The sequence below is a fragment of the Acinetobacter sp. V89_4 genome (assembly GCF_029967875.1).
In the GTDB taxonomy this organism is placed as follows: Bacteria; Pseudomonadota; Gammaproteobacteria; order Pseudomonadales; family Moraxellaceae; genus Acinetobacter; species Acinetobacter oleivorans.
On the sequence record NZ_JASCAI010000030.1, the window covers coordinates 230685 to 288355 of the forward strand.

General features: G+C 38.4%; 60 protein-coding genes and 1 tRNA gene (2 of these 61 cut by a window edge). 22 read left to right on the forward strand and 39 right to left on the reverse strand.

Annotation, left to right across the window (positions count from 1 at the left end):
• Together QLG01_RS18490 and QLG01_RS18495 are read left to right on the forward strand one after the other, a co-directional pair.
• Positions 1 to 359 carry the final stretch of an ATP-dependent endonuclease gene (locus QLG01_RS18490; protein WP_282497136.1) on the forward strand. It extends 1750 nt beyond the left edge of the window, so 359 of the gene's 2109 nt are visible here — the last part of the coding sequence; the start codon falls outside the window, past its left edge; it ends in the stop codon at positions 357 to 359.
• On the forward strand, positions 356 to 2191 hold the full coding sequence (locus QLG01_RS18495) for a UvrD-helicase domain-containing protein (protein ID WP_282497137.1): 1836 nt from the start codon (positions 356 to 358) through the stop codon (positions 2189 to 2191). The genes QLG01_RS18490 and QLG01_RS18495 overlap by 4 nt, the downstream gene beginning before the upstream one ends.
• Positions 2192 to 2403: 212 nt before the next feature.
• Here the strand turns inward: QLG01_RS18495 and QLG01_RS18500 are convergent, their stop codons facing one another.
• The 13 genes from QLG01_RS18500 to paaA all read right to left on the reverse strand — a co-directional run bounded on the left by QLG01_RS18500 (position 2404) and on the right by paaA (position 13769).
• Positions 2404 to 2787 carry a PaaI family thioesterase gene (locus QLG01_RS18500; protein ID WP_045435781.1) on the reverse strand — a complete coding sequence of 128 codons (384 nt, stop codon included), beginning with the start codon at positions 2785 to 2787 and terminating at the stop codon, positions 2404 to 2406.
• 74 nt (positions 2788 to 2861) lie between these two features.
• On the reverse strand, positions 2862 to 3467 hold the full coding sequence (locus tag QLG01_RS18505; RefSeq protein WP_282497138.1) for a DapH/DapD/GlmU-related protein: 606 nt from the start codon (positions 3465 to 3467) through the stop codon (positions 2862 to 2864).
• A complete protein-coding gene (paaX, locus tag QLG01_RS18510; RefSeq protein WP_000062822.1) occupies positions 3454 to 4419 on the reverse strand; it encodes a phenylacetic acid degradation operon negative regulatory protein PaaX in 966 nt (321 codons plus the stop codon). Before paaX ends, QLG01_RS18505 begins: the two co-directional genes overlap by 14 nt.
• A 53-nt stretch (positions 4420 to 4472) precedes the next feature.
• A complete protein-coding gene (gene paaK / locus QLG01_RS18515; RefSeq protein ID WP_017481515.1) occupies positions 4473 to 5762 on the reverse strand; it encodes a phenylacetate--CoA ligase PaaK in 1290 nt (429 codons plus the stop codon).
• Between the two features lie 40 nt (positions 5763 to 5802).
• Positions 5803 to 7011: a 3-oxoadipyl-CoA thiolase gene (gene pcaF, locus QLG01_RS18520; RefSeq protein WP_282497139.1), complete on the reverse strand. Its 1209-nt coding sequence runs from the start codon at positions 7009 to 7011 to the stop codon at positions 5803 to 5805.
• Between the two features lie 12 nt (positions 7012 to 7023).
• Positions 7024 to 8562, reverse strand: a complete 1539-nt coding sequence (locus QLG01_RS18525; protein WP_282497140.1) for a 3-hydroxyacyl-CoA dehydrogenase — start codon at positions 8560 to 8562, stop codon at positions 7024 to 7026.
• A 2-nt stretch (positions 8563 to 8564) separates the two neighbouring features.
• Positions 8565 to 9356 (reverse strand): 2-(1,2-epoxy-1,2-dihydrophenyl)acetyl-CoA isomerase PaaG, encoded by a 792-nt coding sequence (gene paaG, locus QLG01_RS18530; RefSeq protein ID WP_282497141.1) that lies wholly within the window; start codon positions 9354 to 9356, stop codon positions 8565 to 8567.
• Positions 9356 to 10129: an enoyl-CoA hydratase-related protein gene (locus tag QLG01_RS18535; protein WP_282497142.1), complete on the reverse strand. Its 774-nt coding sequence runs from the start codon at positions 10127 to 10129 to the stop codon at positions 9356 to 9358. Before QLG01_RS18535 ends, paaG begins: the two co-directional genes overlap by 1 nt.
• 8 nt (positions 10130 to 10137) lie before the next feature.
• Positions 10138 to 11199: a 1,2-phenylacetyl-CoA epoxidase subunit PaaE gene (gene paaE, locus QLG01_RS18540; protein WP_282497143.1), complete on the reverse strand. Its 1062-nt coding sequence runs from the start codon at positions 11197 to 11199 to the stop codon at positions 10138 to 10140.
• A gap of 23 nt (positions 11200 to 11222) precedes the next feature.
• Positions 11223 to 11723 carry a 1,2-phenylacetyl-CoA epoxidase subunit PaaD gene (paaD, locus tag QLG01_RS18545; protein ID WP_078224502.1) on the reverse strand — a complete coding sequence of 167 codons (501 nt, stop codon included), beginning with the start codon at positions 11721 to 11723 and terminating at the stop codon, positions 11223 to 11225.
• 16 nt (positions 11724 to 11739) lie between these two features.
• Complete coding sequence (paaC, locus tag QLG01_RS18550; protein WP_151827738.1) at positions 11740 to 12495, reverse strand: 1,2-phenylacetyl-CoA epoxidase subunit PaaC; 756 nt, start codon at positions 12493 to 12495, stop codon at positions 11740 to 11742.
• Positions 12496 to 12507: 12 nt separating this feature from the next.
• Positions 12508 to 12798 (reverse strand): 1,2-phenylacetyl-CoA epoxidase subunit PaaB, encoded by a 291-nt coding sequence (gene paaB / locus QLG01_RS18555; protein WP_000389648.1) that lies wholly within the window; start codon positions 12796 to 12798, stop codon positions 12508 to 12510.
• 32 nt (positions 12799 to 12830) lie between these two features.
• A complete protein-coding gene (gene paaA / locus QLG01_RS18560) occupies positions 12831 to 13769 on the reverse strand; it encodes a 1,2-phenylacetyl-CoA epoxidase subunit PaaA (RefSeq protein ID WP_004793398.1) in 939 nt (312 codons plus the stop codon).
• Between the two features lie 266 nt (positions 13770 to 14035).
• Here paaA and paaZ point away from each other — a divergent pair, with 266 nt between their 5' ends.
• Entirely contained in the window at positions 14036 to 16138 is a 2103-nt protein-coding gene (gene paaZ / locus QLG01_RS18565; protein WP_282497144.1) for a phenylacetic acid degradation bifunctional protein PaaZ, read from the forward strand.
• Positions 16139 to 16228: 90 nt separating this feature from the next.
• Here the strand turns inward: paaZ and QLG01_RS18570 are convergent, their stop codons facing one another.
• On the reverse strand, positions 16229 to 17425 hold the full coding sequence (locus QLG01_RS18570; RefSeq protein ID WP_282497145.1) for an MFS transporter: 1197 nt from the start codon (positions 17423 to 17425) through the stop codon (positions 16229 to 16231).
• 103 nt (positions 17426 to 17528) lie between these two features.
• Between QLG01_RS18570 and QLG01_RS18575 the strand changes: the two genes are divergently transcribed.
• From QLG01_RS18575 to QLG01_RS18600, 6 genes are all read left to right on the forward strand, one after another.
• Positions 17529 to 18440, forward strand: a complete 912-nt coding sequence (locus QLG01_RS18575) for a LysR family transcriptional regulator (protein WP_282497146.1) — start codon at positions 17529 to 17531, stop codon at positions 18438 to 18440.
• Positions 18441 to 18698: 258 nt separating this feature from the next.
• Positions 18699 to 21338 (forward strand): DNA mismatch repair protein MutS, encoded by a 2640-nt coding sequence (gene mutS / locus QLG01_RS18580; protein ID WP_282497147.1) that lies wholly within the window; start codon positions 18699 to 18701, stop codon positions 21336 to 21338.
• 61 nt (positions 21339 to 21399) lie between these two features.
• Positions 21400 to 21930 carry a GNAT family N-acetyltransferase gene (locus QLG01_RS18585; protein ID WP_282497148.1) on the forward strand — a complete coding sequence of 177 codons (531 nt, stop codon included), beginning with the start codon at positions 21400 to 21402 and terminating at the stop codon, positions 21928 to 21930.
• Between the two features lie 344 nt (positions 21931 to 22274).
• Positions 22275 to 22598: a ferredoxin FdxA gene (gene fdxA, locus QLG01_RS18590; RefSeq protein ID WP_003650851.1), complete on the forward strand. Its 324-nt coding sequence runs from the start codon at positions 22275 to 22277 to the stop codon at positions 22596 to 22598.
• Positions 22599 to 22728: 130 nt separating this feature from the next.
• The gene (locus QLG01_RS18595; RefSeq protein WP_174746768.1) at positions 22729 to 23451 is read left to right on the forward strand and encodes a D-Ala-D-Ala carboxypeptidase family metallohydrolase; all 723 of its coding nucleotides are present in this window, start codon (positions 22729 to 22731) and stop codon (positions 23449 to 23451) included.
• 139 nt (positions 23452 to 23590) lie between these two features.
• Entirely contained in the window at positions 23591 to 24259 is a 669-nt protein-coding gene (locus QLG01_RS18600; RefSeq protein WP_199944780.1) for an O-methyltransferase, read from the forward strand.
• A gap of 116 nt (positions 24260 to 24375) precedes the next feature.
• Here the strand turns inward: QLG01_RS18600 and QLG01_RS18605 are convergent, their stop codons facing one another.
• The 12 genes from QLG01_RS18605 to QLG01_RS18660 all read right to left on the reverse strand — a co-directional run bounded on the left by QLG01_RS18605 (position 24376) and on the right by QLG01_RS18660 (position 35966).
• Positions 24376 to 25218, reverse strand: coding sequence for a universal stress protein (locus QLG01_RS18605; protein ID WP_005303762.1), 843 nt, complete (start codon positions 25216 to 25218; stop codon positions 24376 to 24378).
• 155 nt (positions 25219 to 25373) lie between these two features.
• Complete coding sequence (locus QLG01_RS18610) at positions 25374 to 25985, reverse strand: chloramphenicol acetyltransferase CAT (protein ID WP_005303760.1); 612 nt, start codon at positions 25983 to 25985, stop codon at positions 25374 to 25376.
• Positions 25978 to 26577: a YigZ family protein gene (locus QLG01_RS18615; RefSeq protein ID WP_282497149.1), complete on the reverse strand. Its 600-nt coding sequence runs from the start codon at positions 26575 to 26577 to the stop codon at positions 25978 to 25980. Before QLG01_RS18615 ends, QLG01_RS18610 begins: the two co-directional genes overlap by 8 nt.
• 92 nt (positions 26578 to 26669) lie before the next feature.
• On the reverse strand, positions 26670 to 27866 hold the full coding sequence (locus tag QLG01_RS18620) for an HlyD family efflux transporter periplasmic adaptor subunit (protein ID WP_013198415.1): 1197 nt from the start codon (positions 27864 to 27866) through the stop codon (positions 26670 to 26672).
• Complete coding sequence (locus tag QLG01_RS18625) at positions 27863 to 30001, reverse strand: type I secretion system permease/ATPase (RefSeq protein ID WP_013198416.1); 2139 nt, start codon at positions 29999 to 30001, stop codon at positions 27863 to 27865. The genes QLG01_RS18620 and QLG01_RS18625 overlap by 4 nt, the downstream gene beginning before the upstream one ends.
• Positions 29998 to 31464 carry a TolC family outer membrane protein gene (locus tag QLG01_RS18630; protein ID WP_192833678.1) on the reverse strand — a complete coding sequence of 489 codons (1467 nt, stop codon included), beginning with the start codon at positions 31462 to 31464 and terminating at the stop codon, positions 29998 to 30000. Before QLG01_RS18630 ends, QLG01_RS18625 begins: the two co-directional genes overlap by 4 nt.
• Positions 31465 to 31737: 273 nt before the next feature.
• On the reverse strand, positions 31738 to 32484 hold the full coding sequence (gene lptB / locus QLG01_RS18635) for an LPS export ABC transporter ATP-binding protein (protein WP_107881577.1): 747 nt from the start codon (positions 32482 to 32484) through the stop codon (positions 31738 to 31740).
• A complete protein-coding gene (gene lptA / locus QLG01_RS18640) occupies positions 32484 to 33032 on the reverse strand; it encodes a lipopolysaccharide transport periplasmic protein LptA (RefSeq protein ID WP_013198418.1) in 549 nt (182 codons plus the stop codon). The genes lptB and lptA overlap by 1 nt, the downstream gene beginning before the upstream one ends.
• On the reverse strand, positions 33016 to 33564 hold the full coding sequence (gene lptC / locus QLG01_RS18645; RefSeq protein WP_013198419.1) for an LPS export ABC transporter periplasmic protein LptC: 549 nt from the start codon (positions 33562 to 33564) through the stop codon (positions 33016 to 33018). The genes lptA and lptC overlap by 17 nt, the downstream gene beginning before the upstream one ends.
• Before the next feature lie 37 nt (positions 33565 to 33601).
• Positions 33602 to 34141: an HAD-IIIA family hydrolase gene (locus tag QLG01_RS18650; protein WP_004793423.1), complete on the reverse strand. Its 540-nt coding sequence runs from the start codon at positions 34139 to 34141 to the stop codon at positions 33602 to 33604.
• A gap of 3 nt (positions 34142 to 34144) precedes the next feature.
• Positions 34145 to 35122, reverse strand: a complete 978-nt coding sequence (locus tag QLG01_RS18655) for a KpsF/GutQ family sugar-phosphate isomerase (RefSeq protein WP_013198420.1) — start codon at positions 35120 to 35122, stop codon at positions 34145 to 34147.
• A gap of 202 nt (positions 35123 to 35324) precedes the next feature.
• A complete protein-coding gene (locus tag QLG01_RS18660) occupies positions 35325 to 35966 on the reverse strand; it encodes a hypothetical protein (protein WP_228275393.1) in 642 nt (213 codons plus the stop codon).
• 163 nt (positions 35967 to 36129) lie between these two features.
• Between QLG01_RS18660 and cysS the strand changes: the two genes are divergently transcribed.
• The 6 genes from cysS (at position 36130) to QLG01_RS18690 (ending at position 42217) form a co-directional block, all read left to right on the forward strand.
• Positions 36130 to 37551, forward strand: coding sequence for a cysteine--tRNA ligase (gene cysS, locus QLG01_RS18665; RefSeq protein ID WP_111854818.1), 1422 nt, complete (start codon positions 36130 to 36132; stop codon positions 37549 to 37551).
• 63 nt (positions 37552 to 37614) lie between these two features.
• Positions 37615 to 37690, forward strand: a tRNA-Gly gene (locus tag QLG01_RS18670).
• Positions 37691 to 38220: 530 nt separating this feature from the next.
• Positions 38221 to 39714, forward strand: coding sequence for an AAA family ATPase (locus tag QLG01_RS18675; RefSeq protein ID WP_282497150.1), 1494 nt, complete (start codon positions 38221 to 38223; stop codon positions 39712 to 39714).
• 2 nt (positions 39715 to 39716) lie between these two features.
• The gene (locus tag QLG01_RS18680) at positions 39717 to 40370 is read left to right on the forward strand and encodes a hypothetical protein (protein WP_068936275.1); all 654 of its coding nucleotides are present in this window, start codon (positions 39717 to 39719) and stop codon (positions 40368 to 40370) included.
• Positions 40371 to 40474: 104 nt separating this feature from the next.
• Positions 40475 to 41347 carry a hypothetical protein gene (locus QLG01_RS18685; RefSeq protein ID WP_282497151.1) on the forward strand — a complete coding sequence of 291 codons (873 nt, stop codon included), beginning with the start codon at positions 40475 to 40477 and terminating at the stop codon, positions 41345 to 41347.
• Positions 41348 to 42217, forward strand: a complete 870-nt coding sequence (locus QLG01_RS18690; RefSeq protein ID WP_282497152.1) for a hypothetical protein — start codon at positions 41348 to 41350, stop codon at positions 42215 to 42217.
• A gap of 212 nt (positions 42218 to 42429) precedes the next feature.
• Here QLG01_RS18690 and QLG01_RS18695 read toward each other — a convergent pair whose 3' ends face one another.
• Together QLG01_RS18695 and QLG01_RS18700 are read right to left on the reverse strand one after the other, a co-directional pair.
• A complete protein-coding gene (locus tag QLG01_RS18695) occupies positions 42430 to 42759 on the reverse strand; it encodes a hypothetical protein (protein ID WP_005303733.1) in 330 nt (109 codons plus the stop codon).
• Positions 42760 to 42844: 85 nt separating this feature from the next.
• On the reverse strand, positions 42845 to 43291 hold the full coding sequence (locus QLG01_RS18700) for a helix-turn-helix domain-containing protein (protein ID WP_282497153.1): 447 nt from the start codon (positions 43289 to 43291) through the stop codon (positions 42845 to 42847).
• Between the two features lie 110 nt (positions 43292 to 43401).
• On the opposite strand from QLG01_RS18700, the gene QLG01_RS18705 reads away from it, so the two are divergent.
• Entirely contained in the window at positions 43402 to 44619 is a 1218-nt protein-coding gene (locus QLG01_RS18705; protein ID WP_282497154.1) for an MFS transporter, read from the forward strand.
• Between the two features lie 77 nt (positions 44620 to 44696).
• Here the strand turns inward: QLG01_RS18705 and QLG01_RS18710 are convergent, their stop codons facing one another.
• Complete coding sequence (locus tag QLG01_RS18710) at positions 44697 to 45461, reverse strand: hypothetical protein (protein WP_144733745.1); 765 nt, start codon at positions 45459 to 45461, stop codon at positions 44697 to 44699.
• Positions 45462 to 45770: 309 nt separating this feature from the next.
• Here QLG01_RS18710 and QLG01_RS18715 point away from each other — a divergent pair, with 309 nt between their 5' ends.
• On the forward strand, positions 45771 to 46175 hold the full coding sequence (locus QLG01_RS18715; protein ID WP_282497155.1) for a hypothetical protein: 405 nt from the start codon (positions 45771 to 45773) through the stop codon (positions 46173 to 46175).
• 186 nt (positions 46176 to 46361) lie between these two features.
• On the opposite strand, the gene QLG01_RS18720 is transcribed toward QLG01_RS18715, so the two are convergent.
• Positions 46362 to 47609: a mechanosensitive ion channel family protein gene (locus QLG01_RS18720; protein ID WP_282497156.1), complete on the reverse strand. Its 1248-nt coding sequence runs from the start codon at positions 47607 to 47609 to the stop codon at positions 46362 to 46364.
• 246 nt (positions 47610 to 47855) lie between these two features.
• On the opposite strand from QLG01_RS18720, the gene QLG01_RS18725 reads away from it, so the two are divergent.
• Positions 47856 to 48218: a DUF3592 domain-containing protein gene (locus tag QLG01_RS18725; protein ID WP_051080044.1), complete on the forward strand. Its 363-nt coding sequence runs from the start codon at positions 47856 to 47858 to the stop codon at positions 48216 to 48218.
• 4 nt (positions 48219 to 48222) lie between these two features.
• On the opposite strand, the gene QLG01_RS18730 is transcribed toward QLG01_RS18725, so the two are convergent.
• From QLG01_RS18730 to QLG01_RS18745, 4 genes are read right to left on the reverse strand one after another with little or no spacing between them, the layout of a single operon-like run.
• Complete coding sequence (locus tag QLG01_RS18730) at positions 48223 to 48867, reverse strand: glycosyltransferase family A protein (protein ID WP_282497157.1); 645 nt, start codon at positions 48865 to 48867, stop codon at positions 48223 to 48225.
• On the reverse strand, positions 48864 to 49463 hold the full coding sequence (locus QLG01_RS18735; RefSeq protein ID WP_013198440.1) for a class I SAM-dependent methyltransferase: 600 nt from the start codon (positions 49461 to 49463) through the stop codon (positions 48864 to 48866). The genes QLG01_RS18730 and QLG01_RS18735 overlap by 4 nt, the downstream gene beginning before the upstream one ends.
• Complete coding sequence (locus tag QLG01_RS18740; protein WP_282497158.1) at positions 49438 to 50232, reverse strand: PIG-L deacetylase family protein; 795 nt, start codon at positions 50230 to 50232, stop codon at positions 49438 to 49440. The genes QLG01_RS18735 and QLG01_RS18740 overlap by 26 nt, the downstream gene beginning before the upstream one ends.
• Complete coding sequence (locus QLG01_RS18745; RefSeq protein WP_282497159.1) at positions 50220 to 51233, reverse strand: acyl-CoA dehydrogenase; 1014 nt, start codon at positions 51231 to 51233, stop codon at positions 50220 to 50222. The genes QLG01_RS18740 and QLG01_RS18745 overlap by 13 nt, the downstream gene beginning before the upstream one ends.
• Before the next feature lie 249 nt (positions 51234 to 51482).
• Between QLG01_RS18745 and QLG01_RS18750 the strand changes: the two genes are divergently transcribed.
• On the forward strand, positions 51483 to 51716 hold the full coding sequence (locus QLG01_RS18750) for a DUF2171 domain-containing protein (RefSeq protein WP_004793546.1): 234 nt from the start codon (positions 51483 to 51485) through the stop codon (positions 51714 to 51716).
• Positions 51717 to 51999: 283 nt separating this feature from the next.
• Entirely contained in the window at positions 52000 to 52944 is a 945-nt protein-coding gene (locus QLG01_RS18760; RefSeq protein WP_282497161.1) for a metal-dependent hydrolase, read from the forward strand.
• A gap of 67 nt (positions 52945 to 53011) precedes the next feature.
• Here the strand turns inward: QLG01_RS18760 and QLG01_RS18765 are convergent, their stop codons facing one another.
• The 3 genes from QLG01_RS18765 to QLG01_RS19060 form a co-directional block, all read right to left on the reverse strand.
• The gene (locus QLG01_RS18765) at positions 53012 to 53566 is read right to left on the reverse strand and encodes a TetR/AcrR family transcriptional regulator (RefSeq protein ID WP_282497162.1); all 555 of its coding nucleotides are present in this window, start codon (positions 53564 to 53566) and stop codon (positions 53012 to 53014) included.
• Between the two features lie 661 nt (positions 53567 to 54227).
• The gene (locus QLG01_RS18770; protein ID WP_032006546.1) at positions 54228 to 54650 is read right to left on the reverse strand and encodes a hypothetical protein; all 423 of its coding nucleotides are present in this window, start codon (positions 54648 to 54650) and stop codon (positions 54228 to 54230) included.
• A 90-nt stretch (positions 54651 to 54740) separates the two neighbouring features.
• Positions 54741 to 54866: a YHYH domain-containing protein gene (locus tag QLG01_RS19060; RefSeq protein WP_005076872.1), complete on the reverse strand. Its 126-nt coding sequence runs from the start codon at positions 54864 to 54866 to the stop codon at positions 54741 to 54743.
• 154 nt (positions 54867 to 55020) lie between these two features.
• Here QLG01_RS19060 and QLG01_RS18775 point away from each other — a divergent pair, with 154 nt between their 5' ends.
• Entirely contained in the window at positions 55021 to 55566 is a 546-nt protein-coding gene (locus QLG01_RS18775; RefSeq protein WP_282497163.1) for an AAA family ATPase, read from the forward strand.
• Between the two features lie 221 nt (positions 55567 to 55787).
• On the opposite strand, the gene QLG01_RS18780 is transcribed toward QLG01_RS18775, so the two are convergent.
• Together QLG01_RS18780 and QLG01_RS18785 are read right to left on the reverse strand one after the other, a co-directional pair.
• Complete coding sequence (locus QLG01_RS18780) at positions 55788 to 56126, reverse strand: hypothetical protein (protein ID WP_151768479.1); 339 nt, start codon at positions 56124 to 56126, stop codon at positions 55788 to 55790.
• 282 nt (positions 56127 to 56408) lie between these two features.
• The gene (locus tag QLG01_RS18785; RefSeq protein WP_282497164.1) at positions 56409 to 57176 is read right to left on the reverse strand and encodes a class I SAM-dependent methyltransferase; all 768 of its coding nucleotides are present in this window, start codon (positions 57174 to 57176) and stop codon (positions 56409 to 56411) included.
• 364 nt (positions 57177 to 57540) lie between these two features.
• On the opposite strand from QLG01_RS18785, the gene QLG01_RS18790 reads away from it, so the two are divergent.
• Positions 57541 to 57671, forward strand: the beginning of a protein-coding gene (locus QLG01_RS18790; RefSeq protein ID WP_031945309.1) for an Lrp/AsnC family transcriptional regulator. The gene runs 355 nt beyond the window's last position; 131 of the gene's 486 nt are visible here — the first part of the coding sequence; its start codon is at positions 57541 to 57543; the stop codon falls past the right edge of the window.

Consider the following 57671-nt stretch of genomic DNA (forward strand, 5'->3'; position numbering starts at 1 on the left):
TCCAAACAGAAATTTTAGTTAATCACAATAATAATCAAAAAAATATGCTTCCTCGTACTTTAGAAGAAGCTATTGCATATGAAAATTTTGAGTTACTTCATTCCGGTGGATTGTCAATTGGAATTGATATTCCAGACTGTCTTGATTCAGCATATGATCAAATTTATAAACGGATTTGTAGCGATAGTTTCAAAAAAACAGATTTTGCTATGGATCTATTAGCTCGTAGCCCTGTTTGGATACCACCAAAGTATATAGTTGAGGGTTTATTGTGGCTTGAAACTAGACTCTGCGGGCCAACACAAATTTTAGAAATAGAACAAAATACAGTTACGTTGGCCGAGGTTGAACAAGCATGATAACTAGAATTGAAACTACAGCCGATAATGAAATTAAAGCTTGTTTGGCCCACCAACAGAATTTTGCTCTAATCGCTGGTGCAGGTTCAGGAAAAACTAGTTCTCTAGTAGATGCATTAAAACAAATACGTGAGAATGAGGGTAAAAACCTACGTCAAAACGGACAGTCTATTGCATGCATTACTTATACAAAACGAGCGGTAGAAGTAATCAAGTCACGTTTAGGTTTTGATGATCTTTACACTATATCGACCTTACATAGCTTTTTATGGAATCTCATAAAAACTTTTCAATCTGATATACGTAAGATACTTAAAGAAGTTTATTTACCTATATTAATAGCAAAAAATAAGTCAAAAGATAATGGTGGTGACAGCCAAACGGCTATAAAAGCCAGAGCAAAAGCTTATCAACTTGAATTAGAATTATCAAAAATTGATACAGTTAAAAACTTTAATTATTCTGATAATCAGTTCAGCGACTATAGTAAAGGCCAATTAAGCCACGATGATATTATTGAAACCTCAATTATTCTTTTAAAACAAAATCAGACTTTCAGGAAAATATTAGGACTTAGATTTCCATATATTTTTATAGATGAAGCCCAAGATACCTATTTAGGTATTATTGAAGGTCTTAATTTGGTATGTGCCGAAGATGGTGTGCCAATAGTTGGGTATTTTGGTGATCCATGGCAACAAATTTATGATGATAGTGCAGGAAATTTCTCCCCTCCAGCCAATGGTAAAAACATTAAAAAAACTGAAAATTTCCGCAGTTCAAAAAGTGTTATTCGCCTTTTAAACTCTTTTCGTAAAGATGTTTCTCAATATCCAGCTGGGAAAAATAAAGAAATAGAAGGAAGCGTGATCTTTCGATTAATCCAAACTGAAACTCCTGAAATGCCAAGAAAAAAATATTCTGAGGATCAAATTTCCCGAGCTTTATTAAAGATGGATAGTGCTCTCGAAGAATGGGGTTGGAGTAATCAAAATGATGTGATTAAATTATTTCTAGTAAGGCAAATGATTGCAAGAAGGATGGGATTTTCCGAACTAAATAAATTGTTTAATGGACCTTTTTCTTCATCTCGATCTGAAGATGCGTTTGAAGCTGGTGAGCACTTTGCATTAAAACCCATAATTTCAACAATTTACCCTTTAATTACTGCTAAAAATAATCACAATTACCGTGATGTAATCGATATCCTTAGAAATAACAGCCCTGCATTTTCTATTGATGGTTTAAATGCATCACGAAGTTTAAAAGTAATGATTGATCACTCTAATTCATTAATTTTAGAATTAGAAAACCATTGGAACTCTTCTAATATAAAACAAGTTCTAGAATTCTGTGTCTCAGAAAAAATCATTAATATTTCTGAAAGGCTAATGGAACATTTGGAACGACCACCTAGAACAGAAATATATGATGAAGAAATTCATGAGCAAGAAAAAGAAGACTGGCTGCTGGATCAATTATTTCAAATGAATACAAATGAAATAGGTGCATATGCAACTTTTATTGCTAAAAATTCATCTTATAGTACTCAGCATGGGGTTAAAGGTGAGGAATACCCTAAAGTTTTGGTAGTCTATGACGATATTGAAGCAAGTTGGAATAATTACAATTTTGGAAAATTATTAACACCGACTGTCTCAGGCATCCCTACATCAGGTCAACAAGCTAGGGGTGAAAAACTAGCATATGTAGCATTTTCTAGAGCTATAGAAGACTTAAGAGTTATTTTTTTCACACCTAATCCTGAAAAGGCGAAAAATGAACTTATTTCAAGAGGTCTGCTGTCAGAAGAACAAATTCAGCTTGCCTAGACTGATTTAAATCAAAAACCTATATTTCAAAAATTCCCTTTTAAATCTTTTTCAATGATTTTATAAGGGAGTTTTTAAAGGTTTTTAATAACATCTTTTTCATTCAAGACCTAAACCGATTAGTGTAAGCTTTTCAAAATATTATGAATATGTATAAGCCATATAGTTGCTGTATAAACCTCTAATCTGGCTCTACCCCAAATAACTACCTGTTACGGTGCAAGCCTATAACATGTAGATGTAAACAAAGCGACTCTATTATTCAAACCGTCTGTTATCAAAACTTCATAATGCGCGAATTTTTTACTACTTCCAACCTTAGTTGCCGTTGCAAATAACACCTTATCTTTCGCACCGCTCATATAGCGAATATCAGCCTGTAAGCCTGTATATGGCGCATCTCCTGCATTACAAGCCATCGCAAAAGCAATATCAGCTAAAGAAAATATGACACCACCATGCACACCGCCCAATGCATTCATGTGTTCGTCTTTCACATTAAGCTGACAACGCGCTTCATCAAAACTGCGATGCAGCACTTGTACACCCAATAGCTCTGCGAATTGATCAACTGCAGTGGTTTCATTTTTTTGCACAAACGTCTCCCTACTCGTGCGAGTATTCCTTAAGTGTTATGAATCCATTATTGAAATCGACTGATTAAAAGCCCTTAAACACTATCTTGTTTAATCTGATAGTTTGAAGAACTAAAGTCCTTATAAGTCAGGCGGTCATCCAACTCGGAGCTTAAAGGCTGAACTTCTTGCATGGAGTTTAAGCATCGCTGTGCAAGCTCAATGTATTCTTGCGTGCCTCTGGTTTTCCATTTTTTTTCTTGTTCTGATAAATCACGTGCAACCTTGGCTGGACTACCCATTACCAATACATTTGCCGGAATAATATCTTTGGTTTTGACCAGACTATTTGCGCCAATAATAGTGTTTTCACCAATTTCGGCATAGTCCAAAATTACGCTGTTCATGCCAACCAAAACATTTTTTCCAATGCGGCAACCATGCAAAATTGCCCCATGCCCAATGTGACCCATTTCTTCAACTAAAGTCACGCTTTGCGGAAAACCATGTACGGTGCAGCTATCTTGTATATTGGCATTTTGCTTAATATGAATACGACCAAAATCGGCACGCAATGAGGCAAATGGCCCTACATATACGCCCGCTTCAATAATCACATCACCAATTAAAACAGCGGTTGGGTGTACAAAAGCCTCTGGGCTAACGACTGGAATAACACCGTCAATACTATAACAAGGCATGATTTAACCTCTCATTTGTCGCCACCAAACCTCCGAAACGGCGCCAATAATGTGCTGTGGCATTTGGCATTGGTCCTTCTGCTGTTGCGGCAACAGACAAGAAGTATTCATCCGCAGGTTCAAATACTTTTTTATAAATATTCATTGATAACGTTCGTGCACTAATCGCGGGCCAGTCAGTTGGCAACAACTCAAGCGGTAATGCAGGGTCTTTCAATAAAATCCGTCGATAATAATGAATCAGCAAAGTTCGAATTTGAAAGGCCTGAACAGGTTCGAGTTGTTCGTTTTCCTGCATCAGCAACACGCCAATTTCTCTAAAAATATCGAGAAACTGTAAATATCTTTGGCGTAATTCATCGATTGGCCAGTTGGTTCTGAGCATACGGCCAATGGTATCGACCGAGTTATTAAAGAGCTGCAATGTTTCGGCTTTAAACACCACCACTTGCTCACTCATATTTAAGTCAACTAACAAGCGTTGCAGTTCAATACGGTTACAACCCGGATAAGCCATTAAGTTTGTCGAAATATTGGCAAATCCTAACCATTCGAGTTCTTTCTTTAGCAACGCTTTATTTTCAGTGTCGAGGCTAGACATCAGAATAAGATCCCAATAATGATCCCACTCTTTCATCTGGTCGTTATAAATGCGTTGCTCAGCCTGCAAATAAGTCGAACGGCTCGAATCGGTAATTCGATAGAAACTGGTTCTGCCGATTTTGTCTGAACATAACCAATCATTTTTAACTAAACGAAAAACAGAGGTTCTTACAGCACGGTCATTAAAACCAAACAGCTCTAATAACTGAATCAGGCTTGCAAGACTAATGTTTCCACCTCGATGAAGTACTGAATCTCCAAAAATTGTCGAAATAAGCGAAGTTCCACTTAAGGTTTCATTCTTTACAACAGAATCAATTATTTGCTGTATTTTTGCACTCATACTCATGTCTTGGCGTTTAGTTTCAGGGTATAGATTCTATACCCTGAATGATCTTGATGTTAAGCAATCTGACGCATATCGATTACCCGCTTTGCCTTACCTTCCGAACGAGGTAAGGTCGCTTCTGTAACAACTTCTACAGTAACGCTAATCCCAATCATGGTTTTAATGCGTTTCATCAACTCCTGAGCAAGTTGATTGGCCTGTATAGTACAGTTATGACACATCTCTGTACGAATATGCAAAGTATCCATATGTCCTTTTTTAGTCACCAAAATTTCATAATTTGGAACTAAATGCGGAACTTGCAAAATTTGCTCTTCGATCTGGGTCGGGAAAACATTCACACCGCGAATAATCAGCATGTCGTCACTTCGGCCCACAATTTTATCCATCTTACGCATCGCCAGATTTTCTCCAGCGAGTAAACGGGTTAAATCACGGGTACGGTAACGAATAATTGGTAAGCCTTCTTTGGTAATGGTTGTAAATACTAACTCGCCAAGTTCGCCATCTTTACAGACTTCACCCGTTTCAGGGTTAATAATTTCTGGATAGAAATGATCTTCCCAAATGGTTAATCCCTCGCCCTCACCTAAGCACTGCATCGCAACACCCGGCCCCATCACCTCAGACAAACCATAAATATCGAGTGCTTTAATATTGAGGCGTTCTTCGATTTCACGGCGCAGTTCGTTGGTCCATGGCTCGGCACCAAAAATACCGACTTTTAAAGACGTATTACGTGCAGTACCAAATTGTTGTTCCAGCTTTTCAATAATGCTGACGCAATACGATGGCGTAACCATAATTGCAGTAGGTTTAAAATCTTGAATGAGCTGAACTTGCTTTTCAGTTTGCCCGCCAGACATTGGAATGACCGTTGCACCTAAACGCTCGGCGCCATAATGTGCGCCTAGACCACCTGTAAAGAGTCCGTAGCCATAAGCAACCTGAACCATATCTTTGGCAGTTAAACCTGCCATGCGTAAGCAACGCGCAACAATGTCCGACCACGTATTAATATCTTTTTGGGTATAACCCACCACGGTCGGTTTACCTGTTGTGCCTGATGATGCATGCAAACGCACAATCTGTTCTTGCGGTACAGCAAACATTCCAAACGGATAGTTGTCTCTTAAATCCTGTTTGGTGGTAAAAGGAAACTTCGCCAGATCGTCTAAAGTCACGAAGTCATCAGGATGTACGCCTGCTTCATCGAACTTTTTCTTATACACCGGACTATTTTCATATACAAAAGTCAGGGTTTGTTTTAACCGTTTAGTTTGCAGCTCTCTAAGCTCTGCAAGTGTTAATTGTTCAACATTATCCGTTGTAAGGCTGTCCATCGCCTATCTCCTCATTATGTAATTTTTAAAACCGTCTGAATTAATTTAAATTTTCCAAAATCAGTGCGACGCCTTGTCCAACACCCACACACATCGTGCAAAGTGCATAGCGTCCACCTCGTTTTTTTAGCTCACGTGTTGCAGTAATCACTAAGCGTGTACCACTCATACCGAGTGGATGCCCTAACGCAATCGCACCACCATTTGGGTTAACGCGTTGATCGTCATCTTTTAAACCAAGTTCACGCATACAAGCTAAAGATTGGGCTGCGAATGCTTCATTTAGTTCAATCACATCCATCTGATCTAGCGTTAAACCTGTCTGCTTTAAAATTTTCTGCACAGCCGGAACAGGACCTATACCCATATATTTGGGTTCAACCCCTGCACTTGCAATGCCAATCACTCGTGCTAAAGGTTTTAAACCATGTGTATCTGCAAATTCACGGTTGGTAATTAACACACACGCTGCACCATCATTTACACCAGAAGCATTTCCGGCAGTCACCGAACCGCCTTCTTTTCTAAAAGGTGCTTTTAGTTTTGCGAGTGCTTCAAGTGTCGTTTCACGCGGATGTTCATCGCGGTTCACCACAACCACATTTTTCTTACGATCTACAATCTCGACAGGCAAAATCTCATCATTAAAGAAACCGTTTTGCTGTGCAGCAGCCGTTTTTTGTTGGCTACGCAATGCAAACGCATCTTGGTCTTCACGACTAATCTGATATTTTTCAGCTACATTTTCGGCAGTTTCCGGCATGCTGTCGGTGCCGTATTGTGCTTTAAGTTGCTTATTTACAAAGCGCCAGCCAATCGTTGTGTCATAAATTTCAGGTGTACGGCTAAACGCTTCAGTTGGTTTAGCTTGTACAAATGGCGCACGGCTCATTGACTCAACACCACCTGCCAACACAAACTGCGCTTCACCTGCTTTAATTGAGCGTGCAGCAAGTCCCACCGCATCTAAACCCGATGCACATAAACGATTGACAGTCATGGCTGGTACTGTATCAGGTAAGCCTGCCAAGAGTGTTGCCATACGTGCAACGTTACGGTTGTCTTCACCTGCTTGGTTGGCACATCCTAAAAACACTTCGTCTACCGTATTCCACGGTAGGTTCGGGTGTTTATCTTTTAAATATTTGATTGGCAATGCAGCTAAATCATCTGCACGCACAGCACTTAGGGCACCTGCATATCGTCCAATTGGGGTACGAATAAAATCGCAAATTAAAACGTCTTCCATGTTGACTCCTGATTATGCAAATTCGGTCATATCACGTGAATATTGAGTAGCAATGTTTTGAGTTTTCGCTACATATTGCTTGAGGTAGATACTCGCGCGATATTTTTCCTCTCCATACAGTGCATATAAATTATTTAAGGTTTGGAGCACATAAGCACCACCCATTTGTGTCAACCACTGGTAAGGGCCTTTAGGATAATTCACTCCATATTTCATGGCATTATCAATATCTTCCAGACTTGCGACACCGTGTAGGCTTGCTTCGCAGGCTTCATTAATGAGTAAAGCGATGGTGCGTAAGGTTAACAGTGCCGGATGGTCTTTAATCCACATCACGCTCATACCAAACTGTGCAAAGTAAGCTTCAACTTTAGCGAGGTCACTTGCTTCACAAAGTTCGTTATGACTGAGTACTAAAGCTTGCGCCTGTTCAAAATCATGGTGCCAATCCATTAAAACCACTTTACGGCTTAGGTAATGAATATTGGCTGACTCACCTTGGCTTAAACGTAAGTCGATATCATCAATTTGAAGAATATTGTCGTCGTTCGCAGATCCGCTTTTTAAACCTAAACGCGTTAAAAAAGTAGGCAGCTGAGACCAAGTCCCTTTGAGCTGAATATGGGCATCGACTGGCTTGGCAACCACAGCTTTTGGCTGAAATGTCTCGTACTGATTTTTCTCGTTATAGCAATAAAAACCTTGTTTTGACTTACGGCCCCAAGCTCCAGCATCGACTAATTCTTTTTGAATTAGGCTTGGACGGTAGCGCGGCTCATAAAAGAACTCTTGATAAACACTTTGGGTCACTGAAAAATTAACATCTTGCCCAATGAGGTCTGTGAGTTCACACGGCCCCATCGCAAAACCGCCGCATTGCTTTAAGGCATAATCTAGCTGGTCGTAGCTGGTGACTTGTTCTTGCAGTGCTCTAAAGCCTTCTGCATAAAACGGACGTGCAATTCGGTTAACAATAAAACCGGGAGTCGACTTGGTGAGTACCGGAATTTTTTTCCAGCCCAACATCAAGTTTTTTAGAGCCAAACATAAGCTGTTTGGGGTTTTTAAGCCTTGTACAATTTCAACCAGTTTCATCACTGGCGCAGGGTTAAAAAAGTGTAATCCCACTACGCGCTTAGGGTGAGCAATGCCAGCCGAAATTGCAGTTACTGAAATTGAAGATGTATTACTTGCAAAAATAGTTTGCGAACTACAAATTTCAGCAAGTTGTTTAAATAAAGATTGTTTAACTTCTTTTTTCTCAACGACTGCTTCAATAACCAAGTCAGCATCACTTAAAGCTTCAACTCGATTAACTACAGTTAAACGCGCTAAAGCTTCATCAGCTTGCTGCTGTGTGAGCTTGCTCTTTTCAACCAGCTTTTTAAAAGTCTGCTCTAAGCCGTGAACGGCTTGTTGCGCTTTTTGAGCGTCCAGATCATATAAAATGGTCGAGTGCCCGTTGACGATCGCTAACTGGGCAATACCGATGCCCATAGTGCCAGAACCAATAACGGCAATTCGGGCACGAGATAAATCTAAATCTGTCATGCTTAGCGCCCTTTAAAATTTGGTTCACGTTTATTCATAAAGGCTTGTACCCCTTCACGATAATCTTCTGAACGACCCGCAATACGTTGTAAATCTCGCTCTAACAGCATTTGCTCATCAAAGGTGTTGTTGCTTGATTGATGAATGGCTTTTTTAATAAGAGATAGACCAAATGTAGGTCGTTTCGCTAAACGTTCAGCGAGTTCAGTCACTTTTGTTTTAAGCTCAGCGTCTTCAACCACATCCCAAATCATGCCCCATTCTTTTGCGGTTTCTGCTGGGAGCTTGTCACCTAACAAAGTTAAACCCATCGCACGCGCATGGCCTACAGCACGTGGCAAAAACCATGTACCAGCCGAGTCTGGAACCAAACCTAAGCGACAAAATGCTTGTACAAAGTTTGCCGATTTAGCTGCAATCACCAAATCACACGCCAGTGCAATATTTGCCCCTGCACCTGCTGCCACACCATTTACGGCGCAAATCACAGGCTTTGGCATATTTACAATCGTTTTAATGAGCGGGTTATAGTAAGTTTCAATGGAATATCCTAAATCTGGAGCTTCAGCATTTGGGTCTACTACACGGTCACCTAAATCTTGCCCTGCACAGAAGCCGCGGCCTTCACCACTAATCACAACACAGCGAACATCGGGATTTTTAGTCCACTGGTTTAAAACCTCAGCCACTTCACGGTGCATGTCAACGTTAAAGCTATTCAGCGCTTTTGGGCGGTTAAATGTCAGGTAGCCAACACCATTTTTTTCTTCAGCAATAATATTTTGATAGTCCATCACTCACCCCTAAACACTGGCTTTCTTTTCTCAAAGAAAGCATTAATCCCTTCGTTTCGATCTTTTGTAGCCGCCAGCCAGACAAAGTTTTGACGTTCAAACTTGAGTCCCTGACTTAAAGTCGTTTCATGAATACTTTTAATTGATTGTTTAATCACGCGAATCGCTAAAGGCGCTTGTTTGGCAATTTTGGTTGCAAGTTGAACCGCATATTCAACGGTTAATTCGGTCGGAACCACTTGACTGCAAATGCCATGTTGCTCCGCCTGTTTTGCCGAAATCATCTCACCTGTCATGGCCCAGCGCATCGTGAGTTGTTGTCCAACCAAGCGAGCCAAACGCTGTGTTCCGCCTGCACCCGGCAACATACCCAAGGTAATTTCAGGTAAAGCAAAACGGGCATTTTCACCGCAAATTACCATATCCGAATGTAAAACCAGCTCAAACCCAGCGCCTAAGGCATAGCCATTGACTGCGCTAATCAGTGGTTTACTAAACGCATCAATTTTTTGCCAAAGCTTCGGACGAATATCGAGTTGCAAAGACACGGCGTCCATTGCAGCCAACTCGCTAAGATCTGCTCCAGCAGCAAAACATTGTGAGTTACCTGTTAAAACCACTGCTTTGACTTGGGCATTGTGCTCAACTTCTTCGAGCAATTCGCACAAACACTGCAATGTTGCATTGTTTAAAGCATTTCTTTTTTCTGGACGGTTTAAGGTTAATAACAAAACACCGTCAGTTGCTATGCTGGCTTTGATTAACTCTTGCATGACAGCCTCTACTCATCAAAACTCAAACGAACATTTGAGCCTTTCGGTAAGGTTTGACAGCTAAGTACATAGCCCTTTTCAACTTCATCTTTTTCAAGACTATAGTTAAGGAACATATCGACTTCACCAGAAACAACTTTACAACGACAAGTCGCACATACCCCACCTTTACAGGCATACGGTAAGTCAGCACCCGCACGTAAAGCCGCATCAAGAATACTTTCATCATCTTGAGCCACAGAAACAATCAGTTCACGGCCATCTAAAATGATGTTTACTTTTTCTTCTTTACGATTTGCATCAGCTTCAGCGCTACGTTTACGAGCCTGCCCCGTATGGAAACGTTCGGTGTGGATTTTTTCTTTTGCAATACCATAGCTTGGCAACGTGCTTTCTACGGCATTCATCATTTCGTCTGGACCACAGGCAAACACATGATCAAAACTCGTTTCAAGCACATCAAAATCAAAAAGTTGTTTTAGCTTTTCTTCATCAATACGACCATTCATCAGTTCACTGTCATTGAACTCACGAGAAAAAATATTGATGAGCTGAAAACGTTCTTTAAACTGATCTTTCAAATCCATAATTTGCTCGGCAAACATGGTTTGTTTCCATGAGCGATTGCCATAGAGCAACGTAAATTTCGCTTCAGGTTGTTCAAATAAAACTTGCTTAACAATCGATAAAATTGGGGTAATACCACTGCCCGCAGCAACGCCTAAATAGTTTTGTCCGCCTATCTTGGCTGCTTTTTGAAAAAACACACCTTGTGGTGGCATCACTTCAAGCACATCGCCCACTTTCAAATGGTCATTTGCCCAATTTGAAAATTGACCCTGATCAATTTTTTTAACCGCAATACTGATGTCTTCTTTTGCTGCATAGCTACAAATTGAATAACAACGACGGATTTCACCAGCTTCAGTTAAGTGGCGAATGGTTAAGTGTTGACCCGGTTGAAATTGAAATTGTTCTTGTTGTTCAGGTACAACGTCAAATGCAATACAAATTGCCTGATCGGTTTGAGGCGTAATACTTTTTACTTTTAATGGTACAAATTGGCTCATGGCTGATTTCCTTATCTAAAGACTTAAATACATTTGAAGTAATCAAAAGGCTCAAGACAGTCCTGACATTTATAAAGTGCTTTACAGGCAGTAGAACTAAACTCTGTTAACAGTCGGGTATGTCGGCTTTTACAACGTGGGCACTCAACACCATCTTTTAAGTGAACGTGAGTTCCACATTGATGCGCCAACCCTTCAGGTGGTGCAATGCCATAGACTTGCAGTTTCTTTTTACCCGCTTCAGACATCCAGTCCGTGGTCCATGCTTCTGACAAATCGACCATGACTTTGACTGGTGTCAAAGCTTCTGCGGTAAAGGCTTCAGCAATTTGTGCTTTCAACATATCTGTTGCTGGACAACCGCTATATGTCGGAGTTAAACGAACAATAATTTCTTGTTGATCGTTAATCTCTACACCGCGAATCATGCCTAAATCCACAACCGATAAAACCGGAATTTCAGGGTCACTTACCGTTTGTAGAACATCCCAACATTGGTCGATGCAATGACGAATCATCTGCATGGCTCACCTCCTTGTCTTACCAGGTCATGCCCGGATAAGTTCTTTGAATACTTTGCATTTCAGCCAACAAATAACCTAAATGCTCGGTATGCAATCCTTGTTTTGCACCACGGCGATAAGCACCGTTCACAGCAACGTTTAATTCAAAGCGCTTAAGCTCAGCTGCAATGGTTTGGTTCCATTGTTCTTTTTCATTTGAAAAATCTGGAATTACGCCTTGTGCCACTAATGCTTGTTCATCTGCATTGAGTTCAAATAACTCAGCGGTAAAGCGCCATAAATTATTTAAACCGTCTTGCACACGTTGATGCGCTTCATCTGTGCTTAAACTTAAACGTTCCATCCAGCTTGTCGAAAAGCGGATGTGATACTTCACTTCTTTTAAAGATTTGACAGCAAGCGCACTTAATTCGGGAAGTGAGCTTTGCGCTAAAGCCGTAAATAAATGAAGATGGTAATGGTCCATCAACCACTGGCGTACAATCGTTTGTGCAAAATCACCATTGGGTTGTTCGCACAACAATAGGTTTAAAAATTCACGCTCAGTACGGAAATACGCAAGCTGGTCTTCATCACGCTTAGCTTCATCGTATTGACCAGCCAAAGTCAGAAAGTTTCTTGCCTGACCCAACAAGTCCAAACCGATATTTGCTAAGGCAATATCAATTTCAAGCTCAGGTGCATGCCCGCACCATTCAGCCAAACGCTGAGATAAAACCAGTTGACTGTCGCCAATATGTAATAAGAATTTAGATAAAACTGAATGATTCATGTGTCATCTCCCTTACATGTGCTCAATGCCATCTGGGATATGGTAAAAAGTCGGATGACGATAAACTTTGTCTAAAGAAGGATCGAAAAATTCTGCTTTTTCATCTGGCTGTGATGACTTAATCAGTTCAGAACGAACCACCCAAATGCTAATTCCTTCATTACGACGTGTATAAACATCACGAGCATGTTGCAATGCGATTTCATCATCAGGTGCTCTTAAGCTGCCTACGTGACGGTGGCTTAAACCTTGTTTACTACGTACAAATACTTCGTAGAGCGACCAGTTGTTTTTATCTTCCATTTTGATTTCCTCAAATTTTTCCATAAATCTTGTTAAGCCACTTTGTTCGCTTCAAGCTGCTGTTTTTTCGCGTAGACCACTGCTGCATCACGAACCCATTTACCGTTTTCCCATGCTTTACGGCGTGCTTCGATACGCTCGTGATTACATGGTCCACGTCCGGCAATCACTTCATTAAATTCGTGCCAGTCGATCTCGCCAAACTCGTAGTGGCCTGTTTCTTCATTCAGTTTTAAATCTGGGTCTGGAACTTCCAAACCTAGCTGTAAAATTTGCGGCACCGTGTTATCAACAAACTTTTGACGTAATTCATCGTTACTAAAGCGTTTGATTTTCCATGCCATGCTTTGTGCGCTGTTTGGAGAGTGCTCATCACTTGGACCAAACATCATGAGTGCTGGCCACCAGTAGCGATTTACCGCATCTTGTGCCATCTGTTTTTGTTCTGGTGTACCACCTGCTAAAGCCATCATGGCTTCAAAACCTTGGCGTTGGTGGAAACTTTCTTCTTTACAAATACGTACCATTGCACGTGCATATGGTCCGTAAGACGTACGGCAAAGCGCAACTTGGTTCACAATGGCTGCCCCATCGACAAGCCAACCAATTGCAGCGACATCTGCCCAAGTCAAAGTTGGATAGTTAAAAATTGATGAGTATTTCATTTTCCCATCAATTAATTTTTCCATCATGTCATCACGGTCAGCACCTAAAGTTTCTGCGGCGCTATACAAATACAAACCATGACCTGCTTCATCTTGTACTTTCGCGAGCAAAACCGCTTTACGTTTTAAAGTCGGCGCACGAGTAATCCAGTTTCCTTCAGGCAACATACCTACAATTTCAGAATGGCCATGTTGCCCAATTTGACGAATCAATGTTTTGCGGTAGGCATCGGGCATTTGATCCTTAGCCTCGATCGTAATTTCATTGGCAATATTTTGTTCAAATTTCTGGTAGTTGTTTTCCATTCTTTCATTCCCTGTAGGCATCACCCTTAAATCTATTTTTCGATACACTAAAAACAAAGTCAATCACTTTTTTAGTATCAAATTAAATTACCAACAGTAAAACACATCAAATTATTGAAATTATTAAATTTAAGCCAATTGTAAAAAACCTTTTTACTTTTACAAATCAAAATAAAGTTGACTTTTAGACAAATTAATCTGAAATTATGAATCATATTTTTGCAATTTTTATAATTGACGTATCACATAAAAAAAGGAGTTTGGTCATGCTTGAACAAGCACACCTAGAAGGAACCTCAACTGACACAGATTTTCAGCAGTCTGAGCATCAACAGTCTCATCTTGCTTCTTATGTCTATGGAACATGGCATTCGACGAGTGAAGAACTACGTCCTGTTTATCATGCCATTACAGGTGAATCGATTTATGCCGTAAGTAGTCATGGCATTGATATGAAACGTGTTGTTCAATATGCCAAACAAAATGGTTCAGAACTGGCTAACTGGACGTTTCACCAACGTGCGAATGCATTAAAACAAATTGCCCAACATTTACTTGAGCGTAAAGAAGAGTTCTACAAACTTGCTTATGCAACAGGTGCAACTCGTAAAGATGCATGGATTGATATTGAAGGTGGTATCCAGACATTATTTGCTTATTCAAGTTTGGTTCGTCGTGAACTTAATGATGAAAAAATTATTACTGAAGACAGCTGGATTCAACTCTCTAAAAATGGAACTTTTGGCGCTAAACACATCTTAAGTCCTAAAGCGGGTGTTGCCGTTCACATTAATGCTTTTAACTTCCCAATTTGGGGAATGCTTGAAAAAATTGCACCGACGCTACTTGCAGGTGTGCCATGTATTGTTAAACCAGCAACCGATGGCTCTCAATTAACTCAAGCTGTTGTAAAAGCGATTGAAGAAGCACACGTATTACCAAAAGGTTCGCTACAACTGATTTGCGGTCAAACGTATGATTTGTTCGATCACTTAGGCCCACAAGACTGTGTTACGTTTACGGGTTCTGCTTATACAGGTCAAAAACTACGTAACCACCCTAACCTGAATAAATATTCGATTCCATTTAGCATGGAAGCCGACTCGGTAAACAGCGCAATTTTAAGCCCTGAGGCAAATGAAGAAACTGTCGATTTATTTGTGCGTGAAGTCTTCCGTGAAATGACCACCAAAGCAGGCCAAAAATGTACAGCAATCCGTCGTGCATTCGTTCCTTCAAGTTTGTTAGCTACTGTACAAGAGAAACTAACTGCCAAACTTGCTAAAGTTGTAGTGGGTGACCCTCAAAAAGAAGAAACCACCATGGGTGCTTTAGCGAGCATTAAACAAAAACATGACGTTGCAGAAAAAGTTGCCGAGCTCAGCAAAGACGCAAAGATTGTTTTTGGTGGCAACGATAGCTTTAAATTTAATGCAGATCATCCTGAAAAAGGTGCTTTTTTCGCTCCAACTTTATTGGTGTGCGAACAGCCTTTGCAAGCGACGAATGTTCATACCACAGAAGCTTTCGGTCCGGTATGTACCCTCATGTCATATCAAAACATTGAAGAACTAGCTGACCTTGTTTCACGTGGTGAAGGTAGCTTAGTAGCTTCAGTCGTCAAAAATAACGATGAGAACATTGAACAGATTATTCAAAAAATTGCGCCTTGGCATGGCCGTGTGCATGTACTCGATGCAGAATCGGCAAAAGAAAGTACAGGACATGGTTCTCCACTTCCGCATTTAGTACATGGCGGTCCTGGTCGTGCAGGTGGCGGTGAAGAATTAGGTGGTATTCGCGCCGTTAAACACTATATGCAACGTACTGCAATTCAAGGTTCTCCAAATAGCTTGACCCAAATTACCCACTCGTGGACTGCTGGCTCGAAAGTTAACGAAGACCGTGTACATCCATTTAAAAAGTCTTTTGATGAGTTAGTGATTGGTGAACGTTTATTAACGGCGCGTCGCACCGTAAGTGAAGCAGATATTGTTAACTTTGCTGGTTTAAGCGGTGACTACTTCTACGCGCATACCGACAAAATTGCAGCTGCCGAGTCTTTCTTTGGTGAGCGTGTTGCACATGGATATTTCATTGTGTCTGCCGCAGCAGGTCTATTTGTAGATGCAGCACAAGGTCCTGTGATTGCCAATTACGGTATGGACAACTTACGCTTTGTTGAACCAGTTAAAATTGGTGACTCAATCCAAGTTGAACTCACCTGTAAACAAAAAACACCTAAACCACAAAAAGACCCATCTCAGCCTGCGCATGGCGTTGTGGTATGGGATATTAAAGTCAAAAACCAACGCGGTGAACTTGTCGCAACCTACGACATTTTAACTTTAGTTGCTCGTGATTTATAAATAGAACTCAAACTGATGGATAGCTAATATCCATCAGTTTTTTATCTAACATTAGTCGTTGTCCTTTTAATGGATCGAAAAATAGCGACTTTAGAATTGTCTCAGATGAAAACGTTTAGCCAGTTTCTTTTTCAGAATAATAACGAGAATTGGGAACCCTGCTGCGAAAATTGCACATATCACCAGTAACTTGTTTACATTTTGTGGTGCCATGCCATGAACAGGTAATAAAAAAGCAGACAGAAAGAATGCGATGGTTGTAACCAGATACATGATTGAGGTCTGTAATGAAGAAAATCCAGCTCGTTGTCTATCATCAGGAAACTGAATCGAAACCACCGACGATGTCACCAAACGACTGTAAGATGCACCGAGAAATAAACTAATAAATAACGTCGCATGCTGATAGCCTAAAATTAGTATCAGCAAACTCAGTATAAAGACGATCGTTGAAGCTGTAGCCATCATTAAAGCAGAAAAACGGGAGGTTAACACCCCTGTGATTTTTGTAGACAGATAACCTATCACGCCCCCGCTAAAGAAGAGCCAAGGCAGTAGATCTTGAGAAGCACCCAACTGTTGTATCATTAAGGGTGCCAAAATAGGAATAACCAGCATAGGACTAAACTGTACAAGTGCATTACTGGAAGCGAACAGTAAAGTGTCCCTATCAAGAGGCAGCTTAGGGAACGTATCTAAAGAAACTGGGTCTTGGGGTATGATGGATACAATCAATGGCAGTGCCAATACACATAAGGCACTTATGAGCCACAAAGCCACATGCCAGTCATAATGTGTGCACAAAAATAATATCGTGGGCATTCCGACAATACTTACTATCGAAAATGACCCGATCACCGTCGCCAACATTTTTCCGCGTAAGTTAGGCGGTGCGTTGTTTATTAATATACTTATACCCACACCCATTGTCGTACCACCAACCAACCCTGCACAAAATCGTAGTGCAAGCAGAAGACTAAAACTGGATATGCAGGTAGTCAAAAGTGTTAGTAGACCCAACAACGCCATATTGGCAATTAAAAAATCTTTCTTATTGAAATGATCAATCCAGTAAAAGGCAATAACTCCAGAAATGACAGCACCTAGTGTGTACATGCCGGACACATAGCCTGAGAATGATACTGGTACTGCGAAATCTGTTGCCATAAAAACAAATACAGGGTTGAACACCATATATTCCAATGCATTGGTGAACTGGACAAAAGCAATTACAAGGGCTATTCGCATGAGAGCTTTATGATTAAATATCTGCATGACTGGGAGCATAGCAAGCAACCTATGGATGAAAGATATCCGAGTTTAGCTGCTATCAATAATGTTTATTATATGGTAGAAATGGTACTTATTATTATCAAATATGGGATAATTGATGCGTCCTGCTCTGGATTTTAATACCCTGAAAGTGTTCATTGCGGTGGTTGAAAGAGAAAGTTTTGTTGGAGCATCGAAAATCCTTGAAATGCCGACATCAAACGTGAGTCGCTGTATTTCTCAGTTAGAAGAAAAACTGGATCTTCAGCTCATTGAGCGTAGCACCCGACATATGAAAATCACTCAGGCGGGGCAGCTACTCTACACCCGAGCGAAACCATTACTGGAGGCGCTTGAGCAAACTGAGACAGAATTAACGTCGCGGCAAATGCAACTCAAAGGCCCATTGCGAATCTGTATTCCCAATGAAATAGGTCCTGCATTGCTGGGTTCTATTATTGCCGATTTCGCCTGTCAGTACCCAGACCTTGAAATCAGCTGTATTACCAATTTGTCAGGTTTAGAATCTCTGCGAGATGATCTGGATTTAGCTATCATTATTACCCGTGGTCAGATGGATAACAGTGACTACATCGCTCGTCATCTGGTGACTATCCCTTGCACCATTGTTGCAGCCCCATCCCTCATTCAGCGTTACGGCACCCCAACTGATATCCAGCAATTTGAAGAATTACCCTGTATTACAACAGTAAGTGCACTTAAAGGTGCTCCTTGGCAATTTGTCAATAAAAAGGGGGAATTCGAGACCATCAAGGTTAAAGGACATTATCGGGTAAACAGTGGAGAGATGGCTGGACAAGCTGCGATATCAGGTGTCGGTTTCGCAATTCTATCCAAGCAAGCTTGCCAACCCTACATTAGCGATGGACGTTTAATCGAGATTGAGTTTGAACAAGCGGTAGCGCCATTGCAATTATTCGCGCTTTATTCAAATCGTCGTTACTTACCCGCTAAAACAAGAGCACTTATTGATTTTATGCAGCAGAAATTGAGTGATAGTTCGAGCTGATAAGGTCACTTTCTTTTTGCTGTTTATTTCCTCACTCATTTTAGGAATCCTTTTTGCCAATCAGTCTCAATTTGTTAAGATGGCAACCGTGAGAAATTAAGTTAAGCTCTCACACACTGTTGACTCAATTTTGACATAAAAAAGTACACTAAAAGGTATACTTTTTTCTTAGATTAAGTCCAATTCATACAGAAGTTGTTAGAATTGGTTAGATGACCAAACGTAAAATATTATTGATTTTTTAAGGGTTTATTACGCATGAATAGCGCTGAAATCATGGCCGATCTCTCCACTCACACTCCAATGATGCAGCAATATCTCAAGGTTAAAAAAGACTATCAACATGCGTTGCTGTTTTATCGTATGGGCGACTTTTATGAACTATTCTTTGAAGATGCCCATTTAGCAGCTAAACTTTTAGGTATTACCTTAACCCATCGTGGTAAAGCAAACGGCAACCCGATTCCAATGGCAGGCGTTCCCTATCATTCAGCCGAAGGTTATCTTGCACGTCTTGTCAAAGCTGGGCGAACTGTAGCCATTTGCGAACAAGTGGGAGAAGTGACAGGTAAGGGCCCGGTTGATCGTAAAGTTGTTCGTATTCTTACACCTGGTACTTTAACTGATGATGCATTACTCAGCAGTTATCAATCGTCTAATCTCGTTTCATTATGCATCCATCAAAACCAGATTGGTTTCGCGTTACTCGACTTAAGTGCAGGCATTTTTAAAGTACAACAACAAGATTACAAGCCAGAACAATTACCTATTGAGCTTGCACGTTTAATGCCAAGTGAAATCTTGATTGATGAAGACTTGGTCGACACAAATATTATTGAGCAAATTAAAAAACACTTAGAATGCCCTGTTACCAAACGTCCAAATGTAGACTTCAATCTAAATAACGCACAAAAAACTTTATGTGACCAGTTTACGGTATCAACGCTTTCAGGTTTTGGTTTAGACCCATTACCGTTAGCTAAAGCTGCTGCCGCTGCACTCATTCACTATGCAAAAGAAACCCAAAAAACTGCATTACCACATATTCGTTCAATTCAGCTTGAGCAAAGTACAGACTTTATCGCGCTCGACCCAATCACGCGCCGTAACCTAGAAATTATCGAGCCACTATTTGAACATGGCACCTCATTATTCCAACTGGTAAATGATTGCCAAACTGCAATGGGTGGTCGTTTATTAAGCCGCACACTCATGCAACCTGTTCGTGATACAGCCTTACTCGATGCTCGTTTAGATGCGATTGAGCAACTCATTCAAGGCTACCATGAAAGCCCTGTTCGTTTAGTGCTTAAAGAAATTGGCGATATTGAACGTGTGCTTAGCCGTGTAGCATTGGGCAGTGCACGACCACGCGATTTAGTGCAACTTCGTCATGCATGTGCACAAATTCCAGCTTTAAGAACGGCGTTAAATCCAGTTATTCAAGCGAAAAAATCTAAGTTATTAGTTCAACTTGATCAAGAACTTGGAGATTTTAAAGCGCTTCATCAACATTTGATGGCAGCTATTGTTGAAAATCCGCCAGTATTACTTCGTGATGGCAATGTAATTGCAGAAGGATATGATGCTGATCTCGATGAATTACGCCAAATTCGCGATCATGCAGGTCAATTCCTGATTGATTTAGAAATCAAAGAACGCGAGCGCACAGGTATTAACACCCTTAAAATCGGCTATAACCGTGTAAGCGGTTACTACATCGAATTGACTCGTGCTCAAGCAGAACAAGCCCCTACTGACTATATTCGTCGTCAGACTTTAAAAAATGCTGAGCGCTACATTACGCCAGAGCTAAAAAGTTTTGAAGATAAAGTTCTGTCGAGTGAGTCGCGCGCATTAGCACGTGAAAAAGCATTATTCGAAGCTTTGCTTGAAAACCTTCGTGAAAATATTGCTCACTTACAAATGATGAGTTCAGCAATTGCTCAAATTGATGTGGTGGCAAACTTTGCTCATCAAGCACGTCTAAATAATTGGGCACGTCCTGAATTTACCCCAGAAACGGGCATTAAAATTCAGGCGGGTCGTCACCCTGTGGTTGAAGCATTAAATAAAGCACCATTTACCCCAAATGATACTTTCCTTGATGCTCAGCACCGTATGGCAATTATTACCGGTCCAAATATGGGCGGTAAATCAACCTTCATGCGTCAAACAGCATTAATTAGTTTACTTGCTTATTGCGGTAGCTACGTTCCTGCTAAAGCAGCCAAGCTTGGTCCAATTGACCGAATTTTCACTCGTATTGGTTCAGCCGATGATTTATCTACGGGCAAATCAACCTTTATGGTTGAGATGACAGAAACTTCGCAAATTCTGCACCATGCCACCAATCAATCGCTTGTTTTAATGGATGAGGTGGGCCGCGGAACCAGTACCTATGATGGTTTATCATTAGCATGGGCATGTGTGGTCGATTTAACCAAGCGCGTAAAATGTTTATGTTTATTCGCCACTCATTATTTCGAGTTAACCGAACTGGGTAGTGAAGCAGGAATTGATAACTATCATGTTACGGCGCAAGAACTTAATGGCAATCTGATTTTATTGCATAAAGTTCAACAAGGCCCTGCAAGCCAAAGTCATGGTTTACAAGTCGCAAAATTAGCAGGCATTCCTGCCAACGTCATTAAAGAAGCACAGAAGCGTTTACGCATTTTGGAAAAACAGCAGCAGCAACATCTACAAACTAGTTTTCAAAATGATTTGTTTGCTCCACCAGATGCAAACTCTGGTTCACAAATCATAGAAAAAGTTGTCGAAATCGAAGTTTCATCCCCTGCTCTAGATTTACTTAAGCAAATTGAAGTCGATAACTTATCGCCTCGTCAGGCACTTGAACAACTCTATGAGCTGAAAGCTGCGCTGAAATCTTAATAAATCACGTCTGAATAAGCAGGCTTAGGTCTGCTTATTCATCTCGGAGAATAATATTTATATGATCTTAAGATCTTTGCAATATTCAGAAATCGATCTTATTTGGCAGCAGATTAGCCGCCGTGAATTAATTACTCAAAACTACATACAAAAACAGCAACATTTAGACTTAGTTGATTGTTTTTTTGATGTACAACATTGGGACTCATATCATCTAGAAAATGACCCACCTAAACTGAAACAGCTCTATGAACAAGGTTCAATATTTATCGGCGCATTTGATGCTTCTAAAAAGCTGGTTGGTGTGAGCGTGGTCTCAAATCAACTTATAACGGACTACCCGCAAGCGAAATTACTTCACTATTTCTATGTCGATGCAGACCAACAAGGTCAAGGCATTGGCACTAAGCTTATGCAAGCTGCAAAAGAGTCCGCCAAGCAACTCGGAGCAAAGCAACTGTATATTTCAGCAACCCCAAGTCGGCGCACTGTAGACTTCTATATGAAGCATGGAGCACAACCTTTAAGTGCTCCAGATCAACAACTTTGGCAGCTCGAACCTGAAGATATTCATTTACTGTGTAAGGTTTAGCTCTAAATATTTAAAGATTTTCAGCTCCAAAAGCTGAAAATCAGAATTTGTAAAAGAAAAAATGAAAAGTTAAGGTATTTATTAAAATAGATGCCTTGACTTAAATGACATCTAAACAATTAAATAAAATAATTTTTAAGTTATTGTTTTATAAAATATATTATTATTTTAGTTTTATAGACAAGCAGTTCATAAGACTGAAAGATTTGTTTGATTATCAACATATTAACTTATCTTCATATGCATGAATAAAGAATATCAATAAAAGCAATTGTTTGTTTACCCCTTTTTTGCCTAAAATAAGCTATTCGAAATGAAACCATATTTTTTAGGTAGCTGTCGCCATGACCTTTGTTGTCACTGAAAATTGTATTAAATGTAAATACCAAGATTGCGTAGAAGTTTGTCCTGTTGACTGTTTCTACGAAGGTCCGAATTTCCTAGTGATTAATCCGGATGAATGTATTGACTGTGCATTATGTGAACCAGAGTGCCCGGCAAATGCAATTTTCTCTGAAGATGAGTTACCAGAAGGTCAGGAAGTATTTATTGAATTAAATGCTGATCTTTCTCAAAAATGGCCTAATATTACACAAATTGGTGATCAACCAGCTGACCGTGAAGAATGGAACGGCAAACCTGATAAATTACAATATCTTGAAAAGTAATTTCAAAAAAGATCAGCAACCGCTGATCTTTTTTATACCCTATTCAAACATTTCATTGCAAATTCCTCGTAATTTGTGCACTGTTTTGCATTAAAATAGCCGCAATATTTATAAGTGCTTAATTTTTCTTATGCGGAAGTTTTTGCAGAGTCTGGTGCCCTTATGCATAATCCCAGCGGTTATGGTAGGTTGTGTCAGCTCTCCCCAACACACAACAACAGGCAAAACCTCTCCAAGTGGTAAACGAATCTTTATTCCACAAGAGCGCGTTATTATCGAGCGCCCGATCCCCCCTAAAGTTGAGCCTGCGTCTTATCGAGGCTGGTTAAGTTCTGGTGAAAATTACCAACGTGTTCGTGAATACGAAAATTTCTTAACCCGAAACAACGTCGCAGGCATTGTGCCAAGTTTTGAGTTATTACGCTCAGCACGTGATTGGCAAAAATGTGGACGCTCAGAATATGCCGTGCCTAATCGCGAACTTTGGGGCAACTCTTTATCGACCCTACGCGTATTTAAATATTTAGTTGCAGCAAAAGTTCTGACCGACTTTGAAGTAACCTCGGTTTACCGTGACTTACCTTTAAATGAATGTGCTGGTGGCGCAAGCTCATCTAAACATTTATTTAACTCGGCAATCGATTTCCGTATTGGCCCTGAGTTCCCACAAGCTCAAGATTATGCATTTATTGAAAATACCAAATTTAAACTTTGTCAGTTCTGGGCTCAGCATGGCCAAAGCTTAAATATGGGTATTGGATTGTATAGCTCCGGGCAAATTCATATTGATACTCAAGGCTATCGTACTTGGGGACCAGACCTCACCCGAAACAGTTCGATGTGTAATTTCTAATTCAAAAAACTCCTTTCAACTGAAAGGAGTTTTTTTATTGGTCATTTCTCAATCAACCAAAATTTCTTGAAACGAAGATTTTTGCACTCTATGCATAAACGTTTAAAATAGCCCGATCAACATATAGGTAAATTTGATTATGCAGCAGATGTGGACAGACATTGACCAATATATCGATTCACATTTAATTCCTGAAGACCCGCGACTCGAATATGCATTAAAGAATACCGATGAACACGGCTTTTCAAATCATCTTGCAGTGGCGCCTAACCAAGGTATGTTCTTGCAGATGCTTATTCAAATGAATAAATGCAAACGAGTCTTAGAAATTGGTACCTTTGCTGCATACAGTACCATCTGGTTGGGTCGTGCTTTACCTGAAGATGGTTATTTACTCACAATTGAAGGCCGTGCTACTCATGCAGAAATGGCTCAAAAAAATATCGATCATGCTAACCTTCCAGTAAAAGTCGATCTTAGAGCTGGCCGCGCCGCTGATATTCTGTCTGAAATTGATCCTCAATCCATCGAGCCTTTTGATTTTATTTTTATTGATGCAGATAAACAGGGTTATCCTGAATATTTAGAATTGAGTCTGAAATTCTCTAGATCGGGTACGATTATCGTGCTGGATAATGTGATTCGCGCAGGTGATATTTTAAATCCTGACAATAAAAAACCGAGTATTGAAGGCATCCGTGAAATGTTTAAAGCGCTCGAAAATCACCCACAAATATTGTCTTGTACAGCCTTACAAACAGTCGGCTCAAAAGGCCATGATGGCTTCGCAATTGCAATTGTGAAATAATGGTTAAAAAATCATCTTTTTTATTTTATTATTTATAATCAATAAATTACTTTTCTTACTGTTGCTTTTCCATATAGTTATCCACAAGATTTGCGGATAACTATATGGAAATCTCATCATTTAGCCACAAGTAACGGTACAGTCGCGTTTCGGAATATGGTTGTCGCAATACTTCCTAAGAAGAATTGATGAATCTTGCTATGACTAAATGCCCCAAGCACAATAATTTGAATACCGTGTTCTTGTTGGTACTCTAAAATATTTTGTGCAACATCACCATAGCGATATACGGTCACAACATCAATGCCCGCTTGTTTCAGGTAATGCTCAGGTTCATTTAATATTTCTGGATGATCACCTACATATACCAAATGACATTGCAGTGTTCGCAATAAATCACTTTGCGCAATACGGCGCATCATTTTTTGACAAGTTGGTGAATATTCATAAGCAAAGATAAAACGGGTTGGTACTTTAAAGTTCTCACCAATAGTCAAAACTGTACAGTTAGCACCACGGATAAAGTTCTCAACATTACTACCGATTGGTTTCTGTTTCTCGGCAGCCCGCTCCCCAACTCGACCTAAAATGACAATGTCATTTTCATGCAAGAGATTAAAACTTTGCTCTAAAAAATCGCCTTTTTCTTGAATTTTTGAACTCGTAATTCCGTGTTTTTCTTGAATAAGATCAGAAATGTGACGGAGTAAATTATTGCTATAGTCTAAAGCGAGTTCACTTTGTTTTTGTTCCAGCTCAGCTAACTCTTTTAGCAGCATTGCATTGCTTTCAAAGCCAATTACCCCACTAATTTCACCAAGATGATAACTGGCTGGGTAATAATCTAGAATTTGTAATAATACAAGTTCCCGTCCGGTTGCTTTAGCAACCCATGCTGCTGCATCGGCAATAGCATTAATACACGGTGATGAGTCAATACACGCAATAACACGGTTCATGTTAGCCTCTCTTCTTCAGGTCTATTGCCTTGGAGATTATTCTTAAAACTTAGCTTTAACTTAACATAGATAAAAATTGGTATGTTAAGGTTTATGTATAAAAATCAACTTTTTTGTTTAAAGATCAAACATTTTATTACATTCTTAAGACTGCATTATTCTCTTAACCGAATAAATTTTGCGGGATTTCCACCAACAATATGGTAAGGCTCAACATCTTTGGTCACCATACTATTCATCCCGACTACGGCATGTTTTCCTATTTTAATACCGTCTTTAATACCTACATGTGCCCCCAACCAAACGTCCTGCTCAACTTCAATTCCTTTAGAAGTGACAGGCTGTTGGTAAAGTGGACGGTCTAACTGCATCCCATGATCAAATGCATATAAATGACAATATGCTGCAATACGAACTTGGTCATGCAATTTTATGCCAGCTCGCCCACCATCTAAAATACAATGATGATTTATCGCGACCTCATTACCAATTTCAAGGGGTCCATGCAGACTACAATCTGCTGCGATAAAGCAATTATCACCAATAATAATTTTGCGTCCCGGCTCAGCAAAAATATGTGCTAGCGGTGAAATAAAACAGTTTTCACCAATCTCAACGGTTTCCATATCCATCAAATAAGCTTGATATTCTTTTTGCCATTCTTCGGCCCAAGCACGATGTTTCGGTTTTAAAGTCCAATATAACCATGGCATATAGTTTAAGCGGTGCTTGTGTTGCTCACGATATTTCAATAAGGAATCAGTCATCAGTTAATTCCTCTTCAATTTTTAACTCTTCACGACCACGCGTTACGTCTCTAAGTTTTAAAGCAAGCGGTTCAATTTGATGTATTTGTAGCCTTGCTTCGATATCTACACCCGTTGCAGTGTAGGTTTCCTGATATTCAATTTGTTGTTGAGTAAGCTCATATTGAAATATCGCCCACTCATTAAAGTGACAAGAAAAGTAAATCGTTTTCTTTGCAATGAGTTCAATACGCTCAGCCAAAAGCAAACATTGCCCAGCACAGCCTCCATATGCTCTAACAAGGCCGCCTGTTCCAAGTTTTATTCCACCATACCAGCGGTTAACCATCACAATAATATTCGTCAGGTCATTCCCTTCAATGGTCGCCAAAATTGGACGGCCTGCTGTTCCTGACGGTTCGCCGTCATCATTAAAGCGTACGTTATACCCAATTTTCCAAGCCCAACATTGGTGAGTTGTAGAGATGTCTTTATTGAGTTCTAAAAATTCTTTAACTTGCTGTTCATTTTCTACTGGCGCAGCGATAGCCTGAAATCTGCTTTTTTTAATTTCTTCTTCAAATGTAATCTGTGATGCGATCGTAAAAGCCATAAATTAAATAAAGCATAATAAAGATCAAATTATAACGTGAATTTAATAGAATCAAACCTATAAAAAAGCCCCGAATCTCGGGGCTTTTTTTATTATCTTTCTCGTAACGCTTCTTTCGCTTTATTAAATGGTTTAAGTAAGTAATCCAGTACTGTTTTTTCACCCGTACGAATATCTACTGTTGCCACCATACCCGGTGTAATACCAAAAGCCTTACCTTCTTTATTATAAAGCTTGTCAGAATCAGTTCGGATATAAACACGATAATAGAATTGATCTTGTTTCACTTCATCACGAATTGTATCTGGTGAGATAACCGTAACCTTTCCTTTTAAACCACCATAAATTGAGTAGTCATAGGCAGTAATCTTAACCAATGCTTCTTGTCCCGGACGAATAAATGCAATGTCACGCGGCAAAATACGCGCTTCAATAAGCAACTGCTCATCAATCGGTACAATCGTCATCAATTTACCGTTCTGTGGAATAACACCACCATGGGTTGTGACTGCAATTTCTTTTACGACACCACGAACCGGTGCTTTGAACACCGCACGATCTAAGCTGTCACTACGACCCAGCACAATTTGTTGCTGCGTTTCACTATCCGTATTTGCTTTCGATAACTCTTCACGAGCCTTAACATAATACTGATTCTGCGCATCATTCATTTTGTTTCTAAGGTCATTTGCTTCACGACGTAAACGTAAAACTTCAACCTCACTTGCCGCACCTTTAGCAACCAAAGGCTCCGTCATTGCCAGTTCTTGTTGCACCAGTTGCAAAGCCTGTTTTAAACCTGAAAGTGTTTGCTCAAGATCAGCACGACGTGAGCGATAGAGCGCTGTTTCTTCTAGTACAAGTTTTGGTTCTTTCATCACAATTTCAGGAAAAACCAATGGCGTACCGTTTACTTCCGCACGCAAACGCGCTGCTGTCGCCTGAGCTGAAATGAGTAAAGATCTTGATTCACCCACATTAGATGCAAAACGGGTTGGATCTAGTTGCGCAAGAATTTCACCTTTTTGAACAATGTCGCCTTCTTGTACATTGAGCTTGGTTAAAATACCGCCCTCTAAAGACTGAATCACCTGTTCTTTAGATGATGGAATCACTTTACCCGTACCGGTAGAAACTTCTTCAAGTTTAAATACCCATGCCCAGATAAAGAAAATAACTAAACCAATCCCCACAATCCAGATCACTAAGCTGGCACGTGGTAAAGGTGGCTCACTATAAGAGACATTCATTGAACGGGTGAGTTGTTGTTCTTGTTGTGGTTCGCTCATGAATTACCCCCTTGCACTTGTTTTTGTTGGGCTGTTGATTGATTAAGGACCTGATCTCTTGGACCATCCATCACGATTTTGCCATCGTTAACGACAATAATACGGTCCACCAGTTCTAAAACAGCTCGGCGGTGAGTCGCAACGACCAAGGTCCGATGCGCCAGCCATCCTTTTAAATGATCAATCAGTTGTTTCTCTGCCACATCATCAATGGCTGCTGTTGGTTCGTCTAACAATAAAATGTTAGGTTGACGAATCAATAAACGAGCCAATAACAACGCTTGTTTCTGACCACCTGAGAAACCAACGCCACCCTCTAAAATCAGGTGATCTAATCCTTCTTTTTTCTCTTGGACAAAAGGTAAAGCACCCGTCACCACTAAAGCCCGAAGAATTTCTTCATCGGTTGCAAGCGGAGCACCTAAAGTAAGGTTCTCACGAATCGTGCCGTAGAAAAGATACGCATTCTGGTTAAGTAAACCCATATCACGACGTACATCGGATGGATCAATTAAAGACAGATCCAGACCATCTAAATGTACAGAACCTTGAGTTGGGACTTGCATGCCCGATAAAAGCTGAAGCAGTGTCGATTTACCAGCACCATTACGCCCCAGAATTGCAATTTTTTCACCAGCGCGAATTTTTAAATGACGGATTGCCAAACTTGGTCTTGGGTCTTCTTCTCCATATTGGAACAAGGCATTTTTTAGTTCGTAGTCGCCATTTAAAGCAGCTTTATGTACCAGATGTGAACGGTCAGCCTGATCAATCGGACGTTGCATAAGCTCATCTAAACTTTGTTTTGCAACTTTCGCTTGCTGTAAACGTCCTAGAACACCTGTAATCTGTGCAATCGGACCTAACATGCGTGAAGATAAAATTGAACAAGCCACTAACGCACCTGTAGTCATTTCACCATCCATCACCGCAAAACATCCTACTAAAACTACGATCGCATAGGTCAAACCCTGAAGCATTTGAGTCCATGCCATTAAGGTGCCAACGATTTTACGCTGTCTCATACCAATGTCGGCTGAAACTTCATTCATGTGGTTCCACTGGTTTTGGAAGCGTGATTCAGCACGTAAAAGCTTGATGTCTTCAATGCCCTGCACCGCTTCGACAAGAATGGCGTTACGAATTGAAGATTCTCTCATACCCTCTTGTGCGAGTTGAGCTAGCTTCTTCTGTGCCAGAATCCCCGGCAAAAGCATAAGTGGTACAACCAGCAACATCACCCAAAACAATTTTCCGCCAATAATCGCAAAGATTGTCAGGAACAGGAAAAAGAATGGGAAATCGGCAATTGCACTAATGGTGGTTGAAGTCACCAGTTCACGCACACCTTCAAGCTCACGAATTTGGGAAATAAAACTACCTGTAGACTTTGAGCGGTCTTTATTTTTGATGCGCAAGGCATGACCAAATACACGGTCTGAAACCCGTAAATCCGCGCGTTTACCAATAATATCGGATAAGTACACGCGTGATATACGTAAGGTAAACTCAAAAAGCGCTGCAATGAGCACACCGCCTGCCAGCACCCATAAAGTCGGGATAGACTGTGATGGAACAACGCGGTCATAGACTTGCATTGAGAAAATAATGGTTGCCAGTGCCAAAATATTGGCAATCAGTGAAGCAAACATAATATCAACGTAGCGCTTCCAGTCTCTGAGTACAATTGACCAGAACCAGCTTGCTTCATACGGTTTGATATATTCGTCAATACGCGCATCGGGAATAGAAGTTTCAGGACGCAGAATATAGACATTCTTAATTGTCGTTTTTAAGACGTCCAAGCTTAAATTTTGGGAAAGGCCATGATCTCCACTCAACTGGATACTGACGTTTCCTTGAGTATCAGCTTTATCAACAACACCAACCTGTCCGTCGTTAAACTCGACCATAACAGGCAGGCGCCACGGATTCAGTACCTCTAAAGAAAAAGGTACTTTACGTAAATTTAGTCCAACCTGACGTGTAATGAGCTGTAAAACATCATCAAGGTTTTGATTCTGGTTCCAATCAAGTTGTAAACGGATTCTTTCTTCTGAAGGCTCAATTCGGTAATGTTTAGCAATCGTTAAGACCGCCTGTAACCAGGGCTGGTAATTTATTTTTGTCATCATGGTTGTACTTCGAACCCCTGAATTGAAATATTATTTAAGTCATAAGCTTGGCGGGAACGTCCTGTTGCCGAAATGTACTGAACAATACTGTTATAGATATCGTAACGTGCCGTCTCGAGTTCTGAGTTAGCACTATGAATGGCTTGTTCTGCGTTCAGTAAGTCAACCAATGAACGTGTACCAAGCTTGTACTGCTCTTGATAAAGTTCACGTGTACGAACTGTAGTGGCTTGGCGATTTGCTAAAACCAACATTTGACGTTGTTTATTTTCAATTTGTTCACGGCTGGTTCTAATTTGGTCGAGAACGTCCAGATAAACTGAATTGACTTTAGACTTTGCTGCTTCTTCGGCATAACTTGCCATCTTCACCTGAGAAGAAACTGCCCCACCTTGATAAAACTGACTGCTTGCTTCAAGCATGACTGAACTATATAGACCGTCGTCTTTATCATTGTTTGGGTTTCTGCCATTGATGGCTTGACTCAAAGAACCTTTAACCGACAAAGTTGGATAACGTGTTAAACGAGTCTGTTCCTTTTGTGCTTTAGCGACTTCAACACTGGCTTGAGCCGCGATCATTTTTGGAATGGTATTAAACTCAGGTTCGCCATATAAATCAGATTGTTTCACCAAATCATCTGAAATAATCCAACCCGTGCGCGAGACATCTGCACCCAATAATGTTCTTAAATGTTGTTGGTACTGACGCAATAATGATTGCTGTGCAATCAAACCAGACTGGGCAGCTTGTAAATAAGACTGAGCTTGAATCGGGTCAGCCTGACTACTAATACCCGCATTTGCACGTAAATTAGCGATTTCCTGAATTCGCTGAATACCCGCAATTTGCTGCTCGGCAATTTTATTTAATTGAAGATAGCGCTGAATATTGATGATCGACTGCGCAACGTCAAGTGCAATATCATCAATGCTGACCAGCACATTGGCCTGTTCAACCTGAACCTTGGCTTGCTCAACATCTACACCTGATTTAACTTTACCAAAATCATAGAGCATTTGAGTCGCATTTAAGGTCAATAACTGCCTACCACGCTCACCACTAGTCAAGTCACCTGTAGTGATACCACCTGAAAGCTGTGGATAATAACCAGCCTTAGCGTAATCAATACCTGCGTTTTGGCCAGCTAAAGTAGAAATGGCTTGAGAAATATCAGGGTTACGCTGGATTGCGATTTTCACCGCTTCCTGCAAAGTCATTTTGCTTGATGGCAAACTTGAATAAGATCCAGCCGATCGATCATTGAGTTGAACAGTCGGAAACTCCTGAACTCTAGAACGATCTAACTTAAAATTACTCAGCTCTTGCATCTTGGCAACTTTAAATTCATCACTACTTTTTGGGGCAAAAAGCTGTGATAAGTTGTCTTTTAAGGTGTGATATTGCTCACTTGGTTTAGCAGCATATATCACCATAGGTACATGCAATGAAGTTAAAAGCATCAACCCTTTCAGGAAAGCTGGCTTTTTACATGTCCTTGTTACTCTTCTCTGGTTATATCCAATCATGCTTGTCTTGTTGATCTTGTTTGTTATCGTTTAAAAGCTTTTACATTCTACATATTTTTTTGCATAAAGAAGCATAATTGCAGGAATAATTCACACATTATAGTTCTATTAATTAAACTAGTTAAATCATTGTTTTTAAAAACTAAATATAAAAAAACTAAAAAGAGGCATTGACCTCTTTTTAGACAAATAGATTAACTTTGTTATTTAAACTGTGAAATCGTCACCTAAGTAGACTTTACGAACTTGCTCGTTATCCAGAATTTCTTGTGGTGTACCTTCTGCAATTACAGCCCCTTCACTCACAATATATGCACGTTCACAAATTGCTAAAGTTTCACGTACGTTATGGTCAGTAATGAGCACACCAATACCACGATCCTTCAAATTCTGGATAATATCTTTAATATCTCCAACCGAGATTGGGTCAACACCGGCAAATGGTTCATCAAGCAACATAAATTTAGGATCAGCAGCTAATGCACGTGCAATTTCAGCACGGCGGCGTTCACCACCAGACACGCTCATTCCTAATGAATCTTTAATATGACTAATTTTAAAGTCATTTAATAATTCAGTAAGACGTTGCTGGCGTTGTTGCTTATTTAAGTCCTTACGTGTTTCTAAAATGGACATAATATTTTCAGCAATGGTCAGCTTTCTAAAAATAGAAGCCTCTTGCGGAAGATATCCAATGCCCTTACGTGCCCGTTCATGCATTGCCAAATCGGACATATCAAGATCATCAAGGTGAATTTCACCTTTGTCCATACGCACTAGCCCTACAACCATATAGAAGCTTGTTGTTTTTCCTGCACCGTTAGGGCCAAGCAAACCAACAATCTGTCCACTTTGCATACTAAAAGATACGTCTTTGACGACCCAACGCTTACTATAGTTTTTTCCTAAGTGCTTAATACACAAAGTTTGGGGTTGTTGAAGAGCTTGTTGCATTAGTCACGCGCTCCTGGAAAGCTTTTTGAACTTGATGGTGGAATAATAATCTGCACACGATTTGATGATGAACCTTGAGCTTCAACATCACCTTTGTTCATACTATATTTCAATGAGTTACCACGAATACTAGAACCATCTTGATATAAATATGCACCACCATTCAATGTAATAATGCCCGTATCTGCATTATAAACAATGGTTTGTCCTTCACCGCGTGCCACGCCCTTATCAGCACTTATTTGTTGCTGAAACTTAGATGGACGGCCTTTAGCAGTAATGGTTTGGATTTCACGCTTAGAGTTTAACGTAGCAACAATCGAATCGGCTTGAAGCTTCATCGTACCTTGCTCAATCACGACATTACCTGTGTAAGTCGTCAAACCAGTTTTTTCGTTATAAGTTGCACGGTCTGCCACGAGTGAAATTTGTTGATTACGGTCAGACGGCAACGCAAAAGTCGAAGCTGATGATAAAGCAACGAATGTAATAACCGCAGCTTGTTTTAGGAAAGCTGAAGAACGTTTTAAATTAAGACTTTGGTGCATACTTTCCTCGAATATTAAAAAATTCGTACTGACCGTTGTTCAAATTGGCTTTTAATCCTTTGCTGACAAAGTCGGCTTGTGGAGACTGTACAATCACTTGATGATCCGTTTCAATCTCTCTGGTCTTTGGATAACCAGTTAACTCATCGGTTTTGAATTCAATTTTCCCTTGTGGAGCAAGTTTAGTTGCGACCACATCACCCGATAATATAACTTTACGATTATCATCATAGCCATTTGCCTGTTTCGCAAAGAATGTCGCATCAACCTTGCCATCTTTATACATAGAGGCATTAAGTTGATCCAACTTTGATGTTTTTTGTTGCATATCCTGTTCAAGCTGACGAACTTCAGCACGAATATACAAATTGCCTTGATCATCAGTTTGAGTCAAATGGACGCCCTGCGCCGAATATGTCATATTCTTCGCAGAACCAATGTCTAGTTTTTTTGCTTTGCCACTATAGTAGTAATAACCACCACTTATAGCAGCAATAACTACAGCAACAATAGATAAAACTCTGGTATCCATGAGCAGGAATAGCCTACCTTTTTAAGTAATCTTATTATTAATGCGGTACTGCAAGATATTTTTCAAGAAGTTCTTGGTAAATGCCTTTTGCGATCAGCAACATATCACAGACTTCACGTACAGCACCACGTCCACCCATCGACTGGGTAACCAAATGCGCACGGCGACGCACTTCTTCATGACCATTTGGCACAGTGACACTCATTCCTGCGATTGCAAAAGCTGATAAATCAGGCCAGTCATCACCCATATACAAGCAATCGGAAGGCAAAATATTAAACTGTGCACAAGCTTCACGTAACGCAGAACCTTTGTCTTCACGACCTTGAAAAACGAGGTCTACGCCTAAATCAGACATACGTTTTTCAACAATATTACTTTTTCGGCCTGTAATAATGATGACTTTCATGCCTGCTTGCTGCACAAGTTTCATGCCTAAACCATCACGAATATCGAATGATTTAATCTCATCACCACTATTGGTTAAAGTTACAAAGCCATCACTCAAAATACCATCTACGTCCAGAACTAATGCCTGTAAGTGACGTGCTTGTTCTAACAATGCATAAGATGCCATTGATTAATTTACCCCTGCCTGAATAAGGTCATGCATACTAATTACACCAATCACTTTATTTTGGTCATCAACCACAACAAATTGACTAATTTTTTTCAGGTTAAGCTGTTGTAAAGCTTCTACCGCACGTGCTTCTTGAGAAATAGTTGAAGGTTTTTTTGTCATTACTTCAGAAACAGGTAAATTCACATCGAAACCTTGCTGTTTATCAATTAAACGACGCAAGTCACCATCGGTGAAAATACCAAGCAAATGTTCCTGTTCATCTACAATCGTGGTCAAGCCTAAACGCTTATTAGAAATTTCATAAAGCACTTGATTCATTGGCGTATCTGGGGAAACTTTTGGTAATTCATCGCCTGTATGCATGAGGTGTTTTACATGTAAAAGTAAACGCTTACCCAATGCTCCAGCAGGATGCGAACGAGCAAAATCATCTGCAGTAAAACCACGCGCTTCAAGTAAAGCAACAGCCAGCGCATCACCCAATACTAAGGTTGCAGTCGTGCTCGATGTTGGAGCCAAACCTAGTGGGCATGCTTCATCAGACTCACCTAAAGTTAAAGCGATGTCGGCATTTTGAGGCATTGGCCCTTTATCAGTACGGCTAATGGTAATAAGAGGTACACCAAGATGTTTGATGAGTGGCATCAACATCATGATTTCATCACTTTTTCCAGAATTGGAAATCGCAATTAAAACGTCACCACGAACCAGCATTCCCAAATCGCCATGCCCAGCTTCGCCCGGATGCATAAAGAAAGAAGGTGTACCAGTTGAAGCAAAAGTCGCAGCCATTTTACGGCCAATATGCCCTGACTTACCCATGCCAGTAATCACAACACGGCCTTTACACTGTAACAATATTTCACAAGCCTGATTAAAACTGTCATTAATTTGTGTTGCTAACACGTCTAGGGCTTGCTGCTCAATACGCAAGGTTGCTAATGCGCTGCTTTGGAAATCTGTAGGATTAGGCATACGAGTTTGACTCAAAATAATTGATCTGATCTCTTATGAAGATCGGTGATTTTAATCAAAAGATTTGGGGGCATTCTAACATAACTCAATCATCTACACGTTTTTAAATGTATAGGATTTAATTAAACATGGAGAAAAAACTGGTTCTTATTTCAACTTAGTTAAAGAAGACTTATCAAAGAATCTTATTTCCCCGTATTTATTACCAATCTATCTGAATATGTCGAATTTCTTTATCTGTATAAGCAATAACATTTGCCTGACCCGATTTCCCTGACAAAGACATGCTCGAAACGTAATATTGAAAATTGGAACCAAGTTGTTGCCGAGCTAATTCTTTAGCCTTCTGCTCTGACTCTTTGCCTACAATAGTAAGCATTCCCAGCATAAATATTAAAAAAACAGAACCAAAGAAATAAGCTGAACTCTTTGTAGTTGCATACCCCGCTTCAGCAAACAATTTCAGCACTTCTGGAGTCGAAAGTTGACGATAGATCCATATAAGTAAAGAGAAAAATATCACTACAATAAAAAATGTAATTAGCGCAGATAATATATTGAGTTTAATTTGTATTTTTAATAAATCGAAAGGCATGATCAATATCATCCCAATAGCTCCTCCCACCAATATAATAGAGAAGAATAAACTGAACCATCTTGTTAATCGTGCAGTTTTTACACTACCCTTTAGAAGGAGAATTCCAATAATTACAGCAAATATATTGAATGATGATGAGTAACTAATCTTACTTATTATCGAGTAGATCATTAAAATAATATCTAGAACACCTATTGTAAGGAGCGCAATACCAGCCTTTTTAAAAGGGTTACTTGCATGATTCATATAAATTTTCTTATTCATTAAAAACTTTCTGCATCTTCACCTATAACGAATCATTTTTCAAATAACGATACTTATCTCAGCATCTTTTTTACTGATAACTTTATGAAATATGGTGTATACGTTATGATGGATGACGATTTTTTTAGAGTGTTTGAAAACCCTTATGCAACCGTTTGTTTTATATAACTCTGAGCAACGAAAAAAAGTTGAATTTGTACCTCGCAAAGAAGGTCACATCGATATGTACGTCTGCGGTATGACCGTTTACGATTACTGTCATATCGGGCATGCTCGAGTTATGGTTGCATTTGACTACATTATTCGTTTCTTACGTAGCCAAGGCTGGAATGTTCGCTATATTCGCAACATTACCGATATTGACGACAAAATTATTAAACGCGCGAATGAAAATGGTGAAACCATTCAGCAGCTCACTACTCGTTTCATTGATGCAATGAACGAAGATGCAGCTAATTTAGGCTGTGCTGCACCAGATGAAGCACCTAAAGCGACTGAATATATTGATCAGATGCAAAACATGATTGGCAATCTGGTCAATAAAGGCTCTGCTTACCCTGCTGCAAACGGTGATGTATATTTTGAAGTCACCAAATTCGAAAAATATGGTCGCCTCTCTGGCCGTAAGCTTGATGATATGCAAGCTGGCGCAAGTGAGCGTGTTGACGTAGAAGTTGAAAAGAAACATCCATTTGACTTTGTACTTTGGAAACATGCCAAAGAAAATGAACCATCTTGGGCATCACCTTGGGGTAATGGCCGTCCGGGTTGGCACATTGAATGTTCTGCAATGTCGACTTGCTGCCTAGGCAATCACTTTGACATTCATGGTGGTGGTTCAGATTTAATGTTTCCACATCATGAAAATGAAATTGCGCAAAGTGAAGCGTCAACTGGCGAACAATATGTAAATTACTGGATGCATGTTGGCTTCATTAACGTTGATGGTGAAAAGATGTCTAAATCTTTAGGCAACTTCTTTACTATTCGTGACGTGATGGAAAAATTCCACCCTGAAGTGATCCGCTACTTTATTGTGTCTTCACACTATCGTAGTCCTGTGAATTTCTCTGATGTGGCACTTAAAGAAGCAAAAACTTCTTTAACTCGTTTCTATCATTCATTTAAAGCTTACCAACAAGTGTACGGTCAAACGACAACTGAAACGCTTGATCAAAGCTTTATTGAACGCTTTAACAATGCAATGTGTGATGATTTCAATACTGCTGAAGCAATGGCGGTATTGTTTGAACTGAACAAAGAGTTGAACCGTGCTGTAAAAGAAGAGCAAGCTGACCAAGCGACTGTGCTTTATTCAACTTTACGTCACCTCACCAACATTTTAGGTTTGGTACAACACAATGTAGATGATTTCTTAAAATCAGATATTGGACAAGAAGCGCTTACTTTGTCTGATGCTGAAATTGAAGATTTCATTCAACAACGTGTTGATGCGAAAAAAGCAAAAGACTTTGCTAAAGCAGATGGTATTCGTCAGTCTTTGCTCGACCAAGGTGTTGTATTAGAAGATACGCGTCAAGGTACAGTTTGGCGTCGTGCTGATTAAATGTTCAATTAAATCACAAGAGTGTTGACACTTTAGTGAAACACTCTATAATGTGCTCACATTGCGGGAATAGCTCAGTTGGTAGAGCATAACCTTGCCAAGGTTGGGGTCGCGAGTTCGAGTCTCGTTTCCCGCTCCAAAATTTAAAAACCACTTAATTCGAAAGAATTAGGTGGTTTTTTTATTGTCTGGTATTTAGCTTTGACTAGTAAAAATTCCTATTAAAAAAGCATTATATTCCGCTGAAACACCCCCCTCTTTACTGGCTAAATTTCCAATATCAATACGAGATGAGTCTTATATAACTTATTAGTAGACGAAAACATGTGACTACGGCAGAGTTCGCCCCAACTATACTAACTTTAAAGATGACAAAATAATTATAGTTTAAATTTTATTTAATAATGGATATTTTCAGAACTAAAACCAAATGTTAAAGTATGTAAATTCCGACTTTCAAATAAGTGATTTAAAACAGGTAATTTGGTTATCGTTGTAGGCGCCAAGAAAAACGAAAGTAATTTCCAAGAAATTGAATGTAAAAAGCAACGGTATGTATTTAGAACCATTAAACCTTAAAAGTCATGAAAAATTAAGGCTCAAGGTGAAGGCAGTAAATTAGTTGGAAAGTTGTTTGAGTATATAGGAACGTATAAAATAGGAGCTAATATGTCATTTCAAATATTGAATTATCCCTTTGCTAATAAAAATATAGAATTAAGTCGTGAAAATAATTTAATAGGAAACAATCATTGTTTCACTATATTAACGGGTAAAAATGGTATTGGCAAAAGTAGATTATTAGTAAGTATTGTTTCCAATTATTTAAAAGAAAAAAATTCAAATGAACTTTTAAGCACAAAAGAACCATGCAAAATTATTGCTATTTCAAATATTAAAACTGATAAGTTTCCGTTCAAAAGAAATAAATCAGAAAAATATTATTATTTCGGAAATAAAAGCAATCATCCCTATCAAAGCACTGATAAATATTCTATTTTTAAAAACTTACTTATTAACCCTCAAATTAACGAACAAAGCGTATCTCAAACATTTAATTATCTTGGGTTTAGCTCAACTATTAGAATATCTTTATCTTTTGCAAGAGTTACTTACATCAACAACTCCAATCAAATTGAAAAATACTTAGAATTATTTGAAATATATAGTGATTTTTTTGATAATTTTTTACCTCCCCCTCTTTTTAACAAATTTGTTGATATATTTCATGAAGCTAGAAAATTCAAGTCAGATTCATATTACAAATATAATTCTAATGAATTTTTAGAAAAAAATGAAATTAGCATAGACTATAATGTAAGAACTTTTAAGAAAAATATATTACCTGATAGAGTTATTGATCCAATAAAGGAAAGCTTAAAGCCAAATGAAATATTACTTTTAAATTGTTTATATAAATTACATTCATCAGGTGAAAATATAACCCCTGAACTATTTAGTAAAATTGTTGATACTACTATTTTTAACTTGGAATTTATTAAAAAAAGTTTGACTATATATCATGATTTTAAACATCAAAATGAATTAGAGATTTTTAATGATATTTTATTCCTCTTAAGTTTTGACTTAGCACTAATAACTGATTTAAAATTATTCCCTAATGATTCAGACAAATACATAAAATTCAATGATTTAAGCTCCGGACAACAATCTCTTTTCAATATTTTATTAGGTCTTTCAGGTGTAATTGAGGATAACTCACTTATTTGTATCGATGAACCAGAAGTAAACTTACATCCTGAATGGCAAAATGAGTTCATCTTAAAATTACAAAATATATTCAATTGTTTTCATGGATGTCACTTTATTATAGCCACGCACTCTCCACAAATAGTCTCTGGTTTAACATCACCAAACGGCTTTGTAGTTGATTTAGAGAATAACATTACTTATTCTGCTGTAAGTCAATCAAAACGATCTGCTGATTTTCAATTAGCTAAAATATTTAATAGTCCTGGTTACAACAATGAATATATTATTAAAATTTGTTTATTCTTATTGTCAAAGATTAAAGACCAAAGAACTTTTGATGAATCAGACATAAAAAGCCTTAAGGAATTAAAGAGTTTTCAATCCTCGATGAAGCTTGATGATCCTGTTTATTATCTTGTTAAAGAAGTTATTTCTTTATCCGAGGTCTAATAATGCAAAGATTTAATTTTTCTGAGCTAGAATTGAAGTATATAAATGATTTTGATTTAAATGATAAAACTTATTGGGATAATACTAATGAATTAATGACCTCGATAAGAAAAAAGATCCGTGATCACTATCTTTCATCTCAAAATTATCAATGTTGTTATTGCAAAATGACAAAACAAGAAGATCATGGATTAGTCTGGGATATTGAGCATATTCTTCCTAAAATACTATATCCTCAATTCACATTTGAACCTCTAAATTTAGCCGTATCATGCAAAGAGTGTAACAGAGCAAAATGGAATAAAGATGTAGTAGAAAAATCTTCCAATTTAAGCAATAAATATTTAAAAAACTCAAGGGATATTACAATTGTACATCCCCATTTAGACAAATATGAAGATCATATTCAAGTTATTAGATATGGGGAAAATAGGATTTTTCATACTACAATAAATGATAGTATTAAAGGTAGTAATACTTTTCATGCATGTAATCTTATGCGTTTTCTACAGAGCGCATTTGACCCCAATAAACAATTTAAAAGAGATTTGTATATGCACATTGATACAGCAATCAAAGAAACAGTTGAAGAAAATACAACAGCCCAAGAAATGAGTGCAATTATAAAGACTGCTGTATATACAGCTATTAGATAGATTTAAATAAGAAAACAAGTACTTTGATACTTAAATTAATATTTCACTGAGAACCCCATACAACCCTTTATAAATTATTGGGTAAGAATTTATTAGGTGACATCATGCTAAAAGTATTATCACAAGATGCCTATCAAACCACACTTGCAAACATAGACTTGGGTGATATTGGAAATACCAAAAAAGCAAGTATTGTATGGGATGATGGAGTTGCAAGAAAAAGTTATGTAAAAGTTTATAAACCAGAAGAAAGATGCAGAAAATTATGTAATGAAGCAATTGGTTATATTTTAGGAAAATCATTAAATTTGCTTCAACCAGATATGGCAGCCTTAATGCCAATCTCCGACTTTATTAAACCGGAATTCCAAAATATAGCAGATATTAATTCAGAAGGGGTTGTATGGGCATGGGTTACCACTGAATGTGGGGACTCCCTTAAGGCACAATTTAGAATCAAATCACAACCCAATCCTGATGAGATTGAACAAAATACACAATTCATTTCTGAATGCTTAAACTTTTTAGTAAAAAAAGATGGTTTATCTGAAATAATCGCATTCGATGATTTGATTGCTAATAATGATAGGAATTTAGGGAACTTGGTGATTTCACAAGATGGTTCCGTGGGTATTATCGATCACGGTGAGATTCTTGGACAAATCGATTGGATTCAACATTTGCCATCGCTCTTGAATGATCAATATTTTAGAAATATAGTCCTTGAAATAGTTACCAATTTTTCAGAATCTCAATTTCAAATCCGAGGAGCATCCGTTCTTGCTTATAGTAAACATAAAGATGCTTTTTTAAACGTACAAAAAGATGTTAACTATTGGTTGAGCGTATTATTAAGATTAAGCAATACAAATGACTCATACCAGACAGAATGTTTACTAAAGTTAATCGACTACTTAAACACTCGAAGTAACGAGCCAGCGGAAATGTTTGCACAAAGAATTGGATTGGTGGCGTAAATGAATATACCAACACTGGATCAGTTAATACAAAATGCTAATACCCCTAAAGTGCATGGCGAATGGATGGTTATACAATGGACTCCGGATGTCACTACACGTGAATGTTTTAATCTTGGTGTGGCATTGGATGCTGATGGATCTAAATTTTTAAAAACAATTGATCAAGATAGCTTATCTCGTTTTGCCTGCATGTTTGGTGAAGAAATTTTAGATCACGTTAGAAAATTAATAAAAATTTCTGAAATGGCTTTTAATAATAATATTTATAATATTTCTGATCAGATAAAGTTTGATAAGCGTGGTCCAGTACGTGGAAAAAGTGGTTCAGCATTAGTCGAGCATCTTTTTGAACTTACAGTACCACTTGGAAGACCAAATCACATAAAGAACAAAAGAGTAGCCTCAGGCTTTACATCCATAAACCTTCAAAGTCTCAGCAACAATGTGATAGACGCCCTTAAATTCCAGAATGCTTTAGAGTATGATGAAATTGTTGCACAAAGTACAAATATTATAATCAACGATAAATCTATCTATATGCCACTACGACCAAAAAATAAAGCAATTGTAGGTAATTGGGCTTCTGCTGTATTTGCAGATGTGAAACGTGTTAAAACAGATTATCTTCAAGCCTTGAATGACTTAAGGACGGTTTCAGATAGCCTTAAAAAAGAACCAGCTTTATTTATATTAAAATCCACCAGTGAAAACTATAGCAAACTACCACAATCAAGAATTGATGCTTTGGATGAGGCGATTGATAAATTAGATAGCTCTTTAAAACCGCAAGGAATTAAGCTGTTTTCTAGAACATCAGTTGATGAGTTAGCATCCGATATAAATATTTGGTATCAGCAAGCTTGTTAAATAAGAACACCAATCAGCCCATTTCTATAATGGGTTTTCTTTTTCACTAATCGACAATAGAAAAAGGTAAATATGAAACTCAATCCTGACCCTTGTAAAATTGTAATACGTTTATACATATAACATTCAACTTTTAAATTCCAGTATCCTTTTCATTTAGCCCCTATAAGAGTCAAAGAAATAGACATGTGTTAGCTCTTTCTAACTATCTCTCAAATATTTTTAGCTAATTCTTTTGCCAAACATTGTTCATGCCATGTAGTTTGGAAGTTCTCGACAGCTTTTGACTTAATGAGAGGATCTTCAAATAATTTTGAAGAATATGCAGATTTGATAAGCTCTTGATAAAGTTGTTTGGCTTGTTGCTCTTCAAGATGATTCGCTATGTCGTGTAACTCTTGAGCTGGCACTTCATGTTGTCTTGCATCCATCACCCCACTCGCTGCTTTCTTCACAGTTTCACAGTAATGAAGTTCCATAGCTTCTGATGCTGCATAACATTGAATTGAAATTGCGCTTATAAAGAGGAATATAAATCTCATAATCTCACCTTAATTTGACGCGCAAGGGTACCAACTAATCTGTCCAAATTTAAGTTAAAAAAGGTTATTTTTGTTTTCTCTTATTTTATTTCACCTTTTGCACTTGTGTATTAAAAGCTCTTAGCACTGTTCCATCTGCCGCGACTGGTGCCATAAATGGAATTTGCTGACCTGTAGTTTTATCAATTAACAGAGAATGGCGCTCACCAGTTTCAAATAGGTTCTGTTCTCCCCATTGTCGTAAAGCCACAACCACAGGAAACAAACTCTCTCCTTTATCGGTCAATACATATTCTTGATAAGCTGTGCCATCCGAAGCGTCTTGCAGCTCAAGAACACCAGCATCTACTAATTTTTTTAGTCGGTCAGAAAGAATATTTCGCGCAACACCTAAGCTGCGCTGAAAATCTCCAAAACGGCGCATTCCATCAAAAGCATCACGCACAATGAGCAGCGACCATCGGTCTCCTATCAGATTGACGCAGCGCGCAACAGGACAAGGCTCATCTTTTAACAATGTAGAGTTCTTCATCAAGTTTCCTTACCAATCATCAGTAACAAGCTATCTAGTTGCATTTTAAAACTAGTGAGCTTAATATTCAACCAGTTTCATTTTAAAACTAGATTAAATGGATTTAGGCCATGAAAGCTTCTCTTGCATCTTCAACTTCGCATGCTAAAAGCAATAAACCGCTTTCAAGCATGCCTCGTGGCGTAATATTGCTGTTTGCTATTGCAAGTGGTGCAAGCGTAGCAAATGTCTATTATGCGCAGCCTTTGCTCGACATATTAGCCAAAGACTTTAACGTTAGTCATGCGGCCATTGGTGGTGTAGTGACAGCCACTCAAATAGGTTGTGCCCTTGCCCTCGTGTTTTTAGTGCCGTTGGGTGACCTTGTCAATCGGCGTAAATTAATGGCTATGCAATTACTGGCTTTGATCTCAGCATTGCTCGTGGTTGCCTTTGCTCACTCTACAATTATTCTTTTAGCAGGAATGCTTGCCGTGGGTTTACTCGGCACAGCCATGACTCAAGGGCTTATTGCTTATGCTGCAAGTGCTGCTCTCCCACATGAGCAAGGACATGTGGTCGGTACTGCACAAAGTGGTGTGTTTATTGGTTTACTGCTTGCCCGTGTGTTTTCAGGAGGAATTAGTGACGTGGCGGGTTGGCGTGGCGTCTACTTTTGTGCAGCCATCATCATGCTCATGATTGCATTACCCCTTTGGAAACGTTTGCCTCATTTAGAGGTTCAACCTAGTGCCATGCGCTACCCGCAACTTTTAGCATCGATGTTAAAACTGCTTCGCCAAGAAAAAGTATTACAAGTACGCGGTGTTTTAGCGTTACTCATGTTTGCAGCATTTAATATTTTTTGGAGTGCATTGGTACTGCCGTTAAGTGAGCCACCTTACAGTTTTTCACATACTCTTATTGGGTCTTTTGGGCTCGTTGGAGTTGTTGGTGCACTGGCTGCTGCACGTGCGGGTTATTGGGCCGACCGCGGATATGCTCAGCGCACAAGCTTAGCAGCACTTGTAATATTACTGCTTGCTTGGGGTCCACTCTCACTCATGGCTTACTCACTGTGGGCACTCGTGATTGGCATCGTATTACTAGACTTGGGCGGACAAGCCTTACATGTCACCAACCAGAGTATGATTTTTCGCACTCGTCCAGAAGCGCATAGCCGGCTTGTTGGTCTATACATGCTGTTTTATGCAATCGGTAGTGGACTAGGTGCAATCAGTACAACAGTCACTTACGCCTATGCTGGATGGTTTGGCGTATGTGCACTCGGTGCAGGTGTTAGCCTTCTGGCATTATTATTTTGGTGGGCAACACGTAGAGTCTCTTAAATAGTAATAACGCCTACCCTCAAATAAAAAAACCACATCACTCAAGAGAATCATGTGGTTTTTAATAAGCAGTTAATTTAATGAGATGACTGAGCTGCTTTAGGTTTAAAGACCACTAAACAGACAACAATAAAAGCTAATAAAACAAAAGACGCACTAAATCTACTTAGCTCTAATCCACCATGTGCGATAGGTTTATCAAGAAAATCTCCCAATACTGCACCTAAAGGTCTGGTAAGAACAAAGGCCAACCAAAATAATAAGGTTCTTGAAATTTTGGTATAAAAATAGCAGATTGCTAATACCAATAATAAAGTACCAAAAATTAAAGCGGCGCTGGTATACCCCAAACCTTGAGTATCAGCAGTCCAGTCTCCTAAAGCTGTCCCTAATGTTTGAGAAAACATGATGGTTAACCAATAGAAAGCTTCACTTTTTGCAGATTGAACACTTTTTACTGAAATTGTGCCGCAACTTAAATACCAAACAAACAGAGATATGCCTAATAAAATAAGTAATATTAAACTTCCTCCTGCATAGCCCACACCTAAGGTTCGATCAACGAAATCGGCTATTGTCGTACCTAACGTGGTAGTGGCAATGATCGTCGCCCAGTAAAAAAATGAATTATAGTTTTTAGCTTTAATTTGTAGCCCGACAAATACGGCAAAAATCACAGCAAAAATTGCCGTACTAATGATATATCCCAAATTTAGGGACATAGATAGCGCATCTCCAGCAGTTTCACCTAGCGTTGTAGCTGCAATTTTAATGATCCAGAATAATAAGGTGACTTCTGGAACCTTACTCAAGGTTTTAGATAAATTCTCATGACTCATCATTGTATGTTCTCCCAACATACATATTCATTAGCTCTTATCTAAATATTTATGCCTTAAGATAAAGTTAAGGTTAAAAATAAATTACAAATACTTTTTTCAAAGCAAATTACACGATGCATATAACCCCAAAACTCAGATGAAAAAAGATAACAATATACAAATAAATAAAATATAATAACCAATAGTTAATCATGCCAGTGAATGCGTACATTTGGCTTGAGTACTTAAGTTTAAACCGTAGTGGGATGAAATCTTCTCTAACAATCTAAAGATTGATATGCAACATTAGTCCATTACTATCAAAATTATATGGAAATCCCTATAGGAACAAAATTGGGTATTAATAATAAATTGATTTACGCAGTTGTATTTGCACTTCTTACAGGATGTCAGCAGCAAGAAGCGAACGAAAATACCAGTGCGGTGAAACTCCCTGTTTATCAATCTAATGGTATTTCTGCTTCAGCGCGCTTAAAAGGAATATTAGAGCAAAAACAAGAGTGTCTCTATGTAAACGATATTCTGATTATCTTTCCTGAACATTCGGCCAAGTGGGATTCTGAAAAAGAAGCTTTAAGCTATAAAGGCAAGCATATCCGCTTAGGTAGCGAATTAGATATTACTGGTGGGAGTGGCGATTTTGAGCAAGACAATCTACGCATTAAACATTTGAGTCCAATGTGTGATCATCAGAAGATTTGGTTTGCTGGATAATCTAGAGAGAAGAGTTTGAATTCGATTTTCGCTCCTCTCAATCTCTAGGCCTTAAACAGAACGATTTAATTCACTACCAGATTTATATATTTTTCTAACAGGTCATTAAAGATGAAACATTAAAAAAGCCCCCTTTTGGGAGCTTTTAAAAAAATAGTTGAGGACCTGCTATTCACAGCTTAAAAGTTAGCTTGGAGTAATCTCGGTAGTTAATCTTTGCAAATCATGACCCGAAGGTGCTTGGTAAACACGTAAACCAAATTCAGGAAGAATCGCAATTAAATGGTCAAAAATATCTGACTGAATTGCTTCATAAGAAACCCACGCAATCGTATTGGTAAATGCATAAATTTCTAAAGGCAAACCTTGGCTAGTCGGCTGTAATTGACGAACCATAATGGTTTGATTTTGAGCAATGCCCTTGTGCTGGCGCAAATAAAATTCAACATAAGCTCTAAATGTACCAATATTGGTTAAACGGCGCTTGTTATAACGAGATTGGTTGCTTAAATGCTTATTGAACTCTTCAATTTCAGAATTCTTTGCATCGAGATATTGATCTAACAATAAAAACTCTTTGAGCTTTTGTTGCTCTTCATCAGTCATAAAATGAACACTGCTTTGATCGAGAAAGAGTGAACGCTTCATTCGACGGCAGCCCGAATTGCTCATGCCTCGCCAGTTTTTAAATGTATCGGTAACGAGTTTATTGGTTGGAATGGTGGTATAGGTTTTATCAAAATTTTGCACAGTGACCGTATGCAGCGAAATATCAATTACATCACCATCTGCATTAAGCGACGGCATCTCAATCCAGTCTCCAATCCGCACCATGTCGTAAGAGGCAATTTGTACACTCGCCACTAAAGACAAAATCGTGTTTTGGAAAACCAACATTAATACCGCTGCCATCGCACCGAAACCTGCCAGTAAAGTGAACACATCCTTTTTAAGGAATGTTCCCAAAATCATCAGGCCACACACAACAAATAAGATTAACTTAACCAACTGTAAGTAACCTTTAATCGGCTTGTTTCTAGACTTCGGATTACGCTGATAAATAAGATTGAAGATATTTAACAACTCGCTAACCGTAAGCGCGAGTGTAAGAAAGATAAATGCTTGCGCGCCCATTTCCACAAACGAAATGAACTTTGGAGTTAAATGAGGAACCGTTGCAATACCGTTCATAATCACAACAGCAGGAACAATATTTGCAAATTTCTTTATGACGCTATGCTGGGCAAAAATAGATTGATTGGGTGATTTTAGCTTGGTCACCAAGTGACGGACGCCCCGCACAATAATGCGTTTAGCAATAAAATTTGCTATTGCTGCAAATAAAATCAAAATAGTGAGTGAAACAAACATTTCTAGCCAAGGATAATGGCTTAACTGAACCCGAATATCGCGGAAAAAACTTAAAAAATCCAAACCTATACACCTTAAAAATTTCTTTTCTAGAATTTTAAGGGCTAAAGCATGTGTTAATAAGACTTGTTTACATATGTAGGCATAAATACAACAACTAAGTTATATACCCTGCTATTTATCTTATTATTTTTGACGCTTAACGATAAGGTTTTATCTGCTTATGTTTTAGATCATGTACATCAACTAGATCGAACAAATCTGTTCATTTAGAATAATACGTTAAACGAATAATTCTGGTTTTAGTGAGTGAAATTTTCTGATTTTTTGACTTTTATTGGAGTGGTTTGGTTTAGCTTATTCTTTGTCTATATTGCTTGGACCTTTTTTCTTAAAAGTCTGGTTCATAAGTTTTTAATTTATAAACGAGGAATGATAACTTCTGCCGAGGTCGTATATTTTCAGGACTCATTAGCTAAGGTGCAATATCGCCCGTTATGTTATATAAAATTGAAATTTCAAACTGAACAAGGCCAAATCATTACTGAAAACCTTAAGGTGCTTATTGCTAAACAAAATCACGATCAATATAAGGTCGGTAGCATCATCAAAATTAAATATGACCCTAAAAATTTAAAGAATATTTCGATATTGGGAGAGATCATGGTTTAAGACATTAGAGATTATTTAAAAAGTACGATAAACCCTGAGGCGCACGCCCGTTTAAGCGACTACTCGTTGTCACTCGCACCAGATTACTCCAAGTAATATTGCAACAATGCTTGATCAATTTTTTGATTAAAGATACATCTTCATGGCATGAAATAGGCTCAAAGCCACCTACCAAAAGATAAACCTCTGCACTAAAACTTAAATTTGCCCCGTGAATATGCGCGTGATCCATCTGATCTTTATAATGCGCTAAATATTTTTGCCGTTTCGTTATAGAGAGATGACTAAAATCGTCGAGCGTTACAGTACCGCAAATTGCATCTGTAGGTTGGTGCTGGATTTGATAGCGTAGCCAATCAGGACTAACGACTGTGTCTGCATCCGTACATGCAATCCATGTCACGCCACGCCCAATTAAATGGCGAATTCCTAAATCTCGTGCTTGCCCAACACATGCGTAGTTACATTCAATCCAATTGATTTGATGGCTTTGTACAATCAACCGCGACTGATCTGTACAGTTATCCAGTACCACAATCACTTCTACGTCATAACCGCTAATATTATCTATAGCGACCTGAATAGAGTGCAAACAAGCAGATAAATAGTGCTCTTCGTTATGCGCTGGAATGACGATACCTATTTTCATCTTAGTTTTTCCTGCTGTGCTAAAGAGGAAGTGTTCGCCGTCCATAGATCAATCATAAAATCTGGATCGTTTAAACTGAGATAGTGATGAAATGGAAAATGTTGCTGAAAGCCTTGATGGACTTTTTCTGCATTTAATTCAAAATCTTGAATTTCATGACGCCAATGACAACAAAGAATCTCACCGTCATCATTTAAACTATGTTTTAACTTTTCAATAAACTGCTGCAACTCATCAGCAGATAAGTAATAGGCCATCTCACTAATTAAAATAAGGTCGAATTTTTGAATTGAGTAGTCTTCAGGTATTTTTCTATTTTCAACAACCACATGCTCAAACTCTTTTAGGCGCTCGGACGCTAAGCGAACAGCACTCTCAGAGACATCTATACACAGCAGTTGCCCGGCTCTTTGCGCCAAATGAAAACTTAAATGTCCATTTGAACAGCCCACTTCTAACACTTTTGAGTAACGAGGTCTTGTCAGCAGCGCGAGACAAATTTGTCTTTTACGAGCTTCATACCAATGAGAGTCATAGCCCCACGGATCACTGTTATGACGATATAAATCTTCAAAGTACATGCGAGAATGAATCACTCAAATAAACCTCATAAGGCATTAAAAGACGTTTAATTGCACTTGAAGAAAGAACCGGGGCATTACCCGTGGTTTCATCTGCTTCAAGTTGGGTTTTAAACTGCAAAATTGCTTGATGTTTTTTAGTTAGCTGTTCTTCGGTTAAGTGATAGGCTTTTGCTCGATACCAATCAATTCGAGAGTCTAAAGGCTTTGCCCAATGCCAAGCCCAAATTAATACGTGTAAACATAGAAGTTGCTTAGCGGTTGCATAAGCTTGTACGGTTTTACCAACGGCTTCATGGTCTGGGTGACCATCAAACGCATAGCTACAAATTAGAATATCGTCGGCTTGAACGATCTGCTCTAAACTCTGCCACAGTTGATCGGTTTGTAAATGAATCTGACCATCTAACAAATTAAGCTCTACATGCTCGGTTGACTCGGCTACTCCTAAACACTTTAAGGCTGCCAAGCTTTCTTGCGGACGAAGAATATTGAGCTGATCTGGAGGATATTTTGTAGAGTTAGGATGGCTTTGGGTGCCGTTACTTACCGCTAAAATGAGGATCTTACAATTCAGCGCAATAAGTTGCTGCATTAAACCACCGCAACCAAGCACCTCATCATCAGGATGTGGAGCAACAATCACCACCCTTTTAGAGTGAAATAACTCAAGATCTAAAGCCGCTAAAGGTTGTTGTTGAAATGCATTTAACCATTGCTCTTTGGATGTACCCTCACCAAAAATAATGCGGTCTTCGACCAAAGGATGTTTTAAAGTTCCCATAGGCTTTGGTCCGATAAACAGAGTTCTGTAATTTGCTGGTAGTCAAAAGCAGCATGACTTTGTCTGATAAACACAGGCAAATCAGCCATGAGCTGTGCAAAAGTAGCATCTTCACAAAAAGGACGAGCACCTAACGCTTTACCTACTCGCTCAACCACACTCAGACAGCATTGTTCTGTTTGGGCGCGTAGTATTCGTATTTCCCGCTCATGATTGAGCTTGGGTTTGCTGTCAATCAGTTCAGCAACATATTGAAAATATTGCTTAGTAATTTCTAATTGATGAGCGACCTCTCCCAAGTACAGTTTTTTAAAAGGATTCGGACTAACCTGACAACTTTCTTGTAAAAAACCAGCTAAACCAACGGCGGCACCATACCAACAAGCCGCAACACCTGCTGCACCATGCCAAAAGCCTGGACGTTTTAAATAACTATTTGGGTGACCGATCAATTTAACAGGTGTATTTTCAAAACTTACTCTTGCAGTTTGCGTCGCATTCATCCCGACTGCATGCCAGTGGCTTGAGTCCGTGGTAATAGAAGAATGACTTAAGTCAACAATACAAAGCTGCGCCTGCCCTTGTTGATTTTTATAACTCATCAAAACTTTTTGAATAAACTCTGCCCCAGAACACCAAGGCTTTATGCCATTACACAGGTTATCTTTCACTTGCAATGGAGCTGGTCCACCGTCTGCTGCCCACACAGCCCAAAGCTGGTCATCTATTTCTGGGTGATAACCCAATTCACTTAAAATGCTTAAAGCATCGCAATGCGACTCAAAAAGCTTCGCCAAACTTAAATCGACTCCAGCAATTTGAGCAAAAAGCTGCCAACGTTGATAGGTCTGACCCGAAGCTGGATGAGGCAAATTTTTCGCTAAATTTACCAATTGAGAGAGTAAATCTATACGAAGCTTGGTTTTATCTTCAGCTAAGGCAGATTCAAATTCACTCAAGACACTTAATATCGTCACATTTATAGGTATTTTAATATTCATTGCAAATAATTATTTATAAGACTTGGTTTAACCTTATCTAAATACTTCTGTTTAAATAAACATGTAAATTGTAATAAAAAGATAAATATTATTAGTTTTATATCTAATTATTTCATTGTTACTCGAATATATTTATTAAGTGAACTTATAAACCCATCCTGTAAGGTTTATTAAAAACCCCTGATTTATCCAATTATTTAAAGTAATTTAAGTCTTACCGTTTTTCTATTTCTAAAGAAGAGGTCTAAAATGAGTACTTTAAATATTAATGATATTAAAAAACACGCAGACGTTATTGCTTCTTGTGGTACTAAAGTAGGTACAGTCGACCATCTTGATGGCGAAAACCAATTAAAGCTGACTCGAGACGAAAGCGGTCAACACCACCTTATTCCTACTGGATGGATTGGTGAAGTGAAAGAAAACCAAGTCATTCTGAATAAAAATTCAGAAGAAGTTAAAGATCAGTGGCAAGCGATCTAGACTTTAAAGCACGATACGTGACTTAACGTGAAATTTATAATAAAGCGATTTAGCTTAGAAAAATAAAGAGGCTTAGAAACTTTAAAGCCTAACTCCCCAAACTGAAGGCTCCTTTTCATAAGGAGCCTTTTTTTATTTATGAAATCTCTGTCTTAGACCGTTTTTATCTCTTTAAGCCTTTCGATAGATGTTTTTGTCCTTTACTCACATGGTGATCGATTTTACTTAATGCTAAAAATTGTCCATTCGCATTAAATGAATAATTATGAATAGGGTGACGTATATGATCACAGGGAATCATCAGCTTAAAGCTCGAAAAGTACATTTTGATTTCGCGGAGTCATCTGTGTGTTGGATGCCAAATGATCCGCTATGCTCACATGTAGCAAATGGTATTAATATGCTCTTGCCGGCTGGTGAGTTTTGGTTTTGCCGCGTGTTTAATAAAACCCTTCCCTTGATTACCAATGAAACCTTAAAACAAGAAGTGATTGGCTTTGTTCGTCAAGAAGCAGCTCATGCACGTGCCCACGAAAAGGCTCAGGACTTCTTACGTGAAAATGGCTACGACATTCAAGAAACTCTTAACCGTGCCCATTTTGTGTTTAACATTTTATTGGGTGACAAACCTTTAGGTATGCCCTTTTTAAAAGGCGAAAAGCTCGATGAATATTGGTTACTTTTTCGAGTAGGTGTGATTGCTGCAATTGAGCACTTTACCGGAACTATTGGTCAATGGACACTTGATAGTAAGTCTTGGGATAGCGCAGACCCAGCAATGGCAGATTTGTTCCGTTGGCATTTGGCTGAAGAAGTTGAGCATCGTTGTGTTGCCTACGACTTATTTGAACACCTATTAACAAACAAGTTTGGTTTTTATGTGTCGCGCCAAGTGATTATGGCGGCTGTTTTCCCACTGTTTATTTATTTCCTTGCTGACTTTGCGCGTAGTTTAGGCCAACAAGATTTAGAACACGAAGACATTCAAAAACTAATGCGTCGTGGCTACTTCAAAATTATTCGTGAATTTGAAAAAACTGCGACTCGCTCAGACAACTTACCGACCATTAAATATTTATGGAAAGCGACATTAAGATGGGTTTCTCCAAAATTTAACCCACTTCATGAAGGTGACACCGAGCAAGCTTTGGCTTATATGGCTCGTTCGCCTGCCGTTCAATATTTTGAAGGAATGGCACAAGCTACAAAACCAGCAACATTAAGCTAAGCAGCTATCTTTATTTAAATTAAAAAGCCTCCTTGTTTGGAGGCTTTTTCTTAGGTGAGTTTATCGCTTAAGCAAAATTCAAAAAGAAATAATCCAACAACCGATCTCTTTCATCTACCGCATTTTTATCTAAAAGCTGGACCATCGCCCCATCAATCATAAATAAAAACATGTAAGCATCTTGGATGGAGACCGTAGCTTTTAAGGTTAAGAGCAACTTATAGATTTCGTTAACGAACCAGTTTCTATAGTCAACCACAACTTTATAGGCAACTGGATAGAGCTTTTCAATTTCAAAAATTGCTTTAAATGGTAAATGATAAAAGCCATTTAAATCGGCATGTAAAAGGTAAATCTGCTTAAGTTTATCGAGCACCATTTGCTCACGGTAAGAATTAATAATGGAAAACACTTTTACTTTGAGCGCGTCTTTTTGAAAAGTAAGACACATCTCGATGAGTCGTGCTTTTGAGTGAAAGTCGTTGTAAAAAGTAGCCTTTGCAACTTTGGCTTCGGCAATAATTTGGTCGACCCCGACCTTATGAAACCCATATTGATTAAATAAGTCTTTTGCGGTGTGAAGCACTCTGAGTGCTCTAAATGAAGATTCTAAATTTGGCATAGGAATACCGTTTAAATAATTTTTTGTTGTATCTAAAAGAGATAGAAATGCCGTCACTCTTAAAATGAGTGCTAAAAACAGGCATGCAAAAGCAGCACAAAAATGTGCCTAAGCTATCTCAGGTTTTATTGTTGCTATGATTTTTTAGTCGTAACGAGCTAAGGTTGTAGAAAACCTAGAGTCGGTTAAACCGTTTTAAAGACCAATTAGGCGGTATAGATAGAGAGAGTTTGGCAAAGACCAATAAATGAGAAGAAATAGTACGCATGAGCGAACTCCTATATGCATAAAATTTCTGCCAATCACTGCTAAATGATTATGGTGGCAGAACGAAAGGGGGTTAGCAGACTGGGCATATAGAACCAGCACGCACAAGGCGTCCCCCTTCCGTCCTACCGCTACGAAGGGGGGACGAACGAGTTCGCCACCAAAAAATTGCTTTTTTGATGCGCTATACGCTCTCGGTCTGCTAAAACCGGCTGGCAATGTAGGCCAGCAGGCAAAGCATAATCGGAGGGGTTTTAGGTGTCAATGTGATATTGGCTACAAATAAAGCTTTAAAAACATGAGAAAAAAGATTTATTAATACCTTAGAGGATACTTTTATTTTTTTAGATTTAACAATGTAAGGTAAACTTAAAAATGCACTTCGTTATATTCATTATATTAATTCATTAAGACTTTGAATACCGAGTTTTACGCCATAGCTACCTTCACTATCGTTATCAAGCCAACCACCATTAATTAAAGCTGGCACAGTCTTATTTATCACTTTACCAGCTAATAGTTTGGCATCATCCCTACTTAAATAACCAACTGTTAAACCATTAATTTCAATTTTAACTGCGTTCTTGTCATAAGCATTAAAAGGTTCAGAAACAACTCTAGCCATTACTTCTACATATTTTGAATTTTCTTGTTTAGGCCCAGCAATCTTTCTTAAATTTGCTTGATAAGATTGCTCCCCAACAATATCAACCAAATAGACTATTGATCTTTCACCACTGAGATTTTTCTTCTTATGCTTTTTACTTAATATTAAAAATAAAACCAATAGGCCAAATACTCCTAATACCATTTCCATTCTTTTTCCTCTTATTATTCATAAAAAATATAAAACTAAAGATATTAAAAAGAGTAAACCAGAAGTCAGCTTACTCTTTCATACCCTTATTTAATGACAATGATGGTCACCAGTTTTACTATTCGTATGGCATCCTTTAGAGTTTGTACCCCCAGAATGAGCATTAACCTGTGTAACTGCTAAACCGATTAGACAAATGAATAAAAGTTTTTTCATGAGTTTATTTCCTTCAAGTTGGAATTATAATTGAGTTTTTATTGTACAAAATAAAATTATTAGGCTTTGATAAAACAGATGAGTGACTTATAAACTTTAGTCTAGTTTCGATTTATAACTAGTTTGTTGATATATCCCTTTAAAAAGATAAACCATGAAAATTTGTATTGTAGGCCCTTCTGGTGCTGGTAAAACAACTATCGCTAAGAAATTAGCGAAAGAATTAAAGATACCTGCTCATGCATTTGATGAAGTCTATTGGGACTTAAGTGGAACTGAATTTGTAAAAAATTCCGAAGAAACTATCTCATTTGGTATTAAACAAATCACCTTACAAAATAGTTGGATTGTAGAGGGAGCTTACGATAAACGTTTACTTCCACTACTTCTTGAGTGCTCTTTAATTTTAAAGATGGAAGTACCTCTTTATTTAAGAACAACAAGGCTACTTCAACGTTACCTAAAGTCTGTAGTTACAGGTAAAAGCCCTAAAGAGACTCTAAAAAACACAATCGAGTTGATTCATTTTTCACATAGTTTTGATAAACGTTTAGAAAAATTTCTGAGTAGTAATAATCAACTCTCGAGAAAGGTTATTTCTTTTAATAATTTTTCAAAAGCTACAAATATTATTCAGACAGTTTTTAAAAATAATTTATCCGCTTCATTGAATCATAACGATAGAACGAGAAAGGGTTAGCAGACTGATTTACCCAAAAATCAGCACATCCGAAGATGTCCCCCCTCTCGTTCCGCCGCAGAGAATAATAAGAGAGGTTTTAAGTGTCAATGTGATATTCGGTGAATTATTAAAGTTTATTATCGGGTTTAATTGGCAAATTATATAGGGTGAAACACCGATAAAATGAATAATTAAATCCATTTTATCGGCTTGCTAGATGAGGTCTTTAAAACCTTATTTTATTTTTTAATATAGTTTGGAAACTCTTTTAAAACCGTACTACATAATTGGCCTTTCATATCTCCTCTCTTGCGTGCTTCAAATTGGTCCATACCTAATCTCATAACTTCTCTACCATATTTTTCACCTAGTTCATGTTTAGTACATTTGTCAGATTCATGAACTAATTCTTGTGAAGTATAGTGATAATTACAATCAAGTTGAGCACGGCTTAAAAAACCATGTAGTTGTACTGTTCTCTCGCAAGTTGTTCGCTGTATATAAGTTTTAGGCTCTTGTTCAGCATAAACTGATGTTGCTACCAATAAAGTGAAAACTGTTACTAAAATATTACGCATTATTTCCCCGACAAAGTTATTAAAAGTATTAGTGATAATGTTGCGGGCGTATTAAATAATAATTACTTATAAGTGTCTATTAATAATAAGAAAATTAGATAAATCCTCTTCTCTTTTGAATACTTAATCACCTTAAAAAAATTGTGTGATTAAGTTTTCTCAAATAAATGATATTAAATTTTTTCTAATCTTCTTTAATATAATCCAAGTTATTCAAGTAAAGAGTTTTAGCGATATTTCATTCATTTCTTATCGACTAAAACCCTTACTCATTACACAATGTTAAAACCCTAACGTCTTAAAGACAAAATACCCCACATGGCTTTCAAAGCTACCGTCACTTTGAATTTTGAAATACTTCTTAACGAGGTCAGATGAACCTTCTTGCAAATAGCGTAACGTTTTAATTTGATCTTCAGGAGTTTTCATACGCTTTACCCAACTATCAAAGTCTAAAGAAAGCGTTTGTTTGTCTAAACCCACTAAGTCAAAGCCGGCATCTTCAATAAAATAGACCCACTCTTTCACACTATAGTTTCTTACGTGACTTGGGTCTCGAATAGTCTCAATCGTCTGTAAAAACGTATCTAATATAGGCGAACTAGAACTAATAATATCTACAAAAATAACAATGCCATCTGGCTTAAGAACACGATTTACTTCTTTCATTGCAGTCGGAACATGCTGCCAGTGATGAGCTGAATATCGGCTAATCACGACATCAAACTGCTGATCACTAAAAGGCATATCTTCAGCAATGCCCTGCTGCACAAAGATGTTTTTTAATTTGCGCTGGCTAGCTGCCTTAGACACTGTGTCTAACATTTCATGAGATAAATCGTAGGCAAAGACGAGATCAGCATGTGGAGCAACATTATAAGAGACATGACCACCACCACAGCCTAAATCTAGAACGACAGCCTTTTCATATTTCTGAATTTCATGAATAAATTTATTAAATTCAATTCCTTCAGAATGAGCTTGGCTATTCAAATAGTCTAAAGATTTATTTTGATATTGTTTTTGGTTTATATCGTGCTGGGTGATCATAACCTTGCTTCCTACTTTGCAATGAAATCACCATAAAGCAAAAGTTAGATAAAAAATAATGATTAGTTTTTCTTCAATTGATAAATAAAAGTTATTATTTAATTTGTTTTAATACACAAAGACAATTAATAAAAATAGATTTAAGAACTCAGAAGAGATCCGCAAAGAGCACTGTTTAGTCACCCTTACTGAAACAGTGCTCTTTGCTCCATCACAACCCTTATCCAGAGAGTTCGATGCATAGAACTAGTGTATGTACCTTTAACTCAAAATGTTTCCTGTATTTTTTAATATTTTTAAATATTCGCAGCATAAAAATGAAGTATATTTAATTTTATCAGAAGATTCTTCTTTGGTTTATATTTTGAACAGAACAGAATACACACTAGATCGTATAGATCGGAAAATTTTATCTGCATTACGCGGTAATGGCCGTCTAACCGTTGCTCAATTAGCAGAAGAAGTCGGTCTTTCATCTTCACCATGCTGGACACG

Excerpts from the sequence above, each read along its gene's own strand:
- QLG01_RS18495 (WP_282497137.1), top strand. The coding sequence starts at position 356 with ATGATAACTAGAATTGAAACTACAGCCGATAATGAAATTAAAGCTTGT.
- QLG01_RS18505 (WP_282497138.1), bottom strand. The coding sequence starts at position 3,467 with ATGCCTTGTTATAGTATTGACGGTGTTATTCCAGTCGTTAGCCCAGAG.
- paaX (WP_000062822.1), bottom strand. The coding sequence starts at position 4,419 with ATGAGTATGAGTGCAAAAATACAGCAAATAATTGATTCTGTTGTAAAG.
- paaK (WP_017481515.1), bottom strand. The coding sequence starts at position 5,762 with ATGGACAGCCTTACAACGGATAATGTTGAACAATTAACACTTGCAGAG.
- pcaF (WP_282497139.1), bottom strand. The coding sequence starts at position 7,011 with ATGGAAGACGTTTTAATTTGCGATTTTATTCGTACCCCAATTGGACGA.
- QLG01_RS18525 (WP_282497140.1), bottom strand. The coding sequence starts at position 8,562 with ATGACAGATTTAGATTTATCTCGTGCCCGAATTGCCGTTATTGGTTCT.
- paaG (WP_282497141.1), bottom strand. The coding sequence starts at position 9,356 with ATGGACTATCAAAATATTATTGCTGAAGAAAAAAATGGTGTTGGCTAC.
- QLG01_RS18535 (WP_282497142.1), bottom strand. The coding sequence starts at position 10,129 with ATGCAAGAGTTAATCAAAGCCAGCATAGCAACTGACGGTGTTTTGTTA.
- paaE (WP_282497143.1), bottom strand. The coding sequence starts at position 11,199 with ATGAGCCAATTTGTACCATTAAAAGTAAAAAGTATTACGCCTCAAACC.
- paaD (WP_078224502.1), bottom strand. The coding sequence starts at position 11,723 with ATGCAGATGATTCGTCATTGCATCGACCAATGTTGGGATGTTCTACAA.
- paaC (WP_151827738.1), bottom strand. The coding sequence starts at position 12,495 with ATGAATCATTCAGTTTTATCTAAATTCTTATTACATATTGGCGACAGT.
- paaB (WP_000389648.1), bottom strand. The coding sequence starts at position 12,798 with ATGGAAGATAAAAACAACTGGTCGCTCTACGAAGTATTTGTACGTAGT.
- paaA (WP_004793398.1), bottom strand. The coding sequence starts at position 13,769 with ATGGAAAACAACTACCAGAAATTTGAACAAAATATTGCCAATGAAATT.
- paaZ (WP_282497144.1), top strand. The coding sequence starts at position 14,036 with ATGCTTGAACAAGCACACCTAGAAGGAACCTCAACTGACACAGATTTT.
- QLG01_RS18570 (WP_282497145.1), bottom strand. The coding sequence starts at position 17,425 with ATGCTCCCAGTCATGCAGATATTTAATCATAAAGCTCTCATGCGAATA.
- QLG01_RS18575 (WP_282497146.1), top strand. The coding sequence starts at position 17,529 with ATGCGTCCTGCTCTGGATTTTAATACCCTGAAAGTGTTCATTGCGGTG.
- mutS (WP_282497147.1), top strand. The coding sequence starts at position 18,699 with ATGAATAGCGCTGAAATCATGGCCGATCTCTCCACTCACACTCCAATG.
- QLG01_RS18585 (WP_282497148.1), top strand. The coding sequence starts at position 21,400 with ATGATCTTAAGATCTTTGCAATATTCAGAAATCGATCTTATTTGGCAG.
- fdxA (WP_003650851.1), top strand. The coding sequence starts at position 22,275 with ATGACCTTTGTTGTCACTGAAAATTGTATTAAATGTAAATACCAAGAT.
- QLG01_RS18595 (WP_174746768.1), top strand. The coding sequence starts at position 22,729 with ATGCGGAAGTTTTTGCAGAGTCTGGTGCCCTTATGCATAATCCCAGCG.
- QLG01_RS18600 (WP_199944780.1), top strand. The coding sequence starts at position 23,591 with ATGCAGCAGATGTGGACAGACATTGACCAATATATCGATTCACATTTA.
- QLG01_RS18605 (WP_005303762.1), bottom strand. The coding sequence starts at position 25,218 with ATGAACCGTGTTATTGCGTGTATTGACTCATCACCGTGTATTAATGCT.
- QLG01_RS18610 (WP_005303760.1), bottom strand. The coding sequence starts at position 25,985 with ATGACTGATTCCTTATTGAAATATCGTGAGCAACACAAGCACCGCTTA.
- QLG01_RS18615 (WP_282497149.1), bottom strand. The coding sequence starts at position 26,577 with ATGGCTTTTACGATCGCATCACAGATTACATTTGAAGAAGAAATTAAA.
- QLG01_RS18620 (WP_013198415.1), bottom strand. The coding sequence starts at position 27,866 with ATGAGCGAACCACAACAAGAACAACAACTCACCCGTTCAATGAATGTC.
- QLG01_RS18625 (WP_013198416.1), bottom strand. The coding sequence starts at position 30,001 with ATGATGACAAAAATAAATTACCAGCCCTGGTTACAGGCGGTCTTAACG.
- QLG01_RS18630 (WP_192833678.1), bottom strand. The coding sequence starts at position 31,464 with ATGCTTTTAACTTCATTGCATGTACCTATGGTGATATATGCTGCTAAA.
- lptB (WP_107881577.1), bottom strand. The coding sequence starts at position 32,484 with ATGCAACAAGCTCTTCAACAACCCCAAACTTTGTGTATTAAGCACTTA.
- lptA (WP_013198418.1), bottom strand. The coding sequence starts at position 33,032 with ATGCACCAAAGTCTTAATTTAAAACGTTCTTCAGCTTTCCTAAAACAA.
- lptC (WP_013198419.1), bottom strand. The coding sequence starts at position 33,564 with ATGGATACCAGAGTTTTATCTATTGTTGCTGTAGTTATTGCTGCTATA.
- QLG01_RS18650 (WP_004793423.1), bottom strand. The coding sequence starts at position 34,141 with ATGGCATCTTATGCATTGTTAGAACAAGCACGTCACTTACAGGCATTA.
- QLG01_RS18655 (WP_013198420.1), bottom strand. The coding sequence starts at position 35,122 with ATGCCTAATCCTACAGATTTCCAAAGCAGCGCATTAGCAACCTTGCGT.
- QLG01_RS18660 (WP_228275393.1), bottom strand. The coding sequence starts at position 35,966 with ATGAATCATGCAAGTAACCCTTTTAAAAAGGCTGGTATTGCGCTCCTT.
- cysS (WP_111854818.1), top strand. The coding sequence starts at position 36,130 with ATGCAACCGTTTGTTTTATATAACTCTGAGCAACGAAAAAAAGTTGAA.
- QLG01_RS18675 (WP_282497150.1), top strand. The coding sequence starts at position 38,221 with ATGTCATTTCAAATATTGAATTATCCCTTTGCTAATAAAAATATAGAA.
- QLG01_RS18680 (WP_068936275.1), top strand. The coding sequence starts at position 39,717 with ATGCAAAGATTTAATTTTTCTGAGCTAGAATTGAAGTATATAAATGAT.
- QLG01_RS18685 (WP_282497151.1), top strand. The coding sequence starts at position 40,475 with ATGCTAAAAGTATTATCACAAGATGCCTATCAAACCACACTTGCAAAC.
- QLG01_RS18690 (WP_282497152.1), top strand. The coding sequence starts at position 41,348 with ATGAATATACCAACACTGGATCAGTTAATACAAAATGCTAATACCCCT.
- QLG01_RS18695 (WP_005303733.1), bottom strand. The coding sequence starts at position 42,759 with ATGAGATTTATATTCCTCTTTATAAGCGCAATTTCAATTCAATGTTAT.
- QLG01_RS18700 (WP_282497153.1), bottom strand. The coding sequence starts at position 43,291 with ATGAAGAACTCTACATTGTTAAAAGATGAGCCTTGTCCTGTTGCGCGC.
- QLG01_RS18705 (WP_282497154.1), top strand. The coding sequence starts at position 43,402 with ATGAAAGCTTCTCTTGCATCTTCAACTTCGCATGCTAAAAGCAATAAA.
- QLG01_RS18710 (WP_144733745.1), bottom strand. The coding sequence starts at position 45,461 with ATGATGAGTCATGAGAATTTATCTAAAACCTTGAGTAAGGTTCCAGAA.
- QLG01_RS18715 (WP_282497155.1), top strand. The coding sequence starts at position 45,771 with ATGGAAATCCCTATAGGAACAAAATTGGGTATTAATAATAAATTGATT.
- QLG01_RS18730 (WP_282497157.1), bottom strand. The coding sequence starts at position 48,867 with ATGAAAATAGGTATCGTCATTCCAGCGCATAACGAAGAGCACTATTTA.
- QLG01_RS18740 (WP_282497158.1), bottom strand. The coding sequence starts at position 50,232 with ATGGGAACTTTAAAACATCCTTTGGTCGAAGACCGCATTATTTTTGGT.
- QLG01_RS18745 (WP_282497159.1), bottom strand. The coding sequence starts at position 51,233 with ATGAATATTAAAATACCTATAAATGTGACGATATTAAGTGTCTTGAGT.
- QLG01_RS18750 (WP_004793546.1), top strand. The coding sequence starts at position 51,483 with ATGAGTACTTTAAATATTAATGATATTAAAAAACACGCAGACGTTATT.
- QLG01_RS18760 (WP_282497161.1), top strand. The coding sequence starts at position 52,000 with ATGATCACAGGGAATCATCAGCTTAAAGCTCGAAAAGTACATTTTGAT.
- QLG01_RS18765 (WP_282497162.1), bottom strand. The coding sequence starts at position 53,566 with ATGCCAAATTTAGAATCTTCATTTAGAGCACTCAGAGTGCTTCACACC.
- QLG01_RS18770 (WP_032006546.1), bottom strand. The coding sequence starts at position 54,650 with ATGGAAATGGTATTAGGAGTATTTGGCCTATTGGTTTTATTTTTAATA.
- QLG01_RS19060 (WP_005076872.1), bottom strand. The coding sequence starts at position 54,866 with ATGAAAAAACTTTTATTCATTTGTCTAATCGGTTTAGCAGTTACACAG.
- QLG01_RS18775 (WP_282497163.1), top strand. The coding sequence starts at position 55,021 with ATGAAAATTTGTATTGTAGGCCCTTCTGGTGCTGGTAAAACAACTATC.
- QLG01_RS18780 (WP_151768479.1), bottom strand. The coding sequence starts at position 56,126 with ATGCGTAATATTTTAGTAACAGTTTTCACTTTATTGGTAGCAACATCA.
- QLG01_RS18785 (WP_282497164.1), bottom strand. The coding sequence starts at position 57,176 with ATGATCACCCAGCACGATATAAACCAAAAACAATATCAAAATAAATCT.